We start from the raw sequence: 56,092 nt of genomic DNA, 5'->3' as shown, positions 1-56,092 counted from the left end.
CAAAATTCGATTGGTTGAATCGTTTTTGAGCTCGACCATTGGCGGGATGATTTTTCCGTTTATGGCGATTTATTTATCGCATCATTTTGGAGCGAAGACAGCCGGCTTGCTGCTGCTCGTGAATGTGTTCATAGGCATCGTGATTAACTTTTTCGGCGGTTATTTTTCCGATCAGTTCGGCCGGAAAAAAGTGATTGTGTTTGCTGAGACACTTAGATTCTTTGCCTTTTTTACCATGATGCTAAGTAATTCTCCTTGGTTCTTCTCCCCGATGCTGACGTTTTTCACGATGACGGCGAATAGTATTTGCTGGGGATTGGCGGGGCCTGCCACGCAGGCGATGCTGATTGATGTGAGTAAACCCGAGGAACGGAAAGCGATGTACTCCATCATGTATTGGGCCAACAACCTGTCGATTGCCCTAGGTGGTGTCATCGGAGGATTTCTTTTTAAAAATTACTTATTCGAATTGTTGCTTGCGTTATCCGCTGCGGCGTTACTGACTTGGGTGCTCATCACCTTTTTTATCGAAGAAAGCTATGCGACTGAAAAAACGGAAGGCAAGGCTGTCAGGGAGCACGTGCGCGGAATGATGAACGGCTACAAGGAGGTTTTTCTCGATCGGGTGTTTATCCTATTTGTCTTAGCGGGCCTGCTCGTGTTGTCGATGGAATTCCAGTTGACGAATTATATCGGGATCCGCATGGCGAATGAAATGAGCGAACAGCATCTGTTCGGCTGGAGTTTTGGCGGCATTGAAATGCTCGGATTCCTACGGACGGAAAATACGCTTCTCGTCGTGCTGATGGCATTGGTGGCGACGAAAATTGTAGAGCGGTTTAAGGATCGCCATACCCTGATTGTCAGCTGCATTGTGTTTGTCGTGGGGTATGCAGTGATTTCGTATTCCAATAATATCTGGCTATTGTTTGTCGCGATGCTTGCAGCGACAGTAGCCGAGGTGCTTCGGGTGCCGGTGCAGCAAAATTACATGGCAGAGTTGCCGCCGGAACACGCGCGCAGCTCATATATGGCGGTGTCCGGGTTAACGTTTAATCTCGCGATGCTCATTTGTTCGATCACCGTAACGTTAAGTTCGTTTTTATCCAAGATGGGGACGACGCTTTTTATCAGCAGCATGGGCGTCATCGGCATCCTTCTATTTTACCGGATCGTGCCTGCTTTGGACCAACGGGTTCACGGGGGCGAAGTTGAGTCATCCATGAGGACGGCGAGCCATAATTAATTCATGTAAAAAAAGGAGTCCGGTTTCGTTCGAGCTGGCTCCCTTATTTTAAGGAGGATATTGGGAAGATGTGTTTTGAAAAAAACTGCCCGTTCTGTAACCCGCGTCAAGATCGTGAACAGCATATTGTCTTTGAAAATGAAACCTGTTATTTTTTGCAGCATAATCGCGAGCAGGATGTTTTGGAAGGGTCTGGTGTGATTGTTCCGAAAAAGCACCATGCAAATGCGTTCGAGCTGACAGCAGAAGAGTGGAACGATACGTATGAGCTTTTACAAAAAGCAAAGAACTATCTCGATGATCGGTTCTCCCCGGATGGCTACACCCTGGGCTGGAATGTCGGCGAGGCTTCCAATCAGACAATCTTGCACAGCCATTTACATGTGATTCCGCGGTACAACGATGAACCGTTAGCAGGAAAAGGGCTTCGTTATTGGCTGAAGCAGCAGGGGAATAAGCGGGGTAAATAATCATTTTGTAAAATTTGATACTTTCGGTATGATCGATACCAACTTTAAAGGGAGCTTTCAACCATAACTAGTATTCTGACTGTCTTGGCTGATTTACAAGATACTTTGTCCAAACTTCCCTCGGCTTCTGACAGTGTTTCTTGTTTTCCCACCAACCCTGTCCAAAGTTGCCACGACTTCTGACAATGTTTCTTGTTTTCCCACCAACTCTGTCCAAACTTCCCTCGACTTCTGACAGTGTTTCTTGTTTTCCCACCAACTCTGTCCAAACTTCCCTCGACTTCTGACAATGTTTCTTGTTTTTTCACCAACTCTGTCCAAACTTCCCTCGACTTCTGACAATATTTCTAGTTTTCCCGCCAACTCTGTCCGAACTTCCCTCGACTTCTGACAATGTTTCTTGTTTTTTCACCAACTCTGTCCAAATAGTGGATCTCAATAACAACCATCTATATAAAATAACCATAAAAAAAGAGCTTGGAATTTCCAAGCTCTTTGTATGTTCTACTGTAAAATAACAACTTTAACGGTTCTTCTTCCCCATTGAAGTGCCTGTGCTTTGGTTGGCACGAGGATGTCGATTTTGTGGCCTTTGATGGCACCACCAGTGTCCCCAGCGATTGCCACGCCATATCCTTCTACCCACACCTTACTTCCAAGCGGGATCACGGATGGGTCGACTGCGATTAACTTCATGTTCGGGTTTTCTTTGATATTGTAGCCTAAAGCCGTTACAGAACCAGAATCATAAGGAGTATATGCCGTTGCGGTCACATACATTTCTTTGCCGCTGATTGCGACTCCCGCATCATTGCTTGGTGAGGCGGCTGGCTTTGAAACATGGCGCACTTTTGCTGCAGCTGCTTCTTGGCTAATTTTTGCTTGAATCGACTTCATTTGTGATTCAATGCCGGCTTTTTGCTGTTCGGCAAGCGCCACTTGTTGGGCAATGGCATTATATTTTTCCTGCATTGCAGTTAATGTCTGTTGTCTCTTTTGTAGGTTTTGATCAAGCTCTGCCTGCTGATCGGCAAGGGTTTGACTTTCCTTTTCCAGTGCCTGCTCCTGCTTGTCGATCTCAGCTTTGTCCTTCTCAATCTTTTGAAGGTCCTCTTTTTGAGCCGTCAGGATATCTTTATCTGCATCAATCAGGGTGGATGCAGCGCTCGCACGCTGGATGAAATCAGAGATACTGTCAGATTCGATGAATAGGTTAATCATCAGATTGATATTATTATTCTGCTGCATTGCAACAGCTCTTTGCTTCATAATATCTTTGCGGGCAAGGATTTTATCCTCCAAATGAACGATTTCCTCTTTCTTCGCTTCAATTAATTGATTAGTATCATCGATTTTCTTCTGTGTTTTGGCCATTTCTGCTTTGTTTGCTTCAATGGTATTGTATAAAGACTCTAACTCATGTTGGATATTTTCTATTTCTTTATTAACCGCTTGTTTTTCTTGCTCTTTTTGCTCTACTAATCTAGTTTTTTCGTCTAGCGCTTGTTTAGCATTATGTAGGGCATCGCTATTGGTTTGTGCATATGTAATCATATTCCCTGATACACATAACATCATGGTAAGTAACATGAGAATTATACGCTTAGTTGTCTTTTGCATACACTTCCCCCTCCTTATTACCCTATTTATAACAGATGAATGTACCAGTTATGTTACAAAAATATTAAATGTGTATCACATTTTGTCTTAATTGAGAGGAAAGTGTCAATTCTGTGTCATAACAGAACCAACATTTTACAACAATGGTGAATGGTGTCACTGTAATTTCGTCTTGGGTGTCAGACACCCCTTGTGGACACTTTCCACCTAGAATGGACACTTCCCCTCCATTATTCGTCCTCCAGTTTTCTTTCCGTGGTTAGAACGATTTCTTTGCTCTTTTTTCTTTTCCTGTTTTTATTGTAGGAGATGGTAGTTAGGAAGGTCACTTTGTGTCCTTGTTTGAAGGCAAAGTGATTGATCAAATTGAATACCTCTTCATCCATCAACTGTTTGCTTCCAGCAATAATCTTTATCGTGTTCCGGTCTCTGTCAAAGGTGAGTTGAATATCGGAATCAGAGATTTGAAAAGAATTGTGATTGTCATCTAGTGGCATATGCTGATAGGTACTGCTCGGTGTTCGAACGTTTAACTGATTTGATAGTCGCATCGCATCTAAAAAACTTGGTTTGCCTTTAATAGAACATTCTGGTTTCCTTACTGACCCAATAAAAATTAACCCTACCTTCTCATCCATCAAATACCCCCAAAATTACAATATACGACAGCACCAATTACTATTCGACAATAGTATTATAGTTTCCTTCAATGAACATCCTAAATGAAGCTGAATATTCGACAAATCTGTGAACGACATTCATTAAGACTAAAATCAGTCTATTCCTAACCAACCAAAGAAGCCGCTGACACAATATGTGTTCAGCGGCTTCTATTAAAAAAACAGGGGGGTTTTTCAATTAGTGTACCCCGCTCACTTCATTTTATACATAAATTTTCATTTCCCCTCCTCTTTCTCCATAAAAAAATTCCGGCAATGATTTGGCCGGAACGGACGGGGATGCTTACGGAGAGGTGTTTGATTTTCTTTAACAACGGTTCCTGTTGCGGGGAATGTGTCAAAAACTCACCAGAAAGCTACTCGTTTTGGGCAAATCTGAGGTGTTGGTGATCAATTGTCATTTTGAATAAATAAAATTGTGGATTCAAAGGTGAAAGGATATTTTTTCAGAAGATTGCTGTGGGGTTCTGGAGTACATTTGGATCGGCATTCTGTCCCTTTGTTCTAACTGTTGCTCCCTGATGAGCCATTCCAGTTGACTGACCCGTTTTTCCAAGTTGGCGATCTTTTGATTCGATTTTCCAACCATTTTAATTAAGGTTTCAAGTAATTGTTCGAGGTTCTTTGCTGCTTCGCTGCTAAAATCCAACGCCTACTTCCTCCTTTTTCTGTTCCGTCACCACATCATGAGGCTTGGCACTTAAGAAACGAATCGTCTCCACCACTACCTCAGTGACGTACACCCTTTTTCCCTCTTTATTATCGTAATGTCGAGTCTGCAGCCTGCCTGTAATGCCCACCACGGATCCCTTTCGGCAATATTGACACGTATTTTCGGCAGCCTTTCGCCACAGGGCGCATTGCACGAAATCCGCCTCAATCTCACCGTTTTGGTTTCGAAAATGCCGGCTTACCGCCAATGTGACATGTGCGACTGAGTTTCCTTCAGGCGTCTTTTTCAGCTCGGGGTCCTTAGTCAATCGGCCGACGAGCGTGACCTGGTTAATCATGTTTTCCTCTCCTTCCTGTTTGATGGCTCCATCATAAACCTGGCAGCTATCTCTTGTAAAATCATCTAAATTCATTTATCTAGGTCCTTTATCCTAGAAAAAGGCGCTATCCCCCCTGTTTGTGTCAAAATCTAGCTGTCAGGATTCTCCATCATTCGACTTTGGCCATCGTGGCCAATATTTTTCGACATTTGTTTCTGGGCTACATATGTTATAATTTAGAAAAAGATATCTGGAGGTTGCGATGAAATCTTTTAAGTTATACTCATTGGACGTTGTGGATGGTGAAGCTTCCGTAGAAGTTCCGTTAGAAGACGGCTTGATTCTTAATAAAGAAGATGAGCGCTCCACCTGGCTGCTTGAGGCGTACACAGATTTATCCCTCTATGACTATTTTCAACCTATCTTCGATCACAGCCGTGAATTGATTCTCGAAGCCGTGATCACCAAGAAGGAGAACACACCCGCTTATTTTCAAACAAAGATTGTCTCATTGAAAAAATTCGAAAAGCATATCAGCGTTTTGTTTGAAGGCCATCTTCGCCGTAATAAAAGTGATTACTCTGAGCTCTTGCTCGACAGCCTGATGCAAAAGGGGCTGGAAGGTCCTGAACTTCTGAAGGAATTTAAGGAGAAAATGAAGAGTAAACCGAAGATAAAAGTAAAAAACCCTTAACCCTTTAACTTTGACCAGTCTACGGACTGGTTTTTTATATTTCTATAATGCTAACATTAACATTTTTGTTGATTTTTTCCGTTTGCCTAGGGATACTTAAAGGGAAAGTCTTATTAGAATTATAGAGGGGGGAAAGTTATGTCAGCGACACTTAGTTTTCTTGTTGAAATTATTATCGCTATTTTCTTATTTGTGGATGCGCCGAAACATAATAAGAGCCGGTGGCTTTGGGCTATTTTAGGCTTTTTCTTCGGTCCGTTTGCGTTAGGGATCTACCTTATCAAAACTGGGCGAAAAGTACTCGGCTGGATTATCGTCGTCATCGTCGGACTCCTTTACCTGGCCTTCATCGTCTTATTTGTTCTTATGGCAGTCCTATTTGCCAACGGTGGATTTGCTCCTTGATGATGACTTTGGTGGTGTCACATTAGTGGTGTCAGGCACCACTCGTGGACAACTGTCCACCTAGAGTGGACAAGTGGGTTAGATTCAAATATTGAGGAAAGGACAGGCGCTGTTGCCTGTCCTTTTTTCATTATTCGTCTTTGTTGTCTCTGTCGTTGACGTCAATATCATCCTCGATGATATCTTCTTGCGGGGTATTGTTATCTTTACCCGGATCTTTATCGTGCGGTGTATTCTTATCTTCAGATTCCGGATAATGGTTACGGTCTATGATGTTGTCATCGATTACATCGTTCGTATCGTTAGGTGTTAAATCATTATTCATACGGTTATCTGTCGGTGTATTGATATTGTTATTTGTCGGCGCCGGTGGATTTCGATCATCATTGTTACAACCCGCTAACAACACAGCCGATAATACAGAACCCGTAAGCAGCATAAATAACTTCTTCTTCAAGCGTAAAAGCCCCTTTCACCAATAAGTTTTGACCTGTACTTGCAATGGTCTGTTTTTATCTTCCCCATTGGTAAAAAAAAGATGGCTTGAAGTTTTTAACAGCAATACCCCACAAACTATTGAGCCAATCTAAAAACGACCAAGAGCCCAGGCTCCCAGTCGTACTGTACAAATCCTATTCCTTTTTCTCGCCCAAAGCAAAAGTAATTTCTGCTTCGCATGCAACCTCGCCGTCAACCGTTGCAACAGCCTTTCCTTTTCCGATTGGTCCGCGCAGACGAATGATTTCTACCTCTAAGCGAAGTTGGTCGCCAGGCTTAACTTGCTTTTTAAAGCGGCAGCCGTCAATTCCTGCAAAAAAAGCTAAACGTCCGCGGTTTTCTTCCTTTTTTAACATAGCCACTGCGCCAACCTGTGCCAATGCTTCAACGATAAGTACGCCTGGCATTACAGGGTAATCAGGAAAATGCCCATTGAAAAACTCTTCGTTCGCTGAAACATTTTTAATACCAACAGCTCTTACGCCCTCTTCCACTTCTAGGATGCGATCGACAAGCAAGAATGGATAACGGTGTGGGATGATTTCTTTGATTTGTTCGATATCAAGCATTGAATTAGTACCTCCTACTAGTAACAACTATTATTATTCTCTATTCTACTAGAAAAGATACAGAAAAGGGAAGGGATTTCGATCCCTTCCCCACCGATTTATTTATTTCTTGGCCCTGCTGCTTGTCTGTTGATCTCCGCTCCAATCAACAGGGTTGATAAATCAACTCTGTTCTTTTATAAAGCCTATTTCTTATCCACTAAATCCTGAATATGTGTCCAAGTCGATCCTTTAAAAATATCTGCAACTTTTCCGCCGCCAAGCATACCGTAGCCAACCGCAGCTCCAGCCATTAAGCTGACAAATGTGAACACCACTAAGAGAAGCAGACGAAGCCAAATTGGAATCAGACGAATGCGAATGCGTTTATGGGCATGCGGTGCGGCCTCCATTTTTTCACTAGCACGTTCCTCGCTCGCAGTGTCTTTTTTCAACTTGAACTTTTTCTTCTCTTCTTTGGCTCTGAGCTTTTCCGCTTTCACTTTTTGTTGTTCTTCATATTTAGCTTGTTTGTATTCTTCTCTTGTCTTGGCTTGATTGTTTACAGACATTCACTAATTCCCCTTTAACCGGACTGCCCCATGGGCCCTGTGAGTTATACATATTATAACCAACTTTTTTAAAATCGGTAACTTGATTTCTTTTATAAAGGTCCTTTTAAATTGTCTGTTGATTTCCGCTCCAGGCACGAGCGGTTCGTGGGTGTTTCGGCGAGCCTCCTCGGAGGAACGCGCTTGCGGGGTCTCCCCTGAACCATACTCCCACAGGAGTCTTCGTGCCTTCCGCTCCAATCAACAGAGTTTAAAAATCCACACTGTTCTTTAAAAAATTCCTATTAAAAACCCTATCGCAAGCTTTTGAAAAATTTTCACTACTTCTCTATTATAAAAAATTATTCAGCGTTGCACATTAATTTTTTGCAAAAAAAGTCAATTGATGTAAAAAAACCGGAAATTCCGCGGTTTCCGCCCAAATAAAAAAGTCCAATGACTGCGGCTTGTCCAGCCTGCTTCATTAGACTTTTCATCGATTGTTCGGGACTATTTCACCATTTGTTAGATGTCATACCACCACGAACAATAAAAACTCTTATCCTAACTTACGATTAGGAATGCGGTCGATGTTATCAAGCATGATACCTGTTCCGATCGCTACACAATCCATTGGATTTTCAGCTACAAGGACTGGAACCTTCAACTCGTCAGCAAGCAACATGTCGATTCCGTGCAGCAATGCGCCACCGCCGGTTAAAATCACGCCACGGTCAATGATATCCGCTGACAATTCTGGTGGAGTGCGTTCAAGAACACTCTTCGCCGCTTGAACAATGACAGCAACCGATTCACGAAGCGCAGATTCAATTTCTTCCGAACGAACCGTAATTGTGCGCGGTAAACCACTCACCATGTCACGGCCGCGAATTTCCATTTCCTCTGAACGAGAACCTTGGAACACTGTGCCGATGTTGATTTTAATATTTTCAGCCGTACGCTCACCAATCAAAAGCTTGTACTCGCGCTTGATGTAGTTGAGGATCTCCATGTCAAACTTGTCGCCGGCCATTTTAATGGAGGAAGAAGTCACGATATCGCCCATAGAAAGAACAGCAACATCCGTCGTTCCTCCCCCGATGTCCACTACCATATTACCGCTTGGTTGGAAAATATCCATCCCAGCACCGATTGCTGCTACCTTTGGCTCTTCTTCAAGATAAATCTTTTTCCCGCCGCTCTTTTCAGCTGCTTCCCTGATAGCCTTTTGCTCCACACTTGTGATGTTCGTTGGACAGCAGATCAGAATGCGCGGCTTCGATAAAAAGCCCTTCACGTTTAACTTATTAATAAAATGCTTTAACATTGCTTCAGTTACATCAAAATCAGCGATAACCCCATCCTTCAACGGACGAATCGCAACGATGTTTCCTGGTGTACGGCCCACCATGCGGCGTGCTTCTTCACCAACAGCAAGAACTTTATTTGTATTTTTATCAATTGCTACAACAGATGGCTCATTCAATACAATTCCACGGCCTTTTACGTGAATCAGCACGTTAGCCGTTCCTAAGTCAATCCCAATATCCCTTGCAAACATTCTCTTTTCTTTCCTCCTCAAAGCGGAATTCCACATGCATTTCCTAATTTTCTATTGTATCATAACCCTTAAAATTTCCATAACGTTTTAATTAAATTACGTTGAATTTTGAAGAATTATGTCGGAAATGATTTCTTGACGGAATATTCCTTGAGAAGGTCTTTCAGATTCCACGGAAAACCCCATCTACCTCTCTAGTGCTGATGCTGATACTGCGGCTTATTTGACAGCCTCGCCTTCCTTTTCTTCTTTTTGATACTTCATCTTAGTTGCTTCCCCACCGCGAAGGTGCCGGATCGATTTATGATAATCTAGGATTTCTTTTACCTCATTTGCCAGCTCTGGATTAATTTCAGGAAGTCTCTCTGTCAAATCCTTATGGACTGTACTTTTGGATACGCCAAACTCCTTCGCAATCACGCGAACCGTTTTCCTCGTCTCCACGATATACTTTCCAATCTTGATAGTTCTCTCTTTGATGTAATCGTGCACACTCTCGCCCTCCCTAATATGGATGTGAGTAGTGTGAAATGAGACCCGCTTATCACTTCGACGAATTCTGCTTCCATGTGGTTTGGTGTCAGTACGGTGTCAGGCACCAAAGAAAGACATTTGTCCGTGTGAAGTGGACATTTTCTTTTCAGATGCTGCTCCATACGTACCGAGTACCACACGCAGAAAGTAATCTACCTTTCTGACAATACAATGAATAATCATGTCCCCGACTGAATATCCGCTAACTTCAAACGACTCGTCACCTCAAACACTCTCTTTGTAAAGGTTTGTAACCATTTTATTAGCTTGGATACGGGTTTATGCACAAAATACTCAAACGGGACAAGGCTTCGCGGGAAGTTTTTTGAAAATTGGACAATTTAACACCAATCGACAACTTGAAGAAAGCTTATTTCGAAAGGGTTTTCACATGGAAATAGCGGCCTTTGCGTATTATTTCCCAAGAAATTTGTCGAAAGAAATTTGGCTTTTTTTTCAAAAAAATATTATTCTATAGTGCGAATCATGACCTTTATAGCCTCCAATAAATCCCGATGTGACCATGAAGGCAGCTCTTTTTTTCCATCCAGCACCAATTCATGCGAGGCAGGGATATGAACAAATCCAACCGGCCTGTCCTGGCATTCATGCAGCACATACATCACATTATTACAAAGATACGTCCCAGCCGAATTCGAGATTCTCGCCGGAAAGCCGTTCTCATGGAGGGCATTGACGAATTTCCTTATTGGCAGTGTGGAAAAATAACCATCCGGACCATCCTCGATAATGGGAGCATCATTCAGCACGACACCATTGTTGTCCGGCGCGCCATCGCGGCAATTGATAGCGATTCGCTCTGGAGTAATCGTTGACCGCCCTGCTGCGAGCCCAAGGGAAAGCACCGCATCCGGGTTTTGTTCTTTGATTTCTTCTAGGATTCGTTTCCCCGCCTCCTGATAATCCACCGGCAACAGCAGCCCTTTAATTTGGTAGCTGCCAACGCAGGTGCAATCGAGTTCTTTTACAATTTTCTCAGTCGGATTGATTGGAAACTCCAAAAATGGCTCAAATCCTGTTAAAAGTAATGTCTTCATTTGCCGCGTTCCCCTCTTGTCTTTTTTCAAAATATTATATAATGGTCCTAGACTGTTTAGAAGGATTTTCCTGTCATTGAAGCACATATCTGCGCCGGACCGGGAACCATCCACCGAAAGGAACCAAAACCCATGACTCCATTTACCGAAAATGTAATCGAAATTATCCGAGGCATCCCTGCAGGAAAGGTTATGACCTATGGCCAGATCGCCCGCCTCGCTGGAAGCCCTAGGGCGGCCCGCCAAGTCGTGAGAATTCTCCACTCCATGAGCAAGAAACACCGCCTCCCCTGGCACCGTGTCATTAATGCGAAAGGCCAGATTGCCCTCCAAGAAGACGAAGCATACAACGAGCAGGTACTATCGTTGGAAGCGGAAGGAGTGGAGATTGGTTTAGGTGGTGTGATTGATTTGGAGAAGTTTCAGTGGATGGCTTAATTTGTATTTAGACCACTTCTACCTTACCCACCGCTCCTTTTTCTTCCCTCCTCAGTCACGTAGAATCCCTCTACGTTACCCGTCCCTCCTCTTTCTACCCTCTTCGGTCACGTAGAACCCTTCTACCTTACCCGTCGCTCCTTTTTCTTCCCTTTTCGGTCACGTAGAACCCCTCTACGTTACCCGTCGCTCCTCTTTCTACCCTCCTCGGTCACGTAGAACCCTTCTACCTTACCCGTCGCTCTTTTTTCTTCCCTCCTCGGTCACGTAGAACCCTTCTACCTTACCCACTCCTCTTCTCCACAACCATTTCAGGAACATAAACCCCTTCCCAAAAAAACTCAATAACCAAAACAACAAAAAACGCCCAGTCCCCCAGGCGCCTAAAAAACACTATTTCCAATTCACAAAAATATTTTTCACTTTTTTCACCGGCACCTGAGAACCGCCGCGATCTTGCACATTTTCCACCATCATCGCGACCATCAGGCTTGGCGTATTTGCGTTATAGGCGATAAACCAGCCATTCTCCGAACCCTTTTCCCCCTGCTTCTGCTTGATCTCAGCCGTGCCCGTTTTTCCAGAAAGCGGGTAATCAGCCATCTCAGCTGCATGCGCCGTTCCGCCCGCATCACCCACGATCTTCCGTAAATCTGCAGCAATCAGCCCCGCATGCTCACTAGAAACCGCTGCTTCCTTCCACACCTGTCCCTGCGCTTCATCCGCCAAAAGCGTCGGCTTAATCATATTGCCACCATTAACAAACGGAGTATAGGACGCCAGCAAATGCACAATATTCATCTGAATCTGTCCCTGCCCATAACCAGAGTCCGCCAGCGAAATCTCACTGTCCATTTTTCCAATCTGAGAAGTCTCGAGCGGATACGCGTACCCCATCTCCTCTTCAAACCCGAACTTCTTCAAGCCTTCCGCAAAGCTCTCCTTCCCCAGCTTCAACGTTGCCTGTGCGAAATAAATATTGTCCGAGAACACGAGCGCCTTTTCCAAATTAACCGGACTGCCTACATGGACCCGCGTCACAAAATAGCCGCCCCACGACTGATCCTTTTGCCACTTCGGACCAAGAATAGGAACCTGCTCATTGGGATTAATCGTCCCCTTCTCTAAGCCCACAGACGCCGTAATCGCCTTCATCACCGACCCCGGTGCATATAGTTGCTTAAACCGCGTCGTCAAAGGCTTTCGGGCATCCTCCTGCAACGCCTTCCACTCATCAGCCGAGAACCCAAGCGCCGCCTGGTTCGGATCAAACGACGGGCTGCTCACAAGTGCCAACGTCTCGCCCGTCATCGGATTCATTGCCGCAGCAGTCCCCGCTTCCCCATTCAGCTCATTGAAGGCCGACAGCTGCAACTCCGCATCAATCGTCAATTTCACACTCTGCCCATTCATCACCGGCTTTTCCGCGAGCACTTCCTCTCCGCCAGCCTTCTTCTTAATAAGAATCTTCACGCCGCTCGTGCCCTTCAACTTCTCATCCAGCACCTGCTCAAGGCCGCGCTTCCCAATCACATCTCCACTCGTATATCCCTTGTCCTTACGCTTCTCCAGCTCATCCGCCGTAATCGGCCCCACATAGCCAATTAGCTGCGCCGCCGCTTCCTTATACGGATAAATCCTCGCCCCCACCTTACGCGTCTGAACGGGCTCTAGCGCAACCAACTGCGCAATCCGTTCCTGGTCGTCCATCGACACCTTCTTCAGCGGAACAAACAGCCCCGGCTTCACCCAGCTAGCGCTAAGCACCTTCTGAATCTGTTCCGGCTGTATCTTCAACAGCGGCGCTATCTGCGCGAGAGTGGCCTCATCCGCCTTCCCAGCGACCACGCCGACCTCATACACCTGCCCATTCACAGCAAGTCCATTCCCATTGCGATCAAGGATCTCCCCCCGGGTCGGTGCCACCGTGCTCAAGCTAATCTTGTCGCCTTCCTTCATCTTTGGAAAAATGAACCCTGTATGCCAGTCTACAAACCAGTTTTTCTTATCGTCTCTTTCTTCCTTTTGTAACGTTGCTTGTTGGGTAAATTGAATAGTTCCTGCAATACTGCTCATTTTTGCGGTAAAAGAATACTGGGCTTGCTCTTTATCAGCCTGCTTATCTTCTTTCGGTTTTTTGAAGTTTATCTTGAGGTCTTTAATCTGAAGGTCTTTGTAGATTTTTTGATAGCGGGTTGTAAACTCATCTTTGGAAATTTTCTTCTTTGCATCGTTTGATAGATAATCATACATCTGATCAAACTTCTGCTTATTCCATAAAGCTATGTACTCCGAAAAACGATCCTGCGGTGTCGGCACCTTACTGCACCCAGCAAGCGCAGCAACAACCAGCAACACCACGACTAAGAATCCTGCCACTCTCCTCAAACCAATCCCTCCCTTTACACCCATTTTAACATAAATTGGATACCAAATGGGTGTCAGGCACCATTCGGGGACACTTGTCCACTACGAGAGGACACCCCACCCTTTTGTCCACCCCAGTTGGAAAGTGTCTTTCTGTGGTGCCTGACACCCCAAAATCTAGACAAAAAAAAGAGGAAAGTGATTCCCCTTCCCCTTTGGTCACATTCATTATTATGAATTTTTGTTTTGTGTAGAGTTCATTGATTCGTCGTCTGTTTTTTCGTCAGATGACTTGTCATCACCTGATTTTTTTTCATCGGTAGAGTTCGCAGGATCTTCTAATTTCTGCTCATCATCCTTGATTTGTGGACTATCGACTGAATCACTTGCATTGTCATCCGAAAGCTTTTCTTCCTGTAATGTCGTTAACGATTTTTCAAAATAATTCGTTGGGTTTACAGCAATACCGTCTTTACGAATTTCAAAATGTACATGGGTTCCAGCTTTTTCATTGAACAAGCTTTGTCCAGCCTTGGCAAGAACTTGTCCCTGTTTTACTTCTTCGCCAACCTTAACCTTAATGTCTTTAACTGATTGATATTGTGTTACAATACCTTTGTCGTGCTCTACTTCAATGACGTTTCCTAGGACGGCGTCTTCATCGACACGAGTAACGGTACCACTTAATGATGCAACAACATCAAATGTTTCGCCGTTTTTCATCGTGATATCGATCCCAGTGTTTGGCACATACGTATTATTGTAGAATACTAATGCTGCTTCCTGGTCTTCTGCTTTGCCTTGGAAATCATAGAATTTCATTTTTACGACTGCGTCATCAGCCTTTGCCACTGGCATCTTGAAGTTTTCCAACGGTTTGTTAACTTCAACAGCTGGTGTTTGATTCTTTTTACCAGCAAGATCAGTGGACTTATAATCGTATTTGTCTGTCGCACTATTGCTAGTTTGGAACCATAAAACTGCGGTCAGAATGATAGCTGCACTTGCGATATAGATGGCTGGAAATACCCAACGCTTTTTGAAAAAGCGTTTTACACTGGAACTTTGAGAAGATCGTTTGTTTTCTTCCTCTCTCATTTTCATCACCTCAGCAATCATTCTGAACAGATAAGTAGAATTATATACACGAAGCCAAAAAAATTTTTTAGAGTTATTTTTCGACAACCTTATTCTTTTTATGCATGAAGGGGAAAAATTTTTTTAATTAGGAGGAAAAAACATATGAAAGTGCTATTAAAATGGGGGTTACGTGCTTTACCCCTCGCATACATGGCCATCATCTGGATCCAATCCAGCCTGCCACCCGACCATTTCGTCGAGCTGCCAGACGCATCCCTTGACTCAACCATCAAGGAGTCCCTGCATTTAATAGAATTTGCTTTTTTTTATGTTTTACTAGTATTGGCCTTCTTAACACGCCGCAGCGCATTTACGCCATTCCTGAATATCGCCTGCGCCGTATTTGCCGCCATCTACGGAATCAGCGACGAAATCCACCAATCATTCGTACCCTACCGCTCAGCAACCCTATTCGACTTTGTCAAAGACATCACCGGAATCAGCGTGTGTTTTTACTTTGTCAGAGGGGCGTTGTTTACTGGGAGATTTCCGCGGCTGGGGAAAGTTTTGAAACGCTTATAACCATTCTGCTTTTGGAAAATAAATTCTGCCTTTTAAGGTGCCTTCTGAAGGTAAATCCAATTGCCTAAGGATTTTATTGGCCACTTTCGGGGACTTAATATGTAGAAATTTCCGCAGCTCGGAATTGGTAATCGAGGTCTTAATTAAGAGGAAATAATCTCGAATGGCTTGAATATGCGCGGTTTTTGAATGACAAGGGCAGTTCGGACAAGACCATTTGCCATACTTATAATTCATTGATAAAAAGCCGCACTCGGGACATTGAACGCCAGTGATGATGTCATGGGGAGTAAGCTGGAAGTGTTCTAGTATATCGAAAATTTCAGGTGTATCACTGGATAAAAGAAGTCGCTTCAGTTTACGTAAAGTCTTTGTGTCTACTATTTCCCTCTTCTCATAGTTGCTTATGAGAGTTATTTTATCCACCAAGCTTTCACTGTTACAGATATACCGCAGAATCTGTTCGTGACCAGACTCTGTTCGGATGACTGCCTTGTTATTACTATTTACAAAAAGATAATGGATAGGGAAATCCGGAGAATTGTGCTTTGCCAGCCACTTCTTTAATTTGCTCGCCTGTAACTTTGCTTGTAACACCGGATTCTTAATTCGTTCCTCTTTTTCAGGGGTCTTCATGGTGACCTGATTTAAATATTTTTCAAAAAGGTATGTTCCTTTCCTATTCTTCACTTCAAGTATCAGGCCAAATGCTGCACTAAGGAGCAAGTAGTCCATTTGAAAAAAGTATTTCCCTAGTGAAAGGCGAAGATTGTGGAAAATTAGATATTTTTCCTCGGGAAGCATACTCAAGTAGAATTCCAAAGACTTTTCTCCTTTGTACCCTGCCATCCATTTATGATATTCGTCAGCTAATTTGGGTCGAATCGGATGATTTGCATGAATCCTTCTCTCAAGCGCCTCATATTTTTTAATTCTCAACGAAACTTTGCATTCTTTCGCGATCAATTGCATCATTCCCTTCGTTTTTTGTTAAAAGTTCTCCTTTCTTTTGGGAAATCCTCCGCCAAAGGCTGACTCTTCTTGTCCATTTTGTGAAAATCACCCTTTTTTATAACCCCTGATTGGTACTGAGAACCGTTATCGGCCACTTTTTCGTGGATATCGGCCACTTTCTAAATTTATCGGCCACTTTCCACCTATTTTCGGCCACTACCAACAACTTATCGGCCACTCCCCCCAAAACTCAACCCTCAAATTAAGCTGAGCGACCTCCCCACATACTATTAAGAGACCCTAACCCTGTATCGTCCACTATGAACAAGGTATCAACCACACAAAAAAGCCAGGCCCCCTAGCCTGGCTCCCCACACACCAACTACTTCTGCGCCGTTATCGTCGCCATCAAACTATCCGCCGACGTAATCTCAACACCTTGGTAATAGTGCTTCACAATATCCTTATAATTCTTGCCTTCCTCCGCCATCCCGTTGGCTCCGTACTGACTCATCCCCACGCCGTGACCGAAGCCCTTCGTCGTGATTACAATATTCGCACCCTTCCGCTCCCAGGCGAAATCCGACGACCGGAGATCGAGCTTCTCGCGAATATCCTTCCCCGACAGCACTTTCCCACTAAAATCAACCTTCGCCACACGTTTACCCGTCGTGCGCTCCACAATCTTCCCAATCTGTGAACCTGCGCCCACCTTCACGCCCAGCTTCGCTTCAAACTCCTTTACAGTCATCACCTTTTGGCTGTTAAACTTCGGTGACTTCTTATCCCACGGGCTCGACACACTTTTTAAATACGGAATGTTCCCACCCCAATAATCCTCCGAATTCTCCGTGTACCCATTGCTTGTTGAGAAAAATGTAGCCTGAATCGCCTCTCCCTTATAAGTTAAAATCTGCCCAGCCGTCGAGCGGACCGCCTCAAGCACCTTCTTCATCTTCCAGTCATAATCCGTGCCCCACGCCCTTCTCAACTCCTCATCACTCTTGTAGACCTGGTGAATCACCGTATCCGTAACCTGCGCTCCTTTTGGCGCCCCTAGCGTATCCTTACTGACCAATCTCTTCACAATATACGTTCTCGCTGTGAGGGCCTGAGCCTTGAGCGCTTCCTCTTTAAAGTCAGCCGGCATCTCTGCTGCCACCACACCAACGAGGTAATCTTCTAAATTCACTTTCTCAATCTTTGATTTCGCGGAACGGAACACCGCTACTTCGACCGCCATATCCGCCGTAGAGGACGCCTGCGCCTCATTGTTCGAGGTCTTTTTCAATTCTTCACCTAATTTTCCGCTCGCCTTGTGTTCATCCGAGAACGGCAGGACAAGGACAGCAGGAACAACTAAAGTCAGGGCAATGAGAAGTGTCGCTAGTACGATGAGTGGTTTGATTTTTTTCATGAGTGTGCCTCCAGTTTGTCAAATTCACATCCGGCACATACCAGCCGGGTTGCGTCTCAATTCATCATATGGAAGCGGACAAGCATTTATTACACAAACTTTTTGAAAAATGAACTCCATCCCTGACTGCTAACAAGCTTCAAGCAGGAACACAAACCCTTCACCAAACCCAGCGTCCACCCCCCACACACAAATGTCCACGAACGGTATCTGCCACCACAACTACCACCTTGTCCATCCCACATAGACAAGTGTCTACGAAGGGTGCCTGAGACCACTCTACGCCTAAGCACAAAAAAACAGACCCTGATATCCATCAGGGTCCGTTGTCTTTGTTCAAATCATTATGCGTTCATGTCGGAGACGAATTTTTCCTCTGCGACGAAAATTTCATCTGCTTCTTTGACGCGTTCAATGTCAGCGCCAAGAGCCATTAGTTTACCGTGGAAGTTCACATAGCCGCGGTCTAAGTGCTTTAACTCAGTCACGCGAGTTACGCCATCTGACACTAAACCAGTTAAGATCAGCGCAGCTGCTGCACGAAGGTCCGTTGCTGCTACTTCTGCACCTTGTAAATTAGAAGGACCATTTAAAATAACGGAACGGCCTTCAATTTTGATATCCGCATTCATGCGACGGAACTCTTCTACGTGCATAAAACGGTTTTCAAATACCGTTTCCGTAATCATAGATGTACCATCCGCACGAAGCAATAATGCCATCATTTGGGACTGCATATCCGTTGGGAAACCAGGATGCGGCATCGTCTTGATGTCAACGGCCTTTAACTTGTCAGGACCGATTACACGTACGCCATCCTCTTCCTCGATGATTTCCACACCCATCTCTTCCATTTTTGCAATAAGAGAAGATAAGTGTTCCGGAACAGCACCCTTTACCAATACATTACCGCGAGTAATCGCAGAAGCTACCATGAAGGTACCTGCTTCGATACGGTCAGGAATAATGTTGTGGTCAGCACCAAATAGCACATCGACACCTTCAATACGAAGCGTGCCCGTACCTGCGCCTCTTACTTTAGCGCCCATTTTATTCAAGAAATTAGCCAGATCCACGATCTCTGGTTCTTTTGCGACGTTCTCAATGATGGTTGTACCCTGCGCAAGAGTGGCTGCCATCATGATGTTCTCTGTAGCACCAACACTTGGGAAATCCAAGTAAATCTTAGCTCCCTTTAAGCGGCCATCTACTTCCGCTTCGATAAAGCCATTTCCAACCTTCACCGTTGCACCCATGGCTTCAAAGCCCTTTAAGTGCTGGTCGATTGGACGAGATCCGATTGCACAGCCGCCAGGTAAAGCGACTCTTGCACGGCCGTTACGTGCTAATAAAGATCCCATGACTAGAACAGACGCGCGCATTTTACGAACATATTCGAATGGCGCCTCCACTTTCAACTCTCTGGATGCATCGACGACAACTGTATTGTTTTCGAAGACGACTTCAGCATTTAAGTTGCGTAAAACTTCATTAATTGTATATACATCGGAGAGTGTAGGTACATCACGTATCACACTTTTTCCATCACTTGCTAATAATGTTGCAGCGATAACAGGCAGAACGGCATTCTTTGCGCCTTCCACTTTCACCGTTCCTGTAAGCCTTTGTCCGCCGCGGACGATGATCTTTTCCAAGAGTATTCCCCTCCGCGTCCATTTTCTCTATATTAATATTCAATCGTTATGATGGGTGTGCCAACTACAAGGGTAGTCTTTCCGCCCAATCCTTCGGAGCGTATGCCAATTTGTAAATTCATGTTATCTCTTTGATCTTCTATGGAGCCAGTAAACATCGGCGAATTCGCCGAAACAGACATGAAAGTCTCCTCTTTTAACGCTTCGACTTCTGTTGCATGGAAATCTGACAGTAAATTCCTTACTGTTGTAGGTAAAGCCGTATCAATCTTATCACTGAAAACGCCTTTCATACAAGAAAAAACTGTAGGTTTTTCACGAAATATGTCGGATAGCCTACTTTTAAATTCCTTCGTAGTGAATTCGGCCGCTATCGCCTTATTCCACTCTTTTCCACTGACACTATAAACTATATACGCATTAACAGGTTGTTTTGTGTGGGTTGCCATAATTTGAAGCATTTCGTTGTGGTGTTTTGATGTTGGAGATACTGCTGTTACTTCCCATTTTTGGCTGGTATTTTTAATCGACCAATCCCAATTCGGGAACTTTTCCTGAAGTTTTTCGGCGTATTCCTTCACGTCCTGCTCACTTTGGATGCCGGTCATTTTTTCTCTTGCATAAAAAGACCATTCATCGAGCAAAATATGTTCTGCTTGAAAAACAGAACCGATTTTTGCCAAATCCTCTGCACCCGTCGGATTCACTTGGAAACGTGTTAAAGCACCGTACCCATTTGCTTCAGTTGTTTTGTACCCGAAAACAACCAGGGTCAAACTCAAAATTGTCATCATTGATAAAAAAAAGTTACGATATCTTTTCATCTCTCTACTCCCCCTTACTACCATTGTTACCAGGTAGCGGGTGAGCATACTTGGGAATTGTCGTCACATTTAGACAAGTTCTAAAACTTCCCTGAAAAATGAGACAAGTTCCTAAGTGAGACAACCTTAGCTTTCCACATAAAGATGATTGTACTCAAAATATCGACAAATGGGAACATGTATGAAGACCTAAATTTTTACCAATTGGGCTGTACACAAATAGTATTTCTATCATATTTTTCCAAACGCAGCTAATTATTGAAGATTAACGGCAGTTGCCTTGACCATTGGAGATAATCCAGGAAAAAGTTACTAACAGACGACCCGATGAAAATGGCTAATAATATGTAGAGAAGCCGCGCTTGAAACACATGGTTCGGCTTGATCAGCTTATCTAAGCGAATAGACTGCAGGGCCCACCATACTAAGGCGATGAACACCAAATGTGACAGGATGCTGACTAACGCTACTTGCCCAAAATCATTTATCATTCTGCTACCCCCTTTTTTCACACAAAGATAATTCTAACATATAGACGAAGGAAAGATATAACAGTTTCTACTTTTTTAAAAATCCTTTTTAAATGTGTCTAAAATGTGAAAAACAAACTAACTGCCTAAATTCCGTTCATACTTCTTTTAACGGGATTTAGGCAGCTAGTTTGGTGTTAGATTCATTAATTTACGCTTCATTCCATACTCGATGTAGGTTTAATGGGACATACACTCGTTCTCCTTGAATCTCACGGTGAATGATTGGTGTTTCGAAATGCTGCTCCAGGTTGTGGTCTGATCGTACTTTACGACGTGCGCGCTCACGGGCTCCTACTAATTTCTCCAAGCTTAAATTTGAAAATTTCATCTTAATCCTCTCCTTTGTTTTATTCCTATAAAATGGCCTGTTGATTTCCTCTTCAACCAACAGAGTTTAAAAAGTATCAATTTTCTCCATTAACCCATCTTTTAAATATTAGGGAATCGATAGGAAACAAAAGACCCACACTTTTGCTTCCTATCATATGTTCAACTCATGCAGATTTGGATGCTACAACAACTACTCGGCCGTAATCCATCTCTTTCTCATAACGCTCAGCTTCTTCCTGTGACAGGCCTAGTGACTCCAGCTTCGAGCGCAATTCATCTCCACGTGAACGAAACACATTGGCCATCCTTTCAAACAAGCCTTGTTCGGCGACACCCACATCGTTAAGGTCCAATCCGTCCGCCAGATGCTCCGAGCGGTTTTTATCATGTGCCAATAAATAAATGTCATCCTTTGTAAACCCTTGTGTCATTAAATGTTCAATTTCCTGCTTTGCTTGTACACCATTTTCAACGACTTTTACTGTTTCCATAGTAGTCTCCTCCTTGTGATTTGTTGGAGCTGCCTTGTTCACCAGCAGCTTGTCGTTCTACTTGCTATATAACCGCATCCTGAAAAAATGAAACCTATTATTCTAAAAATTTTTGCATGGTTACAAATGAATCGACCGTGGGTATATACCTAATAGATTTTACAGACGAGCTATATGCTTCAATCTAAATGGAGGTGTATTTAATATGAGGAAACTTTTATGCAAAAACTGTGGGAACGCCGAATTTTACGTCATTAATATGAATGAAACACTGTGTAAGTGCGGTTGTCGCTTATCGAAGCTCAGCGATTATCGCTGGGAGGAATCGAAGAAATGGAAAGAGATCTATCACGCAGAGCAAAAGCGGCAAACTGAATTGATTTTTAAGATTAGTTTATTAAAGAGGAAAATCGACACTTGCCTGGATGAACGCAATCTGGAGGGCTTCAACAAGTTCACCTCAGAATTAAAAGCCTGCCAGAAAGCATTAAAAACGGGCGCCACTCCCCCGGCTGCACGCTTGCGTGAGAGAGTGCAACATAATAGAGATATCGTCTAAAAAAAAATCTAAAATTGTTGGTTTAAGGTCCGCCACGGCGGGTATTTAATAACCAGAGTTACTTACTTTAAAATTTTGAAAGGAGAGAAATCATATGGGATTTATTTGGGCATTAATTATCGGAGGAATTATTGGTTGGTTTGCTGGACTTATTTTGGGGCGTGACCTGCCAGGAGGTATCATTGGAAATATTATTGCAGGATTCATTGGTGCATGGTTAGGATCCTTCCTACTAGGAAGCTGGGGTCCTGAAGTCGGAGGCTTTTTCATCATTCCGGCTCTCATCGGTGCAATAATCCTGGTATTCATTGTCAGCTTTATTCTAAAAAGCATGAAACGCACTGCGTAATCCAAGCTTTATTGGTTCAACAACAACATCCCCCCTACCTAATATATAGTAAGAGACTGCAAGCTAAGCTGCAGTCTCTTTTTTTTGCCTATTTGCATTTTGTTAGAACGTTACGCGGTTTTGTTTTTTACATTAACTGTGTCTTTTTTGCCCATTCTTCTGAAGTAAGGTACTACCCAACGGTCTAAACCAATTTTACCAGCGTTGTAGCCAGCAGTTAAGATGATGAAGCCAAGGAAAATGTCTCTAGGGTTGTGAGATACTGTACCTGCTAAGAAGAAGCTGAAGTTCATCACGAGACCAAAGAACATGGCAGTTGTTGTTAAGCAGCCTAAGATTAAGCCTAAACCGATTAGTGTTTCGCCCCAAGGAACAAGAACGTTGAAGACATCGACATTTGGAAGAGCAATGTGTTTCAAGAAGTCTACGTACCAACCAAAGACGACTGCGCCATCTGGGCCTTTTACTGGATTGGCGATCGCTCCTTTTAAGAAGCCAGCAGCATCGAATCCACCAGTTAATTTATGAAATCCTGCTGTAAACCAAGAGTAACCGAGATATAAACGAAGGACAGTTAAAATCACAGAGGCAATTTTGTTTTCCCTTAAAAATTTGTTAAACATAAATGATTCCTTCTTTCAAAGTTTGTTATGTTCTTTACACTTACAATATATTACTTTTTCACTTAAAAAACATGGCTATATTGATAAGTTCACAGTTTGTTAGAAATGTTATGGCAAAGCTATGAACGAGTGGATTTGGTCGATAAAAAGCCCTGCTTTTTGCAAGGACACGTTCGTAAAACCTTGCTTCGTAACCCGAGGCTATCCTTCCCACCTGGTTCGGACTCGTAAAACCACTCTACGAACCCTTTTAATGGATTTTCCTTTCACTTCAGTCGCATAGAACCTCTCTACGCGACCTTTCGATGAATTTTCCTTTCCATTCGGTCGCATAGACCCCCTCTACGCCACCTTTTGCTTTCCTTTCCTCGGGCATCGGGCTCGTAGACCCTTCCTGCGTACCCAATACCCATGGCTATCCGACAGAATAAAAAAACGCCCCAATAAATGGCGCGTTCGTACACGTTTATCTTCTTTTCTTTTTAGATGGATCCAGGGCCGCTTGTTTGTTTTTGTTGACCTTTTCTAAGACTACCTGCACTTGGATGTTTTTCTCATCCACATTGGTTACTTTGGCCACCGTCCCTTTTCGTCCCTTAATCTTGATGGCTTCTCCTTCTTCCGGCACACGCCTGAGCAACTGCGTCAATAACACATTTTTGTTTTCTAAAAAATGAACAGCAAACATGATCGAATCACCTATTTTCTTTAGAATTACCCTCTACCTAAAAATATTAGATTCGACTCACATTTAGACCTCAAAATCACAGCACGCCGGAAAACAACCGGGCGAAACTTTCTTTGAATTTAACAGTAGCCTTTCGTTTGTAAAACTCGACGGGGCGGACGCGGCAGCTGTCTTTGATGTCCTCCTCAAAGTGGTCCACGAGCTCGCCAATGGAGTCCGCTCCGGTTAAAAACAAATTGACCTCGAAATTCAATTGGAAGCTGCGCATATCGAAGTTGGCTGTCCCAATCGAAGCCAAGTCGCCGTCGACAATAAGAACTTTTTTATGAAGAAATCCTTTTTGATAGGAATAGATTTCGATTCCTGCACGCAGCAGTTCCGGAAAGTAGGACTGGGTGGCGTATTGCGTAAGAAACCCGTCGTTTTTCTCAGGAACCATCAACCGAACTTGGATACCTTTCCGGGCGGCGATCCGGAGCGCTGTTTGAATAGACGGGCTCGGAACGAAGTACGGGGTCGCAATCCAGATGGATTCGGTGGCCGAGGAGATCATGGCGTAGTAGTGGTCGCTCATGTCACGTGTTTCGGGACCTGTTGCGACGACATGGACCAGTCCATCACCGTCGACTGGTTTCGGCTGCAAATAGTGTTCATTTTCAAAAAGATGTTCGCCTGAGGCATAGAGCCAGTCCAGTAAAAAGACGGCATGTAAGGTTTGGACGGCATCGCCTTCGAGTTTGACGTGGGTGTCGCACCAAAAGCCGAATTGGTCGTTTTCGCCAAGGTATTCGATACCCACGTTGAGCCCGCCGACGAAGCCTACTTTTCCGTCGATGATGATGATTTTGCGATGATTCCGGAAGTTGAACTTTTGGTTGATGAAGCCTGCTTGGATCGGTAAGAACGGGTGGAGCTGGATGCCGGCATCCGCCATGATTTTCAGGTCGGCGTTAGAAAGGGAGAAGCTGCCGACTGCATCGTACATGAGGCGTACGGTTACGCCTTCCCGGACTTTTTCGGTTAAGATGTCGATCAGTTCTTTTCCCAAGCGGTCATAGCGAAAAATGTAATATTGGATATGGATAAAGTCCGTAGCCTGCTGGAGCGCCTGTTTGATCTCTTCGAAGGTTTCGTTCCCATTTCTCAGCATTTTTGTTCGCGAGTGTTGATTCCAACTGGTTAAGGTCACCCGCTCTAGATAATTGGCAAAGCTGCGCTGGTGTTCGTTCAGACCTGACATGACGGCCTGGTCCACTCCTGGTGCAGCTACCCCGCGCGTTTGCTTGTTGAGTTCTTCAAATAATTCCCGGTCGAGGCTGCGCTTTCTCTTGAACAGCTCTCCTTTATGTACTAGCTGGCCGGAGTAGACGTAAAAGATGTAGCCTAAGATTGGCAGGAAAATGAGGATATACATCCATAGGAGTGTATTCTGGGCAGGGCGGTTTTCGAGCCACAGCGAGATGACCGTTTTTACGATCATGATCCCATACAAGGTGATACAAAGCGCTTTCCATGAAAAAGGAACATTGGTGCCAAGCGCCACATATCCGAACGCCAGCATCATAAGCACATACACAAATTCGACCCTAAGTTTTTTCATACGAGTTTCTCCCTGCATCTTTTTCACTATAAAATACCCGTACCGCGTGAAATGAAACCACTCGCAGGCATGGGGCAGGTTTAACTGGCGGATAGCTGGCCTCAATTGGCGGATGGTACCTTTCAACTGGCGGATAACCCCCCCCAACTGGCGCATAGCATCTCCCAATTGGCGGATGCACTTTCAACTGGCGGATAGCATCTCCCAACTGGCGGATAACACAACTCAATTGGCGGACGACCTTCACCTGACTGATCACGAGTGCTTCACCAACACAAAAAGCCAGGCCTTAGCCTGGCCCCAGTATCTTCCTTTCAAATTCTGTGTTGATCACCTCTTGAAGTACCTTTAAAATTACCCTTTTTATATGAATTCCTTTCTTACTCGTCACTTTCGTTGACTTACTCGTCAAAAATATGATTTCCTCGTCGATTTTCTATTTCACTCGTCAAACTTCACACTTTACTCGTCAATCTCCCCATTTTACTCGCCAACTACTAAACCACACCCACAACTCTATAAAAACAAGGACTGTGGAGCGAAACAAAAAAGCCGACCACACTATTTTTTGGGTTAAAATAGCTGGCCGACCATGAAGGTAGCGTCGTCTTTTCCTGACGTTGTATATATTTTTAGGTGGTTCGACATGTCTTCGAGTGATTCGAACCGGGTGAGCTCCTGCTTGATCGATGGAAGATGGATTCCATCGGTATGGAGCATAAATTTGGAATTGGGTTCATAGGGAAAGGTCTCGATGCGATACGTTTGCGGCTTACCGGATAAAAAGCCGGTGACGGGAATGGGATAAATATAGAGTCCTGAAGGAAGATAGAAGACAAATTGAATGTTGCCTACCGAGCAGAAGGTGACTTCCTTCTTCTTAAAATCAGCTTTTAAAATTGATACGGTGGCGCCTCTTTTCATCTTCAGGGCCTGGTTACAGTAATCCATTAACAACTCGACCTCTTCATGATGATGTTCTTTGACCACTTCCATGACCGCATCCGATGACTTATTGGCATGTAGGCCGCTTCCTAGCCCATCCGCTACTGAACAGATGAAATACTCATCAGTTGCCTTCATGAAAAAGCTGTCGCCATTAAAGCTGTTTCCTTCTTTTTGAACTTGAAAGGCACGGGCGTGTACAAAGGAATTGGCTTCAATTTCAAGCATTGGTTACCCCTGAATACGCATCCTTGGTGAGTGCCTTACGCAATTTATCAATCGCCTTTTTTTGCAGCCTTGATACGTGCATTTGTGAAATTCCCAATAACTCACCTGTTTCCTTTTGGCTCTTATTTTCAATAAACGTCCAGTGGATAATTTCCCTCTCGCGCTCTGATAGCACATGGAGGACGCTTTGCAGCAGCATTCGCTGGTCTACCTTTTCATACCCTTCTTCTCTCGATCCCATTATATCCAGCGCTGTCACGGTGCTTCCCTCGGACCCCGTTTCAATAGGCTGGTCGACAGAGACGGATTGATAGCTTTTTCCCATTTCCATGGCTTCTAGCACTTCTTCCTCACTTACATTTAAGTAATCAGCAATTTCCTGAATTTTTGGTGAGCGCTGATATAGATTGGTCAGCTCGTCCACCACAGTTTTTAGCTTTGGCCATAATTCCTTCACGCGTCTTGGCACATGAACGCTCCAAGTTTTATCGCGGAGGAATCGCTTGATTTCTCCGATCACGGTCGGAATTAAAAACGACTCGAATGATCTGCCGACATCCGGCTCATAGCGTTTGATCGCGCCTAAAAGTCCAATCATCCCTACCTGCATGATATCTTCATGAAAATCTCTGCCCTTTGAATATTTGTGGGCCAGACTGCCAACAAGTGCCGTGTAATTTTCCACTAAGATTTCCTGTGCGTCAGAATCTCCGGTTTCCTGCACTTGGAGGATGAGCGCATCAATTTCTTCCTTACTGCGCTTCATGGTTCGAGATGGCTTGGTCATGAATTTCACGCTCCCCACTTACATTCTTCACCATGAAGACTGTTACACCTGATTGATTCGAAACACGGACCTCGTCCATGAGCGTCTCTATCAAAAATAGACCTAACCCTCCCTCTGCCAGTTCATCGATTGTACTTGACTTTGTGTATGGGCCTAGTTCTTTTTTCGTTTGGATAAAATTAAAGCTTTTTCCATTGTCTGCAACCATCATCTCTAACTTATCCGCGTAAATCCCAAAGCCAACAATAATTTCGCCGCCTTCATCACCATGGTACGCATGCTGAACAGCGTTCGTTGTGGCTTCACTGATGGCAATCTTGATGTCTTCAATTTCCTCGTATGTAAAACCCATACGGCTTGCAATTCCCGATATCGTCAAACGGATTACACCTACATAATCAGGTTTTGCTGGAATCTTCATTTCAATATAATCCATCACTTGGTTCATAACCCCCACCTCTTATCTTTGAAATAGTTTTGACCCTACCTGTTTTTTTAGTTGGACGAAATTGTCATAATGTTGCTTAAACCGGTAATTTCAAAAAGACGTTTCAGCCGATCTGATAAGTCCACAAGTTTCATTTCCCCATCATTTTTCTTCAGCTGTTTGAATAACCCGACAAACACTCCGAGTCCGGTACTATCTAAATAGGAGACATCTTTCAAACTGATGATAATCGTTTGGTTTTCTTTTTCGGCTAAAGGCATGATTTCTTCGCGAAGCTTCGGTGCTGTGAACGCATCGATTTCTCCCGATATTGACACGATTATTTCCTCATTATTGTGATGTGTATCTATTAGTAGATTCATAATTATTCTCACCTCAGGAATATTTATTTTTTAAATACCCGCCTTTTTGATAGTCTAAACATTTCTTTTTAAAATTTTCTGCTCTGTTAACATAGCTGTTGATTTCCGCTCCAGGCACGAGCGGTTCGTGGGTGTTTCGGCGAGCCTACTCGGCCCTTAGGCCTGCGGGGTCTCCCCTGAACCATACTCCCACAGGACATTGAAATGCATCTTGAATCCGCCCAAGCACGAAGGAAATGCGATAGCATTTTCGAGGAGTCTTCGTGCCTTCCGCTCCAATCAACCCTGCTCTTTACAAAGCCTTCTTTTTAAAATAATGAGGGTGAAATCGTCCCTGATTTCAAAATTCTGAATTCTTTCTAGTTCGCGGTATATTTTTTCTACTATTTCCTGTGCTGGTCGTTCTTTATTTTCGTAGAGTAGGTCTGTGATGACAGAGCGTTCGATAAAGCCTTCTTCTGTTCGTGATTCGGTTACACCGTCGGATAGCAGGACAACCATATCTCCGACATCGACTTGTTTTTCCACCGGCTGATAGGCCGCATCCGGGTCGACCCCTAATACTAGTCCTTTTGCGTGTAAATCGGTAAAGGTATTGGCAGATGAATCGTAAAAAATACCTGGTTCATGTCCTGCAGATGCATATGTAAAGTTATGTTGCTCTGTATTGTATACGCCGTAGGTCATGGTAATAAACATGCTCGAATCGACGTTATGTTCAACCACTCTATTTAGGTTTTCCAGCACAAATTCCGGATGCTCACGCGATTCTGGTAAACTATCCATCGCATACTTAATCATCGACATACAAAGAGCAGCAGGTATACCTTTGCCAATCACATCTGCAATGGCCACACTCATCAGCTTCTGATCCTGCACAAAGCGGTAAAAATCTCCGTTCATCTGCTTAGCAGGTACACTGATGGCTCCGATGTCTACTTCATCTATTTGGGGAATTTGCGTTTCTAAGATCGTATCTTGAACACTTGCGGCAATCTCAATTTCTGATTTCATTTGCAGCTGTTGGTCCCTGAGGCTTTGATGTTCCTGATAGGCTAAGCCATATTCCATCATGACCTCCAGGAGAAAGTCGTAAGAAGATACCACCTCTTGCGGAAGGTCGGGGAAGAGGCTTTTCATTGCATTGCAATGAGCATGAATGATTTCTTCAGGGGAGATTTGCTGTTCGATTGCTTTTCGACTAAATTTATGCCCTTGATATAAGGCTACTTCGGTTGATTCTTTTAGATAGCTGTGAAGTATTCCACGATACTTTTCTTCAAAAATATCTTTGAAATCCATTGCCTCTCATCCTCCTAGCGAAGCCATTTCACCACCTGAATATTGGTTCCTTCCCCGACAGTGGATGTGATCATAAATTCATCCATTAACCGCTTAACGCCTGGTAACCCTGCCCCCAAACCACCAGATGTGGTAAAACCGTCTTCCATTACTTTTCTAATATCATGTATGCCCGGACCACTGTCCGATGCAATTACTTTTAAGCCACTTTTACCTAATTCAGTAATGCGCTCGATTTCGATTTCGCCTGTTCCAGCGTACAGATAAATATTGCGGGCCAGTTCCGAAATCGCTGTTGTGATCCTTGCTTGGTCAACCGAACCGAAACCAAGTTCCTTTGCAACGTTTCTCCCAAGCTGACGCGCTGCAACGATATCCCATTCGGTTATAATTTTCACACAGGATTCGTTCTCCATGCTTTACTCCCCCAACTCCCGCTGTAACGTTTCTAAGCCTTTTTCTAAATCCAGTGCCGTTTGCACATCTCTGAGGTGTATCCCTAGTTCGACTAGTGTGATTGCAACAGCTGGCTGGATGCCAGTCAACACCACTTTTGCGCCCATTAGATGGGACATACTGACCACATCGCCAAGTACTTTGGCAATAAAGGAGTCAATTACGTCCACAGAGGTTAAATCAATAACAACGCCGCCCACACCTGTTTCGTGAATCTTGGAAAGAAGATCTTCCTGGAACTGCAGGGCTGTTTGGTCGTCCAACTCCCATTGAATGGAGATCAGCAGGCAATTATACAATTTTAAAATAGGAATTCTTCCGTTCATTTTTTATTCCTCCACTGAGACGATTTTGCGATTTGTCATTTCTAATGCTGCGGCGACTCCTTTTTGCAGGCTGCTTTTCGTCACAACCTGATCGAGGTTAATGCCTAGGTTCACAATTGTTTGCGCGATTTCTGGACGAATACCGACAATTAAACACTTCGCACCAACCAATCGGACTGCCTCTGATGCTTGAATAATATGATGGGCAACCATCGTATCCACTACTGGCACACCGGTAATATCGATTAACACGACTTGTGCATGATGCTTGACGACACCTTGCAATAGGTTTTCCATAATGCGCTTGGCTCTTTCCGTATCGATGGTTCCTACCAGCGGCATAACTGTAATATTGTCAAAAATCGGAATCAGTGGTGCAGACAATTCTTGAAGGGCAATTTTTTGCAGTGAAACCGTTCTTTGCCATGATGCTGCATAATGATTAAGGACATCTTTGTTGATCGGCGTCACCCATTTATCAAACGCCCAGCCAAACTCAATCTGTTCCTTTTCTTCTGCTTGTCCTACCATGCGGAAAAACACAATTTTTGAGAATTCCATTAAGCTGTCCATAATAAAATTAAGAGTCCAGCCTAATTGGACCAGCTTTTGGGAAAAATCTCTGATTTTGTTTTTCGCTGCCATTTGGTCTTGATTAATTAAATGATTTACTAAAATATTAATATATTCATCTGCTACATTTGAATAGACTTGATCGGTGATGACAGTAGAGAGTTTCTGCTCATCCATCGCGCTCATTTTCTCTACCCACTCTTGTAAAATTTCTCCACGGTTGGTTTGAATATATTGAATCATGCGAGTTGCGTTCTCCATCTTTACTCTCCCATCCTACCTTTTTTTTCCTAAAGATGTTATTTAGTATTATACCAGTATATACTATCAAAAAAATCTCTACAATGAACTAGGACTAAAGTCTTATTAGCTGGTCAATTTTTGTCCCTCATTTAAAAAACGAACCTCGCTTTTTCCCTTTTAATAAGTCTCCGGTCCAGCCTTTGACCTTTAAATAAGCATAAAGGAGTATGGTTGAGATGACAATCAGACCGATAGATAGAGGATAGCCCCAGCGCCATTCGAGCTCCGGCATATGCTTGAAGTTCATGCCCCACAAGGCTCCGAAGGCCATGATCGGCGTAAAAACGGTAGTAATGACCGTTAAGGTTTTCGTAATCTCGTTTCCACGATGGGAAGAAATCACTTCCTCTAGGTTGATAATCGAATCTAGTTCATGTTCATATTCTTGAATGAGAGTCAAGGCGCGCTCAATCCGTTTACAGGTCATTGGGAAAATTTTTCCCTCACTGCCTTCATGGAGGTTGACTTCCTCGATTGCCATTTTTAACTCTTTGACTGGAATTAAGAGACTCTTCCATACTAGCAGCTCGTGTCTGCGCATATAGACGAGTTCGAGAATGCCGGTTTCGTTTCGTTTACGAATACTCCAAATCAGCGTTTTCAGATCCTCTTCAAACTGGTCGATCTCCACCAGCATTTCGTTGATCCATTCAGCGATAAACAGCATGAAGCCTTCAACAGCATTGCTGGTTTGGGCAATTTGACGGTGCAGAAGCTTGGTTTCGATCTGTCTCAAGTTGTTGTAGTCAAGGTCAATCGTAATCCACCGGTCGGTCGTGACATAAAAATGAAAGAGTTTCACGTCGCGTTCGTCTGTAAAGCTTTGCTGATAAATGAGCGAGCCTTTAACGACCTTTTTTCCGTCGGGAGTAATGCTTACCCTGAGGGAGTTGGTCTTGTTCTTTTGGATTTGCCGAAGCCAGTCTGTGCTTTCACATTCAAGGAAGGGAAGGATGTCCTCTGTTTCACCTTGAGTGGCTTGAATCCAGGTCCAATCTTCTGATGCTTGATAGGTTTTCATGAGGGTCTCCTTTGCCACGATTTTTTGTGGATATTGTTCCCTTTTTTAAGTTGTTTGAAACTTTTATGTTTGAGATTGGATATAGCGGGTATACAAGGTTCAAATAGAATAAACGATTGGTTGTAGTTATATACAGTGTTACATGATTTGTTGGAATGAATTTTTGAACCAGATTTTTCAAGGAGGGATTTGTTATGAAACAAACGTTTGGTATGAAATCATTAGTAGCGGTGGGGGTTGGAGCTTCTGCAGCGATGTGGTTAACGTCTAAACCGAACCGAGTAAAGGCAGAAACTATCCTCAGGGAGTGGAAGCGAAAGCTGATTCCGACTGTTTATGAAAAAAGCGAACAGCTTCCGATTGAAAAAGGCGCACACCCACATCCACACGATGTCGAAGATAACAACATGGTAAGCGAAGGAGCTATGTACTCCGTCCAATTCTATAACGAAAAAATGCAATAAAGATCTTTTGGGGACAGTCCCCCGCCGCTTTAAAGCGGTGGGGGACTGTCCCCAAATTGAGGTGGAAATATGGTTCTCTTCTTTTTGCTAATTTATTTCGTGATTATTACTGCGGTCATTGAGATTTTTGTAGTGTTGTTTCGGTTAACGGGGTTGAAGGTGGAGGTATCCCGGTTTCAGGTCATTTCGATGATGACAGGAACGGGTTTTACGACCGGTGAGTCTGAGCTCATTCTCGGTCACCCGATCCGGCGTAAACTCGCTATTTTTCTTATTCTGTTTGGCGCCTTCTCTCTCGCAGTCATTATCTCGTCCATCAGCCAATTCCTTTCAGAGGGACTCCGAACGAAGGAAATCATCACTGTAGCAGTTGGAACCCTGCTGGTTTTTGTTGTGCTCAAGTTGGCCTGGATCCAGCGGGTTATATCCAAGGTATTTAACCGGAAAATGAAACAGAACGTGGCGCTCGCTGATATGCCTGTAAGGGATGTATTTCTATCCTCTAAAAAGGATGCCGTATTGAATCTTCCTATCTATCATGAATCGTCGCTTCATAACCGCACGATCCATGATGTCATCCCAGAATATCAAGGAATGGATTTCGGGATCCTCTTTATCCAGCGCGGCGGAATGAAATTGAGGAAAAACGTCTACGGGACGGTGCTCCATGAAGGCGATCAGCTGCTATTATACGGGGATAAAAAAGTACTGTGGTCTGTTTTTGAACATGATTGGAAGGTTTCAGAAGAGAAGCGGCAGGACGAAGGAGAATGAGATACTAATATTAATAGAAGAAATTTGGTTCAGGTTCAGGATTGTTCCAAAACCCCCCCATTATAGAAGTAGTTAATTTCTACTTCTATAATGGGGGTTCATTTACGTTGTTCATGCTATTCTTAAATACAAAATATGATACCCATCCACTTCCTCCACGGTAAACACATAGCCGTCGGCTTCGACACTGGCTCCCAACTCGACTTCTCCGTTTTGTTTTAAAAACCAGCCGCCGATTGTCTCGACGCCATCTTCAGATAAATCCGTTCCGAGTAAATCATTTACTTCATTAATACTTATCTTGGCATCCACCACAAAATTATTTCCCGGAAATTCTCTCACAGCGGCCACTTCTTCCGTATCAAACTCATCTCTAACCTCGCCAACGATTTCCTCGAGGATATCCTCGACAGTTACTAATCCTGATGTCCCACCGTATTCATCCATCAAAATGGCCATGTGAGCACGTTCCGTTTGCATCTTCACCAACAAATCATGAATCGGAATCGTCTCAATCGCCCGGATCACTGGCTGGATAATCGAGGATATGTTCCACTCCTGTCCCTTTCTCAAGATGGAAGCTGTTAAAAACTTTTTCACGTTTAACACACCAATAATATGGTCCTTATCCCCTTCCATCACTGGATAGCGCGTGAATTTTTCCCTTTTTACCGTTGCAAGCACCTCAGAGAGATGTGCGTCTGCAGAAATACAGGACATCTCCGTCCTCGGAACCATGATCTCCTTGGCCATCCGCTCATCAAACTCAAATATATTGTTCACGAAGGTCCACTCATTTTCATTGATTTCCCCACTTTTAAAGCTCTCAGACAAGAGAATCCGCAGCTCTTCCTCCGAATGTGCCATCTCATGTTCGGACACAGGCTTTAAACCGACGATTCTTGTCAGTAGCCGGGCCGAGTTGTTCAACAACCAGATAAAAGGATACATGATTTTGTAAAACCAAATGATGGGTGTAGCAAATAACAGGGTAATCGTCTCCGCCTTTTGGATCGCTGCGGTCTTCGGTGCCAATTCTCCTGCTACCACATGCAAAAAGGTCACAAGCGCAAAAGCGATTCCTAACGATACAATATGTGTAAGGGATTTGTTCAAATGGAGGGCTGCGATCATGGGATGAAGGAGTTTTTCTACGGTCGGCTCCCCTAACCAACCCAGTCCTAACGCTGTCACAGTAATCCCCAGCTGACAAGCAGATAAATACTCATCCAAATGGGATACCACTCTTTTCGCCGCTTCCGCTCCCTTCTTCCCTTCCGAAAGCAACTGCTCAATTCTTGACGTCCGAACCTTCACAATCGCAAACTCAATTGCCACAAAAAACCCCGTCAAAGCAATCAATAAAGCAACAGCAAGCAAATTAACCAACATCAAAAGGCATACCTCCTTTTAAATAATTTGGGGTCAGTCCCCCACTGCTGTACAGCAGTGGGGGACTGACCCCGCTTAACGATTTATTCCTCGATTTTTTGGTCTAGTTTGCGTAGATATTTTGCTGCGAATTCTTTTCCTCCGATACCGAAGGCTAGTCCAAATGCGAGGGCCAGTCCGCCTAGGACGAGGATGAAGGCTGCATTAACAATACTATGTGCGACACCAAGCTGATCTAGTGCCATAAAAATAGTGATCGTAAAGACTGCATACTTTGCTACCGCCGCTAGTGTGCGTGAGTAGGTATTTTTCAACACGTTTTGAAGGATTCTTTCTACTAAATGTCCCACATATAAACCTACTCCCAAGATCACTAGAGCCGCTACTAGCATTGGCAGGTATGCCAACACGCCAGTTGCCAGTGTCACTAAGAAGTCTAAATGAACAATTTGCAATGCTTCCACTGTGAATAACAGAACTACTACGATTTTCGCCAGCAATCCTACCAACTGTGATAGGGACGTCTTTGAAGCATCCGGTGTTAATGAGCCGACGCCCATCTTATGAAATACTCCATCAAAGCGTACGCGCCACAGCATTTGAGTGACGATTTTCTCGACCACTTTACCAAGCCAAATTCCTGCTAAAATCAACATCACGGCCACAGCGATATTTGGAATCATCGACAAGACCGAACGAAGCATGCTAATCGCCGGATCCGAAACGCCCTTCAAGTCTAGTTTTTCTAAAGCAGTGATGATCGTAGGCAGAAGAATTAAGATAAACGCGATATTTCCAATGATATTCGAAAGACTAGCACGTCCATCCGCCGATTGGTCCAAGCCCAATCGCTTTCCTAACTTTTCCACACCTGCATTTGTTAAAAGACTCGTTAAAATATCACGAACAATCTTAGCCATTAACCAACCGATAAATAGAATCAATGCGGCTGCAAATAATTTCGGGATAAAGGCTAGAATGACAGAAAGTGTTTGTGCGAAAGGCTTAGAGATGCCTTCCATATCCAATGCACCTAATACCGCTGGTAAAAATAATAAGAGAACAAAGTAGAAAATGACTTTCGAAATGCTGTTCACCTTATTTACTGCATCCAACTCACCTTTTGCCAGGTCACGCTTTGCTAAATGTCGTTCTAAATTAAAGCGTGTCGCCGCTCTTTTGAAAAGATTGGACAACAGATACGCAACCACCCAGGCAAACAATAGAATAAGTGCTGCTTTTAATAGATTAGGAATTGCTGCTGTAATGGTTGATAGCATTTGAACGAACGGTGTAGCAATGAAGCTTAAGCTCAGCATATTGAAGAAAATCGTCCAAACGACTACTAATAAAAGATAGTAAACTATTTTCCCAATAATCACTTCGGATGAATATTTTCGCTTGCCGAACTTCGAAAACAGTTTATCATCGAAACTGGTCTTCCTTAAGGCTGCTTCTACGCCTCGGCCAATCCACTTGGCAATCAGCCAACCCACTAATAGCACGAGTAATGCCATGATTAAATTGGGAAGGTCTTGAAAGTATGAGGACCAGCCCATCATCATCTCATTTGCGTTCATATATCCTCTCTCCTTTTCGTATCAAACTCGAATCTTGTTCTGCTCTCTGTATTACCCCGTCTCTCTTCATTCAAACCCACAATCTAGCAAACTGACTTTTTAAAAAAATGCATTTAATGAAGGGAAAATTTTTTCAAAAAAGAGAGGTTTTTGATTGTGTTTTCGCTGGGAATATAGTCACCAACACAGCGAAACACAAAAACAAAGGAGGAGTTTACATGATTACCAAGAGGCGAAGAAATCTAGTTGCGGGTGGTTTGGCTGTCCTGCTTACATTCGGCTTAGCCGGATGCGGCGACGGTGTCGATCAGGATAATGGTATCAGCGATGGCGAGCAAAAGGATGCAATCGATAAGGATACCAAGAAGGAAGCCGATACCTCCTTCAAGGATGCGAAGGAAAACTTAAAAGAAGCGAAAGAGGATATTGAAAAAGAATTGAAAGATAAAGGCGTCGGTGACGGTGTCGACCAGGATAATGGTATCAGCGATGGCGAAAAGAAGGACCAACCTGACAACCTATAAAACGTTTAGATAACCAAAATTATGTTTAATACCATACCAATATTGGTATTTAAAATACTAACTAAAAAACAAGGAGGACGACAAAATGAATAAAGACCAAGTAAAAGGAAACTTAGAGCAGGCTAAAGGTGAAGCGAAGGAAAAATGGGGCAAACTAACGGACGACCACTCCACTGAAATGGATGGCAAAATGGATAAGGCCAAAGGAAAAGTAAGAGAAGGCTATGGCGATGTGAAGGATGAGTTGTCGTAAACACAAACGTTCAATAGAGCAAAAAAGGCGACAGATACTTGTCGCCTTTTTTGATATATTAATTCATTCGTAGCCGGTTGCGTCCATAATAAACAGCAGGATGCACGATCGATAATGGTGTGTTTATTTTTGTAAATGCCTCCAGTTCAGGATACTTCCCGACCCACTCCTTCTTTACATACATAATCATATTTTGCCTATACCACCATTCCACCTGGCTGTTATTCCAAAAGACCCCTCTAATACAATCCACTGCCAAATACCCTCTTTTGAGGAATATATTTCTCCAGTAATCAGGCCATTGCTCATTGAGATGATCAGTCCCACCTTGTAACGGTATCGCTGCCGAAAATAAGATGATGGGTCCTAGACTCACAAGATTATCAACAAATGGCTCTGCTTCTTGTTCACGAAGATGCTCCGCCACCTCAAGTGAAACAACAAGATCATACTGACGGTCTAAAGTAAAAGATTTAGACACATCTTGAGAAATAAAACTTTCTTTCGGGATATGCAGCATGTTGGTATCGACATAGTCTCCATCCAACCCGGTAATCACTTCCACCCCCTGGTCTTTGAAAACAGAAAGCCAGGTGCCCACCCCGCATCCAACATCAACGACACTTTTTGGTTTAAGTAAATTGATTAAGTAGGGAACCACCTGTTTGGCTGAAAGAAGTGAGCCGTGTTGCTGCGAACTGAAAAAACCCTTATCGTATTGCGTATGACTTCCTGTTTCCACCTTTTGCGCGCCATGAAGGTTCTTTTTAACAGCAGGTTCTCCTTCGGCCTTCTCTTGATTGGCTTGTTGAATCCACTTGGTAAAAATAGGGACTATGTCCTTTACCATCAAGGAAGCCGATTGGTCATGGGCATTATTTTCACAACTGAGTTTATAATCCAAAAGGCAACTTTTCAGGAGATTGGAGGAGAGTTTTAATTCCCTATTTGTATCCTCCTTCGCTACAAGTTTCTCCACAAAATGGACAGCCTGAATCGTTTGATTTAACAACGTTTGATAGGCTGGGGAATTCCTATCCTGCACCTGTGAGGAAAGATAGGCCATGGACTCCTTCACCGCGCTCGCTATTTCTCGAACTTTCAAGGTACTATCGGCATTGTTCGGCCCCTTCATTTGCTGACACCTAAGTTTATCTTCTTTTGTGATGGTTTTATTCCAGACCGAGCTCTTACCAAACCCAGATAAATCCTCCCCAAACATCTCATTTAGCCCAGAGTAATTGTAGCCTATGAGTAAACCGCCAACCTTTATTTTTTTTACGGCATGGATTATGTCTTGCTTCTCATGATTACCATTAACAAAAATCACATCAAAAAAATCATCTTGGAGTGTTTCCATCCCCACTTGGGGGTCACAAACAAGTGATTTAATCTGTTCATAGACCCCAGTATACTTCATCATACTTCTGAAATGGTCGAACACATTTTGATAATGGGCTAGATCTGGTTGCTCCTTACGTGGCTCCCAAGAATCCATACAAAACAAGTAATTGCTATTCGAAAAGACCTTCAGTACGCTAGCCAAAAAATAAGAGGAACATCCATACCCGCTGCCCATTTCTAACGCTCGTATCTGTTGATTTTTTCCGGACATAAGTTTTTTAAACACGAGGGTTGTCAATGCCACCATATCTACTCTTTCCGCTTCCCCATATGTATACATCTGTATGGTCGGAAAGGTATGAATGATATCAAAATATTTTTTTCGTAAGGTGTCTGTACTTAAAGGAGTAAGAATATGGTGTCCTCCAAAGGTAAGGATTACTTCGGAAGAACCCGTCAACTGATCTATGAACACCACGTCATCTTTGTGTATTTTCAATTCAAACATATCTCGATCACCTCAAGACAATTTAAATAACAGATCTAGTTTTTTACCTATCTTTATCCAATTAAATGAATCTCTCGTAAACTTTTGAATCTGTTTACATGTATTTTTAAGTCTTTCTTCGTCATTGCAAACATCCACCCATATGTTTGAAAGCTGTTCACTATTCCCTATTGGAAATAAAGCCCCGAACTTTTGATTATCCGTTATGTCATACGCAGGGTCTAAATCGGTAGAGACAATATAACACCCATTCACTGCTGCCTCTGGAAAAACTAGTGGAAATCCTTCATTCACTGACGTTAAACAAAAGATTTTTGCTTTCCTATATTCATTTTCCAAGGCTTTTCTGTCGGTTATTCCTCCTGTAAAAATAATTCTGCTTTTCAGGTGAGGGTTTTCTTCCATATACTGATTGATGTATGCGTGAAAATCCTCTTGAATATCTCCGACTACTTTCAGTTTCCAATCCGGAATGTTTGCCTCCGCAAGCTTAAACGCTTGTAACAGGACATCATTGGCTTTTTGAACCGTTCCGATTCTTCCTACCGTTAGGATGGTGTTCTCCTTCTCATCGTAATCGACCTCAGGGCTGTTATGAAAATTGTAATAACCATTGGGAATGTAGTGGATGGAAAGCGGCCATCTCCTATTCAAATACTCATGCAGTCTTTTACACTCGACACTAATCACATGGCACTGGTTAAGTATTGTTATCACTTCTTCCGTAAGCTCCAACCGATTCATCCACCATACATTCGCGTCGAGTTTCAAATAGACTTTTCCTTCCGGGTTCAAACGTTTGTAGATTAGGAGCCACGTTACCGTCTCCCTATAGATCCCCCAAAGATAGAGAATGTCTATTTCACTAGCATTCTCTTGAAGATATCTACTTCCATCATTCAGACGCCCCTCCATATTTTCAAAAAAGTCAAGTTTGACCCCCTTCACTTCTTCTTTTGCATAGGGATACTCCCCGTTGTTGTAACAAGCAATGGTCGCGTCGTACCCTAAGTACTTGTGGAGTATAAATGGGATCATCCCTAAATCTTTTGTGAGGTGAACATTCTCACACTCTGGAAACAACAACGTAATCCTTGGGCTATTCATTACGTGATCCTCCTCTTTAACTAAATTGAGGACGCTTTGGCCTTTTATCATTTTATTTTTGCATTGGCAGAAAAATGACAATGTCCATCGAACGGTGATTTTCTTTCAGGCGAGGTATAGTTTTTCATGTGAGGAATTGATGTTTGGCGGAATAATTGGAGAAGTTGGCGGAATTATGCAGCAAGTTGGCGGAATTCCGTTAAAAACTGGCGGAATCCTCCTGCAAGTTGGCGGAATAATCACCAAAACCGGCGGAATCACCACTGGAAAACTGTTAGAATTCCCGGCGGAATCACCCTCTAGCAAGCTCAATATACGGCTGCGGAGACCATAAAAAAAGAAGAGGTTCCCCAACCTCTTCTTTTACATATATAACCCCTATATTTGAGCTGGCAGCCTTCCCCAAGGCCGCCGAGCTGAGCCGATCGTTCGTTCATTTCCCCCAAAATCGTACCTTACATATTGTTCAAGAAATCGAGTGCCAGGTTTGGCGCTACTCCGAATAAAACAGAGCCTACTACCGCAACCAAGAGCACCACGACAATCCCAAATGGTACCTGCAACTTGCTCTCATCCTTCGCCGGACGGAAGAACATTTGCGTCATGACACCGAAATAGTAGAAATACGATACCACTGTAGTGGCAATCATAATCGATGCAAGCACATAATGCGGAGTCCCAAAGAAGGCGCCGATAAAGATGTTTAACTTGCCAATAAAGCCCGCTGTACCCGGGAAGCCTGCTAAGGAAACCAATAGAATTCCCATTAGAACCGCTAACACCGGTGAACGGCGATACAAACCAGCAAAATCAGCAATCTTCGTTGACCCTGATTTTTCCGTCACCACTTGAATAATCGCAAATGCCCCAAGGTTCATCAGCAGATACGCAAGCAGGTAGAACCAGATCGAGAACACAAGGTTCGCACTCAATGTCGTTAACGCCACGAGCACATACCCTGCATGCGCGATACTGGAGTAAGCGAACATCCGCTTAATATCCGATTGCTTCAACGCGACCACGTTACCGACAATCATCGTAACTGCAGCAATCACAGCGAGGTAGTCATGCATCTTAAACAGGATGCTTTCTCCACCGGCGCCGCCCTCTGGTGCCGCATTGTAGAATACAGCCACAAGAATACGAATGACGATCACAAAGCCTGCTGTTTTCGATACGACGCTCAAGAAAGCCGTTACTGGAGTTGGCGCTCCTTGATACACGTCCGGCGCCCACATATGGAAAGGAGCAGCCGCAAGCTTAAAGGATAAACCAACGAAAATCATTAAGAAGGCCAAGCCTAGCAAATAGGTTTGCTGGGCATCAGATACCGCCGCCAAGTTTTGCGCCATCGTGAAAAGGTTTGTCGTGCCCGTTAACCCGTACACATAACTCATACCAAACAGCGTAATCGCGGTCGAAATTCCGCCATTGATGACGTATTTCATTGCGGATTCGTTAGACCCTAAGTGGTGTTTGCGAATGCCCGCTAAAATATAAGAAGAAACCGTTAATAATTCTAAGCCGATGAAAAGTGTGATTAAATCACCGCTGGAGGCCATGATCATCGCACCGAGCAACGCCGTTAAGAACAGGTAGTAAAACTCACCGTGGCTCTCTTCTATTCCATCCTTCGTCTCATAGCTGACAGCTAAGAACAGCACCAGCGCCGAGCCGATAAGAAGCAGAAATTTAAACGCCTTGCCGAACGTATCAAGCGTAAAGCTGTCTTCCAAAATCGAGGTGATATCTCTGCCCATTAAGCCGGCAAGAGACACAATCGCTGCGAATACACCTAGAATCGCGATCCAGCCAAGCACCCGTCGATTTTGCTTTTTCGGCATAAATAAATCCAACAATGTTAATAGTGCTGACACACCAAGGATGATGAACTCTGGTGTCATGACACTCCATTCAAATGATTTCAATGTCGCAAAATCCATCCTTCATCACCCTCCTAACCCTGGCAAAATTGTTTCAAGTGTAGTTTGAAGCGGAGAGCTTAGAACACTTGGATACACACCAATTAATACGATTAATAACGTAAGCACAAGGACTGGAACGAATTCCACACCTTTCAAATCCACCACACCAGTAAATTCACGGTGTGACTTTCCGTAAGTCATCCCTAAGACTGCGCGCAACAAGTAAGCGGCCGTCATGATAATACCGATCGTACCAACCGCAGCAAGCCACGGCATAGCTTTGAATAGACCTAAGAACGCCATAAATTCGCTGACAAATCCAGACATCCCCGGCAGTCCGAGCGAAGCCATCGCACCAGCAAGCAAGAAGCCTGCGGCAATGGGCATCCCCTTCGCCATTCCGCCCAGATTTCCGATTAATGATGTATCGGTACGTTCGTACAATACACCCACCAAGAAGAACAACAACGCGGAAATCAATCCGTGTGAAATCACTTGGAAAATCGCCCCCTGAACGCCTGCCTCATTCATGGCAGCCAGTCCGATTAACACGATTCCCATGTGGGAAATAGATGAATAAGCCAAAACCATTTTAAAGTCTGTTTGAATGAACGCTAGAAACGCCCCGTAGAGTAGATTGACTACTCCAAGTACAGCAATGATTGTCGCAAGAGTCTCAAACTGCTTCGGAAAAATACCCATTCCAAAACGAATTAAGCCGTACGCACCGATTTTTAACAGAATCCCAGAGTGGATCATAACCACTGATGGCGGTGCCTGAACGTGAACCTTCAGCATCCAGCTGTGAAGCGGAAAGATCGGTAATTTTACTCCGAAAGCGATCAATAATGCGATTAGTAAGCCAAGCTTCAAGTCACCAGAAACCGGTGTACTTGGGTCAGCCATCATTTGTGTTAATAATTCAATGTTCGATGTTCCTGTTTTTGCAAACAGAATCATAATCACGATTAGTAAGACTGCTGAGCCTAACCCGTTGTATATTAGGAAGCTGTAGGCTGCCTTTTCTTTTTCAAAATAACCCCATTTTCCGATTAAAAAGAACGTCGGGATTAGTGTTACTTCGAAGAAGATGAAGAACAGAATTAGGTTTTCAGCGGTAAACACGCCAAGCATACCGATTTCTAAAAGAAGGAATAGCATGAAATAGCCTTTCCATTCTTTTTTTACAAAAATGGCTGCAATCGAAGCGAGTGTCGCCACGACGGTTGTTAAGACAACCAACAATAGCTGGAAGCCGCTTAATCCAAGCTCATAGTAAACAGAGAAAATCGGTTCTTCAATCCCGTTCATGCCTCGGAACTGAATCCATGGCACCGATACGGAAAAGTCCGCTAGATCCTTGCCCCATTGATAATGGAGGTAAGCCGCTAATGCCAGGATTAACGCTGGCAGAGTCGCTAAAAAGCCGACTAGTTTAATGGTTTTTTCCTGCGATTTCGGCATGAAAGCCAATACTACGATACCTAGTAAAGGGGAGAATACTAGGACAGAAAGGACTGCATGTAAGTTCATCGTAGATACCCCCCTGTTAATGCAAAAATAACGACTAATAGTGCAAGGCCGATGAAGGCAACGGCACCATAGGTTTGAACCTGACCGTTCTGCATTTTGGAACCTGTTTGACCAAGTCCTTGAACAATTCCAACTACACCCTTCACGAGTCCTTCAACAAGGAAGACATCGATGAAACGCAGGAAGTAGCTGATTGCTTTTGTAGCAGCTACGACTGTTAGTTGATAGAATTCGTCCACGTAATATTTATTAAATAGAATTGTATGAAGCGTATCACCCGTACCGCTTAACCAGTTGCGGGAAACAGAACGCTTGTAGTAAATCAGATAAGCAAGAAGAATACCTGCTAAAGAGACGACTGTTGCTGCAATCATAATCCAGGCTGGACCTTCGATATGGGCATGGTGGGCTAGCGCTTCATTGCCATCCACTAACCAGTCGCCAAGGAATGTACCGAACCATGGTGTGTTGACGTAACCCGCAACCACTGCCAAGACTCCGAGAAGGATCATCGGGAATGTCATGTTGGACGGTGATTCGTGAACATGCTTTTGATCGCCGCGTGCTTCACCCGTGAACACGAGGAAGAACAAGCGGAACATGTAGAATGCAGTCATAAAGGCTGCGATTAATGCTAGCAAGAAAAGAACTGGATGTCCGCCTTCCCAAGCTGCAACTAAAATTTCATCCTTTGAGAAGAAACCGGAAAATAACGGTACACCGCTGATTGCGAGTGTTCCGATTAAGAAAAGCGGCCCGGTCAGCTTCAGCTTTTTCCAAAGCCCGCCCATCTCTTCGATGTTTTGAGTGTGTGCCGCATGAATGACAGAACCGGCTGCAAGGAATAGTAATGCCTTGAAGAACGCGTGTGTCATCAAGTGGAACACCCCTGCCACATAGCCGGCAGACCCTAAGGCAAGCATCATGTAGCCAAGCTGTGAAACGGTTGAATATGCTAGGACTCTTTTAATATCTGTTTGCACAAGACCAATGCTTGCGGCAAAAATCGCAGTAAATCCACCGATTACGGCGATGGTTAATAGTGCTGTTTTGCTCGCTAAGAACAGTGGGAATAGTGCTGCCACTAAGTACACCCCTGCTGCAACCATCGTTGCTGCGTGGATGAGAGCCGAAACTGGTGTCGGACCTTCCATCGCATCTGGAAGCCAGGTGTGAAGCGGGAACTGACCAGATTTACCAACTGCCCCAATGAAAATCAGGATTGCCGTTAAAGTAATCATGGTAGTTGAAATGTTGCCAGCTTCTACGGCAGCGAAGATTTCACTATATTCAAAGCTTTTGGTTTCCCAGAATAGGAGAGCCATCCCGATAAATAGGCCCACGTCCCCGATACGGGTCATGATGAATGCCTTTTTCGCCGCAGCTTTCGCTTCTTCTTTGTAAAAATAGAAACCGATTAATAGGAACGAACCGAGACCGACAAGCTCCCAGAAAATGTAGGTTTGCAATAGGTTTGGTGAAAGCACCAATCCAAGCATTGCAAAGGTAAATAATCCTAAGTAGGCATAGAATACTGGAAACCGCTCGTCTCCATGCATGTACCCTTTCGAGTAGGTATGTACTAAGAAACTTACGAGCGATACGATAAACAGCATTAATGCATTTAATTGATTCACTTCAAAGCCCGCTGTTAGATGCAGATCTCCTATCGTGAGCCAGTCAAACTTCGTGACGTAGGTTGGCTCTGAAAAGCGCTCAAATAATACAAGGATTGAATAGACAAGTGATGCGAGCGTAAGAAGAATCCCCACATAACTACTTGCCTCCTTCAACCGCTTACCGAATAGAAGAAGGATCAAAAACGATAATAGCGGGAAAAGCGGTATGAGCCATGCATTCTCCATCATTATCACTATCCCCTTTATAGAACAAGGTGCCTGACACCCATTGTGCTCTATCTAGTTTTTCATTGTGTCCATTTCATCGATGTTGACGGTTTTCTTATTGCGGTACAGTGCGATAAGGATCGCTAGTCCGACCGCTGCTTCGGCTGCAGCCACGCTGATTGCGAACAGGGCAAAAATTTGACCTGTAATCGATGGCGTCATGCCGTATTTACTGAAAGTGACCAGGTTGATATTCACGGCATTCAGCATTAATTCGATCGAGATTAGGACGATGACTGTGTTTCTTTTCGTTAACGCACCGTACAAGCCGATGCAAAACAGTATAAGTGCCAGTGCCAGGAAGGCTGAAGCGGGAACTGAACTCATTCCTCATCCGCCTCCTTCTTCTCATTTTTCGCCAAGATTACCGAGCCGACAAGGGCAACTAATAGCAATACCGATGTTAACTCGAACGGAATGACATATTTTGAGTAAAGTGCTTTACCGATTTGTAGTGTGTTATTTTCATGTAGCGTAGATGGTGTCTGCTCGATATTGAAATCGTAGATGCCGATATACACTGCAAAAGCAAAGCCCACAATTCCTAGGAACAAAAGTAACTTTCTCCATTTGCCTGCTTTTGGTTCACTTTCGTCATCATGCTTCGTTAACATAATGCCAAACAGCATGATAATGGTGATTGCACCAGAATAGATTAAGATTTGGACGGCAGCCACAAACTCTGCGGATAGCAGAACGTAAATACCGGCGATGGCGACGAAAGTGAAGATGAGGGCAACGACCATATGAACAACTTTCGTTAGGTTCAATAGAAGCACGCCGCCGATGATCGCCACAAGTGCGAGCCCCATAAAAGCGAGAAATTCGCCTGAGAAGGTCATGCTTTATTCTCCTTCCGTATGTTTTCGTCGTTTTCATCTAACCATTCAAGATTTTTAAATAACATATCACGGCTGTATTCAGCGAGCTCAAAGTTATTGGTCATGATGATGGCTTCAGTTGGGCAAACCTCCGTACATAGGTCACAAAGGATGCAAATCTCGAAGTTGATATCGTATGTGTCGATGATTTTCCCTTTTTTTGTTGGGTCCGGATGCTTTTTCCCCGTGAGGTCGATACATTCAGTTGGACAGATATTCATACATTGATTACAAACAATACATTTTTCCGGGTAGAATTTTTGAATCCCGCGGAAACGATCCGGTAGTGGAAGCGGTTTGTTTGGATAATCGTAGGTAACCTTTTCACGGGTTAATTGTTTCAGGGTATATTTCAAGCCTTTAGCTAATCCAAGCACGTTTTTTCACCCCTTTTACCTTTTAAAAATTGTTAGTGGTGCCAGGCACCATTTTTAGAAAAATAACGATTTGATCAGTGCTGTGAGGAAGATGTTGGCCAAGGATACTGGCAGTAGGACCTTCCAGCCGAATTCCATTAGTTTGTCTGCGCGGAAACGTGGAAGTGTTACGCGGAGCCAAATGTACATGAAGACGACCACACTGAATTTCAATGCAAACCAAACCGCACCTGGGATGAAGCCAAGGAACGCGAATGGCGGCAGCCAACCACCAAGGAACACAACGGTAATTAGTGATGACATTGCAAACAAATACACATATTCTGCGAGCATAAAGAATGCCCAACGGAAACCGGAATATTCCACGTGATAACCTGCGACAAGCTCTGATTCTGCTTCCGGAAGGTCAAACGGTGTCCGGTTTAATTCTGCGATTGATGAGATGAAGAATACGACAAAGCCAATTGGTTGAAGTAATAAGAACCAACCGTGTTTTTGTGCATCCACGATATCATTTAAGTTTAAGCTTCCTGCTAAAAGGATAACCCCTAAAACGGACATAACAAGCGGGATTTCATAGGAAATCATTTGTGCCGCTGCACGGGCTCCCCCGAGTAGTGCATACTTGTTATTGGATGCCCATCCGCCTAGCAGCACCCCGAAAGTGGTTAAACCAGAAACGGCGATGTAATACAGTAATCCCACACCGATATCCGCAAACTGAAATTTATCAGTGAAAGGAATCGTTGCCAGTACCATGAATGACGGTGCAAAGGCAATCACTGGTGCCAGGATAAATAATGGTCGATCTGCTAACTTCGGAATAATATCTTCTTTTAGTAAAAGCTTCAAAACGTCCGCTACGGTTTGCAGTAAACCCCAGCGACCACCGACTTGGTTAGGACCGTGACGGAGCTGCATGTAACCCATGACTTTCCGCTCGGCTAAAATTCCGTATGTTACGAAGCCTAATACGACTAAAAGCAAGATTACACCTAGTAAAAAGAAGATGGCAAAGTTGAAAAGACCTGGACTGGACTGGAGTAAATCATTTACCATTAGCCGTCCACCTCCCCAAGGACAATATCAATTGCCCCTAAAATAGCAATCAAGTTTGCGATATTTTCGCCCTCTAATAGTTTCGGGAGAATCTGCAGATTATAGAATGATGGTCTTCTAAACTTTAAGCGATACGGTTCTTTCTTGCCGTCACTTGAAATATAGCAGCCAATCTCTCCGCGTGGTGATTCAATTCGTACAAATGCTTCTCCTTTAGGCGCCTTAATGATCCTTTGGCACTTTCGCAAGGATTTCCCCTTCAGCCGGGAATTGCGCAACCGCTTGCTCAAGGATTTTTAATGATTCTTCAATTTCCGCCACACGCACATGGTAACGTGCTAATGCATCGCCGCCCTCTTGTGTCGGAACACCAAAATCAAAACGATCATAGATGGAATATGGCTCATCTTTACGAAGATCCCATTTCACACCCGTACAGCGAAGGTTTGGTCCGCTGAGTGAGTAATGAAGGGCATCTTCTTTCGTGTAGGTTCCTACATTCCTTACACGATCCAAGAAGATTTCGTTCCCTGTCACAAGTTGGTGGTAGCCCTTCAGCTGTTCGCGCATGTATGGAACAAACTCTCCAACTTTTTCAATCCAGCCTTCTGGAGCATCCCACTTGACGCCGCCAACACGCATGTAGTTGAAGGTTAAGCGTGCACCTGATAATTCGTTTAGTAAGTTAATAATCATTTCGCGCTCACGGAACGCATATAAGAATGGACTAACCGCCCCAAGGTCAAGCAGGTATGTACCCCACCAAACAAGGTGGCTCGCAACCCGGCCCAATTCCATTGCGATAACACGAAGGAAATCGGCCCGTTCAGGCACTTGAATTCCCATCATGGTCTCCACCGCATGGCAAAGGACATAGTTGTTGGTCATCGCTGACAGATAGTCCAAACGGTCTGTATAAGGAATAATCTGAGTATATTGCAGGTTTTCAGCTAGCTTTTCTGTTCCCCGGTGTAAGTAACCGATGACAGGCTGCGCTTCCGTAATGATTTCCCCGTCAATTTTTACCACAAGCCGGAAAACTCCGTGTGTACTCGGATGCTGAGGGCCTACGTTTAATAGCATTTCTTCCGTTCGTATCACTGGTTACACCTCCACATCGTACGGCTCATAATCTTTTCGCAGTGGATGGCCAACCCAATCATCTCCAAGCATGATCCGGTAAAGGTTCGGATGTCCGGTAAACTTGATACCGAGTAAATCAAACGCTTCACATTCAGGCCAGTTTGCACCCGCCCAAATCGGTGTCAAGGATTCGATTGTTGGTTCATCTCGGTCAATCTTCACTTTCACAGCGACAGATTGACGGTTTTTGTATGAATATAAGTGAACATACACTTCCATATGTGTTTCAAAATCTGTTCCATGAAGCTCGGATAAGTAATCAAACCCTAACAGCTCATTGAATTTTAAAAATTGAGCCAATTTAAAGTAGTTCTCACGCTTCACCACAAGTGTTGGAACATCCTTGGATAGTTTATTAATATAAGAATCTTCTAAAACATCTGATCCCATATTTTCTTCAATGACTTTCAGATATTTATCTAAAAATGGCTGATTGACTGAAGGCTTTGCTTCTTCTGTAGGAGCTGCTGTTTCAGCTTTTCCGCCTGCTGCTGCCTTGGCCTTCGCTGCCGCCGCTGCTTTCGCTTTGGCTTTTGCTGCAGCAATCGCTTTCGCCTTTTCATCATCTCCGCCAGCTGCAGGTGCATCCTCCGACATTCCAGCCGCTTTCGCCTTGGCCGCTGCTGCTGCCTTCGCCTTTGCTGCCGCCGCCGCTTTTGCTTTCGCTGCTGCTGCCGCCTTTGCTTTAGCATCATCGCCTGCTGGTACGCTGTCTTCTGCTCCGGCTTCGGTGGCCGCGCCGCCCGCTAGCTCCATCGCTTTTCTTTTTGCTGCCGCCGCCGCCTTCGCCTTCGCTACCGCCGCTGCTTTCTTTTTCGCTAAGTCATCCGCTTCGTTTCCTGTTGGTTCTTCTGCTGGTGTGGACTCGGATGCCGGTTCTGCGCCACCTGCTAGCTCCATGGCTTTTCTCTTTGCTGCCGCAGCCGCTTTCGCCTTCGCTACTGCCGCTGCTTTCTTTTTCGCTAAGTCATCCGCTTCGTTTCCTGCTGGTTCTTCTGCTGGTGTAGATTCGGATGCAGTGGCCGCACCGCCTGCTTGCTCCATCGCTTTTCTCTTTGCCGCCGCAGCCGCCTTCGCCTTCGCTACTGCTTCTGCCTTTCGCTTCGCCAAATCATCCGCATCAGAGCTTGCCGCAGGGGCTTCGCTTGTTGAGGTTGCTGGCGCTTCGTTTTGCGGTGCCGCTGGAGTGACTGGCGCTTCCGGTTTTGCCGGCTCAGCTGGAGTTGAGGTTTCCTGCTTCGGGGCTGATTCCCCCGCTGCCTTAGCCGCACGCTTCGCAGCCGCCGCAGCCTTCGCTTTCGCTACAGCCTCTTTCTTTAACTGTTCAAGATCCTTTTCCCCACTCATCGGTTAGATCACCTTCTTCCCAGTCTTCGCTTCATAGCGAATCTTTTCCCTTAACTTATTGATTCCATAAATTAAAGCCGCTGGGTTTGGTGGGCAACCAGGTATGTATACATCAACAGGCACGATTTGATCGACACCTTTAACAACCGAATATGACTTCACATACGGCCCGCCAGCTGTTGCACAAGAACCCATAGCAATAACCCACTTCGGCTCTGGCATTTGATCATATAAACGACGTAAAATCGGCGCCATTTTCTTCGTTACCGTTCCAGATACAATCATACAATCCGATTGACGTGGAGACGTACGGAAAAACGAACCAAAACGGTCAAGGTCATAATGCGATGACCCTACACCCATCATCTCAATCGCACAACAAGCCAGACCAAATGTCATCGGATAGATCGAATTACTTCGAGCCCATGCCTTGATTTGCTCCAGCGTAGTCATAAATACATTTCTTTGTAACTCTTCCATTTCCTTAGGTGAAATGCCGTCCAGTTTTAAATCCATCGTAGCACCTTCTTCTTCCAAGCATAGACTAGGCCAATTAACAGCATAACCACGAAAATTAACATCTCGATCAATGCAAAGATACCTAGCTTATCATAGGCAACAGCCCATGGATATAAGAACACCGTTTCCACATCAAAAACAACAAACATTAGGGCAAAAATATAATAGCGGACATTGAACTGAACACGGGAATCGTGAAAAGGCTCAACACCGCTCTCATATGTGGTATACTTCGCATCACTAGGCTTATAAGGACGCAAAAGCTTACCCAAATATAACGCCACCATCGGCAGCAACACCCCAAGACATAGGAACACAAAAACTATCAGGTAATTATTCTGATATATATTTAGAAGTTCCATGTCTATCCCCTCCAATGTTGTAAATTTTCATACTAATGAATATTGTAACCGAATTCATTATAGCATTGTTACAAACCCATGTCGACAAGCCATTATACATAAAATTGGGATTCTCCCGCCGCGGAAATTGAACATTTTAAGACCCTTGAGAGCGCGCTCTCAGAAGGGGCTTAAAATGTTCAATTTTCGCAAGCTTCAGCGGTAGCTGAAGCGCAATGTGCGGGTAGCACATTGCGGGAGAATTTCAATTTTGCACCATACTAGGTTGTCGACATGGGTCCCCTTTTTGAGCGTTTGCGTGATCTCGCGGAGGTCGCGTCCTTGAAGGTTCTCCAGAGATGACGCAAGAGCGAACAACAAGCAAGTCTATTGCGGAAAGCCCTGGGGTTAGCGCACGTGATCTGGAGCGCTAGCGGAAGATGACGTGCATAGTCAAGGCTCGAAAGAGCCAAGCAGTTTCCCTAACAAAAGGTTCGCAAGAACCGCTCTCTACAACACTACATAAAAACCCGTCAACACCCCCAATGTTAACAACAAATACCGAGCAATGTATGTGAGATTTGTCATTAAACATTCATTAAATATACCTTTTTTCTCCTTTCTATATAAAAAACTTGATAGACCTCCAACCCCACCTATGTAAAACGACACTTTTTAAAACAATTCCAAATCTTGCAGTCGCCCTACCATCATATGCAAAAATGTACAAATCATGCAGAATTAACTCAACATAAAAAGGCCGGTCGCAAGACTCTCTCTACTTCTACTTTCTCTATATTTACCTCATCAAAAATAGATGTAGAACCCTTCTACTTCTACTTTTTCTATCTTTCCTCGTCAAAAATTGATATAGAACTTCCCTACTTCAGCTTTCTCACCCTACTTCTCAAAAAACTAAAACTATCCACTAAAAATGCCAGTCGCAAGACTGGCAAACTAACTCCCCCAACCCCGTCTTTAAGTGACCATTTTTATAAAAAACCAGCATCGTTCCTCCACCAAAAACAACTTATCATCCACTTTCCCACATTTATCGGCCGGTTCCACCCACATATCAGCCACTTTTCCAAACTTATCGGTCACTTTCTACAACTTATCGGCCACTCCTCCAAAATCACTTAACTATCCACTAAAAATGCCAGTCGCAAGACTGGCAAACTAACTCCCCCATCCACTTATACAACCAATTCTACTACCTTCTCCCCCAACCCCGTCTTTAAGTGACCATTTTTATAAAAACCAGCATCGTTCCTCCACCAAAAACAACTTATCATCCACTTTCCCACATTTATCGGCCGGTTCCACCCACATATCGGCCACTTTTCCAAACTTATCGGTCACTTTCTACAACTTATCGGCCACTCCTCCAAAATCACTAAACTATCCACTAAAAATGCCAGTCGCAAGACTGGCAAACTAACTCCCCCATCCACTTATACAACCAATTCTACTACCTTCTCCCCCAACCCCATCTTTAAGCGACCATTTTTATATAAAACCAGCATCGTTCCCCCACTAAAAACAACTTATCATCCACTTTCCCACATTTATCGGCCGGTTCCACCCACATATCGGCCACTTTTCCGAACTTATCGGCCACTTCCACCTACATATCGTCCACCTCACCCACACCCACCCCCCCCCCAAAATAACAAAATAAAAAACCCCTCCAGCGAACCAATAAAGGTCCGCCAAAGGGGTTTCCATATATATACGAGCTAATATTATCTTTTACCTTCCGATACGGCGAGGCGATTGATGGCACGTTGCAGGGCAAGCTCAGCACGTCTGAAGTCAATATGCTCAGCATGCTGATCGTGCATACGCTGTTCTGCACGTTCCTTCGCTCTTAATGCACGTTCAACATCAATATCGGATGCTTTTTCAGCCGTTTGCGCCAAAATGGTAACTTGATCTGGACGGACTTCTAAAAATCCACCACTTACCGCAACAAGCTCCGTGTTACCACCCTTCTTCAGGCGAACAACGCCAATAGCAAGAGGAGCAACCAACGGAATGTGACCAGGCAAGATCCCTAGCTCACCACTTTTAGCCTTTGTACTAACCATTTCCACATCTGATTCATACACCGGGCCATCGGGAGTAACAACATTGACTTTAATCGTCTTCATTTTTTACCCTCCTGGCAGGATTTAGACCTCTACGCCCATACGTTTCGCAGCTTCAACCACTTCTTCGATGCGTCCAACAAGACGGAATGCATCTTCAGGAAGGTGATCATACTTACCATCAAGGATATCCTTGAATCCTTTAACCGTTTCCTTAACAGGCACGTAAGATCCAGGCTGACCAGTGAACTGTTCAGCAACGTGGAAGTTTTGTGATAAGAAGAACTGTAGACGACGCGCACGAAGTACGACTAACTTATCATCATCAGAAAGTTCGTCCATACCAAGGATCGCGATGATATCTTGTAGTTCACGGTAACGTTGTAACGTTTGTTGCACACGACGTGATACCTCGTAATGCTCTTCACCAACGATTTCAGGTGACAATGCACGAGAAGTCGATGCAAGTGGATCCACCGCAGGGTAGATACCCATCTCAGAAAGCTTACGCTCAAGGTTTGTTGTCGCATCTAAGTGAGCGAAAGTTGTAGCCGGAGCCGGATCCGTATAGTCATCGGCTGGTACGTAAATCGCTTGGATCGATGTAACAGAACCTACGTTAGTAGACGTGATACGCTCTTGTAATTTACCCATTTCAGTAGCAAGAGTTGGCTGGTAACCTACCGCAGATGGCATACGGCCAAGTAGCGCGGAAACCTCAGAACCTGCTTGCGTGAAACGGAAGATGTTATCCATGAAGAAAAGAACGTCCTGTCCTTGCTCATCACGGAAATATTCAGCCATTGTCAAACCAGTCAAGGCAACACGCATACGCGCACCTGGCGGCTCGTTCATTTGTCCGAATACCATCGCTGTTTTCTTGATAACGCCTGAATCCGTCATTTCGTGGTAAAGGTCGTTACCTTCACGAGTACGCTCACCAACACCAGCGAATACCGAAATACCACCGTGCTCTTGAGCGATGTTGTTGATTAATTCCTGGATTAATACAGTTTTACCTACACCGGCACCACCGAATAGACCGATCTTACCACCCTTAATATATGGTGCAAGAAGGTCTACTACCTTAATTCCAGTTTCAAGAATTTCTACCTCAGTAGAAAGGTTTTCGAAAGTTGGAGCTTCGCGGTGAATGGAATCACGGCGCTCGCTTGCTGGAATTTCTTCCTTCAAGTCAATAACTTCACCTAATACGTTAAATACACGGCCAAGAGTTGGATCCCCTACCGGCACGGAAATTGGTGCACCTGTATCTACTACTTCAATTCCACGAGTTACACCGTCAGTGGAAGCCATTGCAATTGTACGAACTGTATCATCACCTAAATGAAGGGCTACTTCAAGGGTTAAGTTGATATCAACTTCTGATTCATTACGCGCTTTGGAACTAATTCTTAATGCGTTATAGATCGCAGGCAGCTGACCGTTTTCAAATTTAACGTCAACGACTGGACCCATAATTTGAACTACGCGTCCTATGTTCATCTTTTTCCCTCCTAACTTACTCTTTTGAAAAATGAACTTAGTAGGTGGTCCGCATCTGTTCACTCATGAACAAATGCAGCCTTCCCGCTCATTATCTTTTTAGCCAGCCGAACAGGCTATTTTTTCAAAAATACTATTCTAATGCCGCCGCACCGCCAACGATCTCTGTGATTTCCTGTGTAATCGCAGCTTGTCGTGCACGGTTGTAGCTAAGCGTATAGTTACGAATCATTTCTTTCGCATTATCAGTTGCATTTCTCATTGCCGTCATACGAGCCGCATGCTCTCACTTGCTTTACTGTCTAAAAGAGCACCGTAAATCAAAGCTTCTGCATATTGTGGCAGGAGAACTTCTAAGATTTCTTCTGCAGACGGTTCAAACTCATACGAAGCAAGCTTTGAAGATGAAGTTGTGATATCCGTTAGCGGAAGAAGCTTCTTCTCCGTTACTTCCTGAGAAATGGCACTTATATAATGACTGTAATACACATAAATCTCATCCAATGTACCGTCGGAGAACATTCCTACTGTACTTGATGCGATATCCTTAATATCTGAAAAGCTTGGCTGATCGGAAACCCCTACGATTTCAAGGGCTACATTCATGCCGCGCTTCACAAAAAAGTCACGCGCTACTCGGCCGACTGCAATAATCGCAAATTCGTCATTGGATTTATGACGGTCTTGGATTGTTTGGTACACGCGTCGAAGCACGTTACTGTTAAATGCACCTGCAAGTCCACGGTCAGATGTCATAACAACATAACCGGTTTTCTTTACAGCACGAGCCTGAAGCATAGGATGATTAATCCCTTTGCTGCCGATTGCGATCGATGCCGTCACTTCCTGAATTTTTTCCATGTATGGTACGAATGATTTCGCATTCATAACCCCACGGTTCCATTTCGCTGCTGACGTCATTTCCATTGCTTTCGTAATCTGACTCGTCTTTTTAGTTGAATTGATACGATTTTTTATGTCGCGTAAAGATGCCATTGGTTCTCACCACCCTCATTCAAAGAATGTTTAGCTAAGAGCGCCCTTAGGAGGCGCCCCCAATATTACTCGGAAACTGCGAACGTCTTTTTAAAGTCGTTGATTGCAGAAGCCATATCGTCATCAGAAGGAAGATCCTTCGTCTTTGTAATATGGTCTAACACTTCTTTGCGGTTGTGATCTAACCAATTTAAGAATTCAGCTTCGAAACGACGAATATCTTGAACAGGGATATCATCAAGGAATCCGCGTGTTAATGCATATAGGATCGCTACTTGTTTTTCAACACGAAGCGGCTTGTTAAGATCTTGTTTTAATACCTCAACGGTACGTGCACCACGATTAAGCTTCGCTTGAGTCGCTTTATCAAGGTCAGAACCGAACTGAGCAAATGCTTCAAGTTCACGGTAAGAAGCAAGGTCAA

Annotated in this window: 62 protein-coding genes and 2 pseudogenes (2 of these 64 only partly in view); 13 read left to right on the top strand and 51 right to left on the bottom strand. The window is 44.1% G+C overall.

Annotated elements, in window-relative coordinates:
* Together QE429_RS02535 and QE429_RS02530 are read left to right on the top strand one after the other, a co-directional pair.
* Nucleotides 1-1,246, top strand: the 3' portion of a protein-coding gene (locus QE429_RS02535; RefSeq protein ID WP_307283660.1) for an MDR family MFS transporter. The gene continues 29 nt to the left of window position 1, outside the view; 1,246 of the gene's 1,275 nt are visible here — the last part of the coding sequence; its start codon lies beyond the left edge, outside the window; the stop codon is at nt 1,244-1,246.
* A 68-nt stretch (nt 1,247-1,314) separates the two neighbouring features.
* On the top strand, nt 1,315-1,716 hold the full coding sequence (locus QE429_RS02530; protein ID WP_307283658.1) for an HIT family protein: 402 nt from the start codon (nt 1,315-1,317) through the stop codon (nt 1,714-1,716).
* Between the two features lie 504 nt (nt 1,717-2,220).
* Here the strand turns inward: QE429_RS02530 and QE429_RS02525 are convergent.
* The 4 genes from QE429_RS02525 to ssb form a co-directional block, all read right to left on the bottom strand.
* A complete protein-coding gene (locus tag QE429_RS02525; protein WP_307283655.1) occupies nt 2,221-3,336 on the bottom strand; it encodes a 3D domain-containing protein in 1,116 nt (371 codons plus the stop codon).
* 230 nt (nt 3,337-3,566) lie between these two features.
* A complete protein-coding gene (locus QE429_RS02520) occupies nt 3,567-3,974 on the bottom strand; it encodes a hypothetical protein (RefSeq protein WP_307283652.1) in 408 nt (135 codons plus the stop codon).
* A 466-nt stretch (nt 3,975-4,440) separates the two neighbouring features.
* Entirely contained in the window at nt 4,441-4,665 is a 225-nt protein-coding gene (locus tag QE429_RS02515) for a hypothetical protein (protein WP_307283650.1), read from the bottom strand.
* Nucleotides 4,655-5,026, bottom strand: coding sequence for a single-stranded DNA-binding protein (gene ssb / locus QE429_RS02510; RefSeq protein WP_307290713.1), 372 nt, complete (start codon nt 5,024-5,026; stop codon nt 4,655-4,657). Before ssb ends, QE429_RS02515 begins: the two co-directional genes overlap by 11 nt.
* Before the next feature lie 244 nt (nt 5,027-5,270).
* On the opposite strand from ssb, the gene QE429_RS02505 reads away from it, so the two are divergent.
* The gene (locus tag QE429_RS02505; protein ID WP_307283647.1) at nt 5,271-5,702 is read left to right on the top strand and encodes a YwpF-like family protein; all 432 of its coding nucleotides are present in this window, start codon (nt 5,271-5,273) and stop codon (nt 5,700-5,702) included.
* Between the two features lie 138 nt (nt 5,703-5,840).
* On the top strand, nt 5,841-6,107 hold the full coding sequence (locus tag QE429_RS02500) for a hypothetical protein (protein WP_307283644.1): 267 nt from the start codon (nt 5,841-5,843) through the stop codon (nt 6,105-6,107).
* A 130-nt stretch (nt 6,108-6,237) separates the two neighbouring features.
* Here the strand turns inward: QE429_RS02500 and QE429_RS02495 are convergent, their stop codons facing one another.
* From QE429_RS02495 to QE429_RS02470, 6 genes are all read right to left on the bottom strand, one after another.
* Nucleotides 6,238-6,564, bottom strand: coding sequence for a hypothetical protein (locus QE429_RS02495; protein ID WP_307283640.1), 327 nt, complete (start codon nt 6,562-6,564; stop codon nt 6,238-6,240).
* Between the two features lie 175 nt (nt 6,565-6,739).
* Complete coding sequence (fabZ, locus tag QE429_RS02490) at nt 6,740-7,174, bottom strand: 3-hydroxyacyl-ACP dehydratase FabZ (protein ID WP_307283638.1); 435 nt, start codon at nt 7,172-7,174, stop codon at nt 6,740-6,742.
* Between the two features lie 185 nt (nt 7,175-7,359).
* Entirely contained in the window at nt 7,360-7,725 is a 366-nt protein-coding gene (locus tag QE429_RS02485; RefSeq protein WP_307283636.1) for a DNA-directed RNA polymerase subunit beta, read from the bottom strand.
* Between the two features lie 538 nt (nt 7,726-8,263).
* Nucleotides 8,264-9,265 (bottom strand): rod shape-determining protein, encoded by a 1,002-nt coding sequence (mreB, locus tag QE429_RS02480; protein WP_307283633.1) that lies wholly within the window; start codon nt 9,263-9,265, stop codon nt 8,264-8,266.
* Nucleotides 9,266-9,484: 219 nt separating this feature from the next.
* Entirely contained in the window at nt 9,485-9,757 is a 273-nt protein-coding gene (spoIIID, locus tag QE429_RS02475; RefSeq protein ID WP_007086083.1) for a sporulation transcriptional regulator SpoIIID, read from the bottom strand.
* 509 nt (nt 9,758-10,266) lie between these two features.
* Nucleotides 10,267-10,857 carry a pyroglutamyl-peptidase I gene (locus QE429_RS02470; protein WP_307283631.1) on the bottom strand — a complete coding sequence of 197 codons (591 nt, stop codon included), beginning with the start codon at nt 10,855-10,857 and terminating at the stop codon, nt 10,267-10,269.
* A gap of 132 nt (nt 10,858-10,989) precedes the next feature.
* On the opposite strand from QE429_RS02470, the gene QE429_RS02465 reads away from it, so the two are divergent.
* Entirely contained in the window at nt 10,990-11,295 is a 306-nt protein-coding gene (locus QE429_RS02465; protein WP_307283628.1) for an MGMT family protein, read from the top strand.
* A gap of 393 nt (nt 11,296-11,688) precedes the next feature.
* Here QE429_RS02465 and QE429_RS02460 read toward each other — a convergent pair whose 3' ends face one another.
* A complete protein-coding gene (locus tag QE429_RS02460; RefSeq protein WP_307290712.1) occupies nt 11,689-13,674 on the bottom strand; it encodes a penicillin-binding transpeptidase domain-containing protein in 1,986 nt (661 codons plus the stop codon).
* 219 nt (nt 13,675-13,893) lie between these two features.
* Nucleotides 13,894-14,760, bottom strand: coding sequence for a stage II sporulation protein SpoIIQ (gene spoIIQ / locus QE429_RS02455; RefSeq protein WP_307283626.1), 867 nt, complete (start codon nt 14,758-14,760; stop codon nt 13,894-13,896).
* 144 nt (nt 14,761-14,904) lie between these two features.
* On the opposite strand from spoIIQ, the gene QE429_RS02450 reads away from it, so the two are divergent.
* A complete protein-coding gene (locus QE429_RS02450) occupies nt 14,905-15,324 on the top strand; it encodes a VanZ family protein (RefSeq protein WP_307283625.1) in 420 nt (139 codons plus the stop codon).
* Here QE429_RS02450 and QE429_RS02445 read toward each other — a convergent pair.
* The 7 genes from QE429_RS02445 to QE429_RS02415 all read right to left on the bottom strand — a co-directional run bounded on the left by QE429_RS02445 (nt 15,319) and on the right by QE429_RS02415 (nt 21,528).
* Nucleotides 15,319-16,299 (bottom strand): nuclease-related domain-containing protein, encoded by a 981-nt coding sequence (locus QE429_RS02445; protein ID WP_307283622.1) that lies wholly within the window; start codon nt 16,297-16,299, stop codon nt 15,319-15,321. The genes QE429_RS02450 and QE429_RS02445 overlap by 6 nt on opposite strands.
* 361 nt (nt 16,300-16,660) lie before the next feature.
* Nucleotides 16,661-17,695 carry a stage II sporulation protein D gene (gene spoIID, locus QE429_RS02440; protein WP_307283621.1) on the bottom strand — a complete coding sequence of 345 codons (1,035 nt, stop codon included), beginning with the start codon at nt 17,693-17,695 and terminating at the stop codon, nt 16,661-16,663.
* Nucleotides 17,696-18,039: 344 nt separating this feature from the next.
* The gene (gene murA / locus QE429_RS02435; RefSeq protein WP_307283618.1) at nt 18,040-19,350 is read right to left on the bottom strand and encodes a UDP-N-acetylglucosamine 1-carboxyvinyltransferase; all 1,311 of its coding nucleotides are present in this window, start codon (nt 19,348-19,350) and stop codon (nt 18,040-18,042) included.
* A 32-nt stretch (nt 19,351-19,382) separates the two neighbouring features.
* The gene (locus QE429_RS02430) at nt 19,383-20,174 is read right to left on the bottom strand and encodes a YwmB family TATA-box binding protein (RefSeq protein WP_307283616.1); all 792 of its coding nucleotides are present in this window, start codon (nt 20,172-20,174) and stop codon (nt 19,383-19,385) included.
* A 251-nt stretch (nt 20,175-20,425) separates the two neighbouring features.
* Nucleotides 20,426-20,665, bottom strand: a complete 240-nt coding sequence (locus QE429_RS02425; protein ID WP_307283613.1) for a DUF1146 family protein — start codon at nt 20,663-20,665, stop codon at nt 20,426-20,428.
* 190 nt (nt 20,666-20,855) lie between these two features.
* Nucleotides 20,856-21,035 carry a hypothetical protein gene (locus tag QE429_RS02420; protein WP_307283610.1) on the bottom strand — a complete coding sequence of 60 codons (180 nt, stop codon included), beginning with the start codon at nt 21,033-21,035 and terminating at the stop codon, nt 20,856-20,858.
* 166 nt (nt 21,036-21,201) lie between these two features.
* Nucleotides 21,202-21,528, bottom strand: a complete 327-nt coding sequence (locus QE429_RS02415; RefSeq protein WP_307283608.1) for a YflT domain-containing protein — start codon at nt 21,526-21,528, stop codon at nt 21,202-21,204.
* Between the two features lie 205 nt (nt 21,529-21,733).
* Here QE429_RS02415 and QE429_RS02410 point away from each other — a divergent pair, with 205 nt between their 5' ends.
* Together QE429_RS02410 and QE429_RS02405 are read left to right on the top strand one after the other, a co-directional pair.
* Nucleotides 21,734-22,087 (top strand): hypothetical protein, encoded by a 354-nt coding sequence (locus tag QE429_RS02410; protein ID WP_307283604.1) that lies wholly within the window; start codon nt 21,734-21,736, stop codon nt 22,085-22,087.
* A 94-nt stretch (nt 22,088-22,181) separates the two neighbouring features.
* On the top strand, nt 22,182-22,436 hold the full coding sequence (locus QE429_RS02405) for a GlsB/YeaQ/YmgE family stress response membrane protein (RefSeq protein ID WP_307283600.1): 255 nt from the start codon (nt 22,182-22,184) through the stop codon (nt 22,434-22,436).
* Nucleotides 22,437-22,546: 110 nt separating this feature from the next.
* On the opposite strand, the gene QE429_RS02400 is transcribed toward QE429_RS02405, so the two are convergent.
* The 12 genes from QE429_RS02400 to QE429_RS02345 form a co-directional block, all read right to left on the bottom strand.
* Nucleotides 22,547-23,059, bottom strand: coding sequence for a DoxX family protein (locus QE429_RS02400; RefSeq protein ID WP_307283598.1), 513 nt, complete (start codon nt 23,057-23,059; stop codon nt 22,547-22,549).
* A gap of 466 nt (nt 23,060-23,525) precedes the next feature.
* Nucleotides 23,526-23,747: a hypothetical protein gene (locus tag QE429_RS02395; RefSeq protein WP_307283595.1), complete on the bottom strand. Its 222-nt coding sequence runs from the start codon at nt 23,745-23,747 to the stop codon at nt 23,526-23,528.
* Between the two features lie 76 nt (nt 23,748-23,823).
* A complete protein-coding gene (gene cls, locus QE429_RS02390; RefSeq protein WP_307283592.1) occupies nt 23,824-25,347 on the bottom strand; it encodes a cardiolipin synthase in 1,524 nt (507 codons plus the stop codon).
* 573 nt (nt 25,348-25,920) lie between these two features.
* Entirely contained in the window at nt 25,921-26,520 is a 600-nt protein-coding gene (locus tag QE429_RS02385) for a PP2C family serine/threonine-protein phosphatase (RefSeq protein ID WP_307283591.1), read from the bottom strand.
* Entirely contained in the window at nt 26,513-27,307 is a 795-nt protein-coding gene (gene sigB / locus QE429_RS02380; RefSeq protein WP_307283588.1) for an RNA polymerase sigma factor SigB, read from the bottom strand. The genes QE429_RS02385 and sigB overlap by 8 nt, the downstream gene beginning before the upstream one ends.
* Nucleotides 27,273-27,755 carry an anti-sigma B factor RsbW gene (gene rsbW / locus QE429_RS02375; protein ID WP_307283585.1) on the bottom strand — a complete coding sequence of 161 codons (483 nt, stop codon included), beginning with the start codon at nt 27,753-27,755 and terminating at the stop codon, nt 27,273-27,275. Before rsbW ends, sigB begins: the two co-directional genes overlap by 35 nt.
* Nucleotides 27,756-27,802: 47 nt before the next feature.
* Complete coding sequence (locus QE429_RS02370) at nt 27,803-28,117, bottom strand: anti-sigma factor antagonist (protein ID WP_307283583.1); 315 nt, start codon at nt 28,115-28,117, stop codon at nt 27,803-27,805.
* A gap of 279 nt (nt 28,118-28,396) precedes the next feature.
* A complete protein-coding gene (locus QE429_RS02365; protein WP_307283580.1) occupies nt 28,397-29,419 on the bottom strand; it encodes a PP2C family protein-serine/threonine phosphatase in 1,023 nt (340 codons plus the stop codon).
* A 14-nt stretch (nt 29,420-29,433) separates the two neighbouring features.
* Nucleotides 29,434-29,835: an anti-sigma regulatory factor gene (locus QE429_RS02360; protein WP_307283577.1), complete on the bottom strand. Its 402-nt coding sequence runs from the start codon at nt 29,833-29,835 to the stop codon at nt 29,434-29,436.
* A gap of 3 nt (nt 29,836-29,838) precedes the next feature.
* Nucleotides 29,839-30,201 (bottom strand): STAS domain-containing protein, encoded by a 363-nt coding sequence (locus QE429_RS02355; protein WP_307283574.1) that lies wholly within the window; start codon nt 30,199-30,201, stop codon nt 29,839-29,841.
* 3 nt (nt 30,202-30,204) lie between these two features.
* Nucleotides 30,205-31,035, bottom strand: coding sequence for an STAS domain-containing protein (locus tag QE429_RS02350; protein ID WP_307283571.1), 831 nt, complete (start codon nt 31,033-31,035; stop codon nt 30,205-30,207).
* A 127-nt stretch (nt 31,036-31,162) separates the two neighbouring features.
* Complete coding sequence (locus QE429_RS02345; RefSeq protein WP_307283567.1) at nt 31,163-32,098, bottom strand: magnesium transporter CorA family protein; 936 nt, start codon at nt 32,096-32,098, stop codon at nt 31,163-31,165.
* Between the two features lie 194 nt (nt 32,099-32,292).
* Here QE429_RS02345 and QE429_RS02340 point away from each other — a divergent pair, with 194 nt between their 5' ends.
* A complete protein-coding gene (locus QE429_RS02340; RefSeq protein ID WP_307283564.1) occupies nt 32,293-32,562 on the top strand; it encodes a hypothetical protein in 270 nt (89 codons plus the stop codon).
* Nucleotides 32,563-32,631: 69 nt separating this feature from the next.
* Nucleotides 32,632-33,336, top strand: coding sequence for a hypothetical protein (locus QE429_RS02335; RefSeq protein ID WP_307283562.1), 705 nt, complete (start codon nt 32,632-32,634; stop codon nt 33,334-33,336).
* Between the two features lie 111 nt (nt 33,337-33,447).
* Here QE429_RS02335 and QE429_RS02330 read toward each other — a convergent pair whose 3' ends face one another.
* Together QE429_RS02330 and QE429_RS02325 are read right to left on the bottom strand one after the other, a co-directional pair.
* Nucleotides 33,448-34,731 (bottom strand): hemolysin family protein, encoded by a 1,284-nt coding sequence (locus QE429_RS02330; RefSeq protein WP_373463172.1) that lies wholly within the window; start codon nt 34,729-34,731, stop codon nt 33,448-33,450.
* A gap of 80 nt (nt 34,732-34,811) precedes the next feature.
* On the bottom strand, nt 34,812-36,308 hold the full coding sequence (locus QE429_RS02325; RefSeq protein ID WP_307283560.1) for a mechanosensitive ion channel: 1,497 nt from the start codon (nt 36,306-36,308) through the stop codon (nt 34,812-34,814).
* A 218-nt stretch (nt 36,309-36,526) separates the two neighbouring features.
* Between QE429_RS02325 and QE429_RS02320 the strand changes: the two genes are divergently transcribed.
* Both QE429_RS02320 and QE429_RS02315 read left to right on the top strand, forming a co-directional pair.
* Entirely contained in the window at nt 36,527-36,832 is a 306-nt protein-coding gene (locus QE429_RS02320) for a hypothetical protein (protein ID WP_307283559.1), read from the top strand.
* A gap of 85 nt (nt 36,833-36,917) precedes the next feature.
* On the top strand, nt 36,918-37,085 hold the full coding sequence (locus QE429_RS02315; RefSeq protein WP_307283556.1) for a CsbD family protein: 168 nt from the start codon (nt 36,918-36,920) through the stop codon (nt 37,083-37,085).
* 58 nt (nt 37,086-37,143) lie between these two features.
* On the opposite strand, the gene QE429_RS02310 is transcribed toward QE429_RS02315, so the two are convergent.
* Nucleotides 37,144-38,937 carry a class I SAM-dependent methyltransferase gene (locus QE429_RS02310; protein ID WP_307283553.1) on the bottom strand — a complete coding sequence of 598 codons (1,794 nt, stop codon included), beginning with the start codon at nt 38,935-38,937 and terminating at the stop codon, nt 37,144-37,146.
* Nucleotides 38,938-38,949: 12 nt separating this feature from the next.
* Complete coding sequence (locus QE429_RS02305; RefSeq protein ID WP_307283551.1) at nt 38,950-40,044, bottom strand: glycosyltransferase; 1,095 nt, start codon at nt 40,042-40,044, stop codon at nt 38,950-38,952.
* A gap of 139 nt (nt 40,045-40,183) precedes the next feature.
* Between QE429_RS02305 and QE429_RS02300 the strand changes: the two genes are divergently transcribed.
* Nucleotides 40,184-40,378: a hypothetical protein gene (locus QE429_RS02300; RefSeq protein WP_307283549.1), complete on the top strand. Its 195-nt coding sequence runs from the start codon at nt 40,184-40,186 to the stop codon at nt 40,376-40,378.
* Between the two features lie 121 nt (nt 40,379-40,499).
* On the opposite strand, the gene nuoN is transcribed toward QE429_RS02300, so the two are convergent.
* The 16 genes and pseudogenes from nuoN to atpA form a co-directional block, all read right to left on the bottom strand.
* Nucleotides 40,500-41,987 (bottom strand): NADH-quinone oxidoreductase subunit NuoN, encoded by a 1,488-nt coding sequence (nuoN, locus tag QE429_RS02295; protein ID WP_307283546.1) that lies wholly within the window; start codon nt 41,985-41,987, stop codon nt 40,500-40,502.
* Nucleotides 41,988-41,993: 6 nt separating this feature from the next.
* The gene (locus QE429_RS02290; protein ID WP_307283544.1) at nt 41,994-43,502 is read right to left on the bottom strand and encodes an NADH-quinone oxidoreductase subunit M; all 1,509 of its coding nucleotides are present in this window, start codon (nt 43,500-43,502) and stop codon (nt 41,994-41,996) included.
* The gene (gene nuoL, locus QE429_RS02285; RefSeq protein ID WP_307283542.1) at nt 43,499-45,370 is read right to left on the bottom strand and encodes an NADH-quinone oxidoreductase subunit L; all 1,872 of its coding nucleotides are present in this window, start codon (nt 45,368-45,370) and stop codon (nt 43,499-43,501) included. Before nuoL ends, QE429_RS02290 begins: the two co-directional genes overlap by 4 nt.
* Before the next feature lie 51 nt (nt 45,371-45,421).
* Nucleotides 45,422-45,736 carry an NADH-quinone oxidoreductase subunit NuoK gene (gene nuoK / locus QE429_RS02280; protein ID WP_307283539.1) on the bottom strand — a complete coding sequence of 105 codons (315 nt, stop codon included), beginning with the start codon at nt 45,734-45,736 and terminating at the stop codon, nt 45,422-45,424.
* Entirely contained in the window at nt 45,733-46,251 is a 519-nt protein-coding gene (locus QE429_RS02275; RefSeq protein ID WP_307283537.1) for an NADH-quinone oxidoreductase subunit J, read from the bottom strand. Before QE429_RS02275 ends, nuoK begins: the two co-directional genes overlap by 4 nt.
* Nucleotides 46,248-46,667, bottom strand: coding sequence for an NADH-quinone oxidoreductase subunit NuoI (nuoI, locus tag QE429_RS02270; RefSeq protein WP_307283534.1), 420 nt, complete (start codon nt 46,665-46,667; stop codon nt 46,248-46,250). Before nuoI ends, QE429_RS02275 begins: the two co-directional genes overlap by 4 nt.
* Nucleotides 46,668-46,721: 54 nt before the next feature.
* The gene (gene nuoH / locus QE429_RS02265; RefSeq protein ID WP_307283532.1) at nt 46,722-47,726 is read right to left on the bottom strand and encodes an NADH-quinone oxidoreductase subunit NuoH; all 1,005 of its coding nucleotides are present in this window, start codon (nt 47,724-47,726) and stop codon (nt 46,722-46,724) included.
* Nucleotides 47,726-48,827: pseudogene (locus QE429_RS02260) on the bottom strand (NADH-quinone oxidoreductase subunit D). Before QE429_RS02260 ends, nuoH begins: the two are co-directional and overlap by 1 nt.
* A gap of 3 nt (nt 48,828-48,830) precedes the next feature.
* A complete protein-coding gene (locus QE429_RS02255; RefSeq protein ID WP_307283530.1) occupies nt 48,831-50,216 on the bottom strand; it encodes an NADH-quinone oxidoreductase subunit C in 1,386 nt (461 codons plus the stop codon).
* Between the two features lie 3 nt (nt 50,217-50,219).
* Nucleotides 50,220-50,732, bottom strand: a complete 513-nt coding sequence (locus QE429_RS02250; protein WP_307283528.1) for a NuoB/complex I 20 kDa subunit family protein — start codon at nt 50,730-50,732, stop codon at nt 50,220-50,222.
* Nucleotides 50,723-51,097: an NADH-quinone oxidoreductase subunit A gene (locus QE429_RS02245; protein ID WP_307283525.1), complete on the bottom strand. Its 375-nt coding sequence runs from the start codon at nt 51,095-51,097 to the stop codon at nt 50,723-50,725. The genes QE429_RS02250 and QE429_RS02245 overlap by 10 nt, the downstream gene beginning before the upstream one ends.
* Before the next feature lie 1,474 nt (nt 51,098-52,571).
* Nucleotides 52,572-52,703 carry a hypothetical protein gene (locus QE429_RS02240; protein ID WP_307283522.1) on the bottom strand — a complete coding sequence of 44 codons (132 nt, stop codon included), beginning with the start codon at nt 52,701-52,703 and terminating at the stop codon, nt 52,572-52,574.
* A 118-nt stretch (nt 52,704-52,821) separates the two neighbouring features.
* Nucleotides 52,822-53,229 (bottom strand): F0F1 ATP synthase subunit epsilon, encoded by a 408-nt coding sequence (locus QE429_RS02235; RefSeq protein WP_307283519.1) that lies wholly within the window; start codon nt 53,227-53,229, stop codon nt 52,822-52,824.
* Nucleotides 53,230-53,250: 21 nt separating this feature from the next.
* Nucleotides 53,251-54,672: a F0F1 ATP synthase subunit beta gene (gene atpD, locus QE429_RS02230; RefSeq protein WP_307283518.1), complete on the bottom strand. Its 1,422-nt coding sequence runs from the start codon at nt 54,670-54,672 to the stop codon at nt 53,251-53,253.
* Between the two features lie 133 nt (nt 54,673-54,805).
* Nucleotides 54,806-55,668: pseudogene (gene atpG, locus QE429_RS02225) on the bottom strand (ATP synthase F1 subunit gamma).
* 65 nt (nt 55,669-55,733) lie between these two features.
* A protein-coding gene (gene atpA / locus QE429_RS02220; protein WP_307283515.1) for a F0F1 ATP synthase subunit alpha crosses the window boundary here: on the bottom strand, nt 55,734-56,092 show its end. Its footprint extends 1,150 nt past the window's final position; only the last 359 of its 1,509 coding nucleotides appear in the window; its start codon lies beyond the right edge, outside the window; the stop codon is at nt 55,734-55,736.

The organism is Bacillus sp. SORGH_AS_0510 (genome assembly GCF_030818775.1).
Classification (GTDB): domain Bacteria; phylum Bacillota; class Bacilli; order Bacillales; family Cytobacillaceae; genus Neobacillus.
The sequence above is the reverse complement of the archived record's forward strand: the minus strand, read 5'-3'. Positions and strand labels throughout refer to the sequence as shown.

What these genes read in the sequence shown, in the direction of transcription:
- cls (WP_307283592.1), bottom strand. Translation starts at nt 25,347, where the DNA reads ATGAAAAAACTTAGGGTCGAATTTGTGTATGTGCTTATGATGCTGGCG.
- QE429_RS02310 (WP_307283553.1), bottom strand. Translation starts at nt 38,937, where the DNA reads ATGTTTGAATTGAAAATACACAAAGATGACGTGGTGTTCATAGATCAG.
- atpD (WP_307283518.1), bottom strand. Translation starts at nt 54,672, where the DNA reads ATGAACATAGGACGCGTAGTTCAAATTATGGGTCCAGTCGTTGACGTT.
- QE429_RS02425 (WP_307283613.1), bottom strand. Translation starts at nt 20,665, where the DNA reads ATGATAAATGATTTTGGGCAAGTAGCGTTAGTCAGCATCCTGTCACAT.
- QE429_RS02520 (WP_307283652.1), bottom strand. Translation starts at nt 3,974, where the DNA reads ATGGATGAGAAGGTAGGGTTAATTTTTATTGGGTCAGTAAGGAAACCA.
- QE429_RS02420 (WP_307283610.1), bottom strand. Translation starts at nt 21,035, where the DNA reads ATGAAATTTTCAAATTTAAGCTTGGAGAAATTAGTAGGAGCCCGTGAG.
- QE429_RS02430 (WP_307283616.1), bottom strand. Translation starts at nt 20,174, where the DNA reads ATGAAAAGATATCGTAACTTTTTTTTATCAATGATGACAATTTTGAGT.
- QE429_RS02350 (WP_307283571.1), bottom strand. Translation starts at nt 31,035, where the DNA reads ATGGAGAACGCAACTCGCATGATTCAATATATTCAAACCAACCGTGGA.
- QE429_RS02305 (WP_307283551.1), bottom strand. Translation starts at nt 40,044, where the DNA reads ATGAATAGCCCAAGGATTACGTTGTTGTTTCCAGAGTGTGAGAATGTT.
- QE429_RS02255 (WP_307283530.1), bottom strand. Translation starts at nt 50,216, where the DNA reads ATGAGTGGGGAAAAGGATCTTGAACAGTTAAAGAAAGAGGCTGTAGCG.
- QE429_RS02335 (WP_307283562.1), top strand. Translation starts at nt 32,632, where the DNA reads ATGGTTCTCTTCTTTTTGCTAATTTATTTCGTGATTATTACTGCGGTC.
- QE429_RS02385 (WP_307283591.1), bottom strand. Translation starts at nt 26,520, where the DNA reads ATGCTTGAAATTGAAGCCAATTCCTTTGTACACGCCCGTGCCTTTCAA.
- fabZ (WP_307283638.1), bottom strand. Translation starts at nt 7,174, where the DNA reads ATGCTTGATATCGAACAAATCAAAGAAATCATCCCACACCGTTATCCA.
- QE429_RS02525 (WP_307283655.1), bottom strand. Translation starts at nt 3,336, where the DNA reads ATGCAAAAGACAACTAAGCGTATAATTCTCATGTTACTTACCATGATG.
- QE429_RS02500 (WP_307283644.1), top strand. Translation starts at nt 5,841, where the DNA reads ATGTCAGCGACACTTAGTTTTCTTGTTGAAATTATTATCGCTATTTTC.
- QE429_RS02290 (WP_307283544.1), bottom strand. Translation starts at nt 43,502, where the DNA reads ATGAACTTACATGCAGTCCTTTCTGTCCTAGTATTCTCCCCTTTACTA.
- QE429_RS02275 (WP_307283537.1), bottom strand. Translation starts at nt 46,251, where the DNA reads ATGACCTTCTCAGGCGAATTTCTCGCTTTTATGGGGCTCGCACTTGTG.
- QE429_RS02530 (WP_307283658.1), top strand. Translation starts at nt 1,315, where the DNA reads ATGTGTTTTGAAAAAAACTGCCCGTTCTGTAACCCGCGTCAAGATCGT.
- QE429_RS02340 (WP_307283564.1), top strand. Translation starts at nt 32,293, where the DNA reads ATGAAACAAACGTTTGGTATGAAATCATTAGTAGCGGTGGGGGTTGGA.
- QE429_RS02485 (WP_307283636.1), bottom strand. Translation starts at nt 7,725, where the DNA reads ATGTCTGTAAACAATCAAGCCAAGACAAGAGAAGAATACAAACAAGCT.
- QE429_RS02250 (WP_307283528.1), bottom strand. Translation starts at nt 50,732, where the DNA reads ATGGATTTAAAACTGGACGGCATTTCACCTAAGGAAATGGAAGAGTTA.
- QE429_RS02405 (WP_307283600.1), top strand. Translation starts at nt 22,182, where the DNA reads ATGGGATTTATTTGGGCATTAATTATCGGAGGAATTATTGGTTGGTTT.
- QE429_RS02300 (WP_307283549.1), top strand. Translation starts at nt 40,184, where the DNA reads ATGTTTGGCGGAATAATTGGAGAAGTTGGCGGAATTATGCAGCAAGTT.
- spoIIQ (WP_307283626.1), bottom strand. Translation starts at nt 14,760, where the DNA reads ATGAGAGAGGAAGAAAACAAACGATCTTCTCAAAGTTCCAGTGTAAAA.
- QE429_RS02450 (WP_307283625.1), top strand. Translation starts at nt 14,905, where the DNA reads ATGAAAGTGCTATTAAAATGGGGGTTACGTGCTTTACCCCTCGCATAC.
- sigB (WP_307283588.1), bottom strand. Translation starts at nt 27,307, where the DNA reads ATGACCAAGCCATCTCGAACCATGAAGCGCAGTAAGGAAGAAATTGAT.
- QE429_RS02355 (WP_307283574.1), bottom strand. Translation starts at nt 30,201, where the DNA reads ATGAACGGAAGAATTCCTATTTTAAAATTGTATAATTGCCTGCTGATC.
- QE429_RS02245 (WP_307283525.1), bottom strand. Translation starts at nt 51,097, where the DNA reads ATGGAACTTCTAAATATATATCAGAATAATTACCTGATAGTTTTTGTG.
- nuoK (WP_307283539.1), bottom strand. Translation starts at nt 45,736, where the DNA reads ATGAGTTCAGTTCCCGCTTCAGCCTTCCTGGCACTGGCACTTATACTG.
- mreB (WP_307283633.1), bottom strand. Translation starts at nt 9,265, where the DNA reads ATGTTTGCAAGGGATATTGGGATTGACTTAGGAACGGCTAACGTGCTG.
- spoIID (WP_307283621.1), bottom strand. Translation starts at nt 17,695, where the DNA reads ATGAAAAAAATCAAACCACTCATCGTACTAGCGACACTTCTCATTGCC.
- QE429_RS02395 (WP_307283595.1), bottom strand. Translation starts at nt 23,747, where the DNA reads ATGTTTGCTGTTCATTTTTTAGAAAACAAAAATGTGTTATTGACGCAG.
- QE429_RS02360 (WP_307283577.1), bottom strand. Translation starts at nt 29,835, where the DNA reads ATGGAGAACGAATCCTGTGTGAAAATTATAACCGAATGGGATATCGTT.
- QE429_RS02315 (WP_307283556.1), top strand. Translation starts at nt 36,918, where the DNA reads ATGAATAAAGACCAAGTAAAAGGAAACTTAGAGCAGGCTAAAGGTGAA.
- QE429_RS02400 (WP_307283598.1), bottom strand. Translation starts at nt 23,059, where the DNA reads ATGTTTAACAAATTTTTAAGGGAAAACAAAATTGCCTCTGTGATTTTA.
- QE429_RS02415 (WP_307283608.1), bottom strand. Translation starts at nt 21,528, where the DNA reads ATGGAAACAGTAAAAGTCGTTGAAAATGGTGTACAAGCAAAGCAGGAA.
- QE429_RS02370 (WP_307283583.1), bottom strand. Translation starts at nt 28,117, where the DNA reads ATGAATCTACTAATAGATACACATCACAATAATGAGGAAATAATCGTG.
- QE429_RS02410 (WP_307283604.1), top strand. Translation starts at nt 21,734, where the DNA reads ATGAGGAAACTTTTATGCAAAAACTGTGGGAACGCCGAATTTTACGTC.
- QE429_RS02470 (WP_307283631.1), bottom strand. Translation starts at nt 10,857, where the DNA reads ATGAAGACATTACTTTTAACAGGATTTGAGCCATTTTTGGAGTTTCCA.
- ssb (WP_307290713.1), bottom strand. Translation starts at nt 5,026, where the DNA reads ATGATTAACCAGGTCACGCTCGTCGGCCGATTGACTAAGGACCCCGAG.
- nuoL (WP_307283542.1), bottom strand. Translation starts at nt 45,370, where the DNA reads ATGATGGAGAATGCATGGCTCATACCGCTTTTCCCGCTATTATCGTTT.
- QE429_RS02505 (WP_307283647.1), top strand. Translation starts at nt 5,271, where the DNA reads ATGAAATCTTTTAAGTTATACTCATTGGACGTTGTGGATGGTGAAGCT.
- QE429_RS02320 (WP_307283559.1), top strand. Translation starts at nt 36,527, where the DNA reads ATGATTACCAAGAGGCGAAGAAATCTAGTTGCGGGTGGTTTGGCTGTC.
- QE429_RS02445 (WP_307283622.1), bottom strand. Translation starts at nt 16,299, where the DNA reads ATGATGCAATTGATCGCGAAAGAATGCAAAGTTTCGTTGAGAATTAAA.
- rsbW (WP_307283585.1), bottom strand. Translation starts at nt 27,755, where the DNA reads ATGAACCAAGTGATGGATTATATTGAAATGAAGATTCCAGCAAAACCT.
- QE429_RS02365 (WP_307283580.1), bottom strand. Translation starts at nt 29,419, where the DNA reads ATGGATTTCAAAGATATTTTTGAAGAAAAGTATCGTGGAATACTTCAC.
- QE429_RS02235 (WP_307283519.1), bottom strand. Translation starts at nt 53,229, where the DNA reads ATGAAGACGATTAAAGTCAATGTTGTTACTCCCGATGGCCCGGTGTAT.
- QE429_RS02465 (WP_307283628.1), top strand. Translation starts at nt 10,990, where the DNA reads ATGACTCCATTTACCGAAAATGTAATCGAAATTATCCGAGGCATCCCT.
- nuoN (WP_307283546.1), bottom strand. Translation starts at nt 41,987, where the DNA reads ATGGATTTTGCGACATTGAAATCATTTGAATGGAGTGTCATGACACCA.
- nuoH (WP_307283532.1), bottom strand. Translation starts at nt 47,726, where the DNA reads ATGGTAAATGATTTACTCCAGTCCAGTCCAGGTCTTTTCAACTTTGCC.
- QE429_RS02345 (WP_307283567.1), bottom strand. Translation starts at nt 32,098, where the DNA reads ATGAAAACCTATCAAGCATCAGAAGATTGGACCTGGATTCAAGCCACT.
- QE429_RS02325 (WP_307283560.1), bottom strand. Translation starts at nt 36,308, where the DNA reads ATGAACGCAAATGAGATGATGATGGGCTGGTCCTCATACTTTCAAGAC.